60 protein-coding genes and 1 pseudogene (1 of these 61 running past the window's edge) are annotated in these 55,605 nt (G+C 71.0%); 35 read left to right on the top strand and 26 right to left on the bottom strand.

Features of this window, described 5'->3' with window-relative positions; all coding sequences use genetic code 11:
• From ACFVH2_RS01515 to ACFVH2_RS01500, 4 genes are all read right to left on the bottom strand, one after another.
• On the bottom strand, positions 1-490 hold the 5' portion of the coding sequence (locus tag ACFVH2_RS01515) for a TetR/AcrR family transcriptional regulator (RefSeq protein ID WP_378420857.1). 119 nt of this gene lie to the left of the window's left edge; only the first 490 of its 609 coding nucleotides appear in the window; it begins with the start codon at positions 488-490; its stop codon lies beyond the left edge, outside the window.
• A 50-nt stretch (positions 491-540) separates the two neighbouring features.
• Positions 541-1,215 (bottom strand): histidine phosphatase family protein, encoded by a 675-nt coding sequence (locus ACFVH2_RS01510; RefSeq protein ID WP_378420855.1) that lies wholly within the window; start codon positions 1,213-1,215, stop codon positions 541-543.
• A 2-nt stretch (positions 1,216-1,217) separates the two neighbouring features.
• Positions 1,218-2,138, bottom strand: a complete 921-nt coding sequence (pheA, locus tag ACFVH2_RS01505) for a prephenate dehydratase (RefSeq protein ID WP_378420852.1) — start codon at positions 2,136-2,138, stop codon at positions 1,218-1,220.
• A 131-nt stretch (positions 2,139-2,269) separates the two neighbouring features.
• On the bottom strand, positions 2,270-3,016 hold the full coding sequence (locus ACFVH2_RS01500) for a hypothetical protein (RefSeq protein ID WP_378420850.1): 747 nt from the start codon (positions 3,014-3,016) through the stop codon (positions 2,270-2,272).
• A gap of 114 nt (positions 3,017-3,130) precedes the next feature.
• Here ACFVH2_RS01500 and ACFVH2_RS01495 point away from each other — a divergent pair, with 114 nt between their 5' ends.
• From ACFVH2_RS01495 to ACFVH2_RS01475, 5 genes are all read left to right on the top strand, one after another.
• The gene (locus ACFVH2_RS01495; RefSeq protein ID WP_378420848.1) at positions 3,131-3,898 is read left to right on the top strand and encodes a DUF2470 domain-containing protein; all 768 of its coding nucleotides are present in this window, start codon (positions 3,131-3,133) and stop codon (positions 3,896-3,898) included.
• Positions 3,899-3,983: 85 nt separating this feature from the next.
• Positions 3,984-4,796, top strand: coding sequence for a CPBP family intramembrane glutamic endopeptidase (locus ACFVH2_RS01490; protein ID WP_378420846.1), 813 nt, complete (start codon positions 3,984-3,986; stop codon positions 4,794-4,796).
• Between the two features lie 191 nt (positions 4,797-4,987).
• On the top strand, positions 4,988-6,196 hold the full coding sequence (locus tag ACFVH2_RS01485; protein WP_378421377.1) for an LCP family protein: 1,209 nt from the start codon (positions 4,988-4,990) through the stop codon (positions 6,194-6,196).
• A 27-nt stretch (positions 6,197-6,223) separates the two neighbouring features.
• Positions 6,224-6,772 carry a ferritin gene (locus ACFVH2_RS01480; protein WP_378420844.1) on the top strand — a complete coding sequence of 183 codons (549 nt, stop codon included), beginning with the start codon at positions 6,224-6,226 and terminating at the stop codon, positions 6,770-6,772.
• A gap of 186 nt (positions 6,773-6,958) precedes the next feature.
• Positions 6,959-7,507: a ferritin gene (locus ACFVH2_RS01475; RefSeq protein ID WP_378420842.1), complete on the top strand. Its 549-nt coding sequence runs from the start codon at positions 6,959-6,961 to the stop codon at positions 7,505-7,507.
• Positions 7,508-7,570: 63 nt separating this feature from the next.
• On the opposite strand, the gene ACFVH2_RS01470 is transcribed toward ACFVH2_RS01475, so the two are convergent.
• Positions 7,571-8,956 (bottom strand): PLP-dependent aminotransferase family protein, encoded by a 1,386-nt coding sequence (locus ACFVH2_RS01470; protein WP_378420840.1) that lies wholly within the window; start codon positions 8,954-8,956, stop codon positions 7,571-7,573.
• A gap of 49 nt (positions 8,957-9,005) precedes the next feature.
• Here ACFVH2_RS01470 and ACFVH2_RS01465 point away from each other — a divergent pair, with 49 nt between their 5' ends.
• Complete coding sequence (locus tag ACFVH2_RS01465; RefSeq protein ID WP_378420838.1) at positions 9,006-9,464, top strand: carboxymuconolactone decarboxylase family protein; 459 nt, start codon at positions 9,006-9,008, stop codon at positions 9,462-9,464.
• A gap of 12 nt (positions 9,465-9,476) precedes the next feature.
• On the opposite strand, the gene ACFVH2_RS01460 is transcribed toward ACFVH2_RS01465, so the two are convergent.
• A complete protein-coding gene (locus ACFVH2_RS01460) occupies positions 9,477-10,190 on the bottom strand; it encodes a FadR/GntR family transcriptional regulator (protein ID WP_378420836.1) in 714 nt (237 codons plus the stop codon).
• Between the two features lie 123 nt (positions 10,191-10,313).
• Between ACFVH2_RS01460 and ACFVH2_RS01455 the strand changes: the two genes are divergently transcribed.
• The 3 genes from ACFVH2_RS01455 to ACFVH2_RS01445 are packed head-to-tail and all read left to right on the top strand — an operon-like array spanning position 10,314 to position 13,200.
• Entirely contained in the window at positions 10,314-11,069 is a 756-nt protein-coding gene (locus ACFVH2_RS01455; protein WP_378420834.1) for a (Fe-S)-binding protein, read from the top strand.
• On the top strand, positions 11,066-12,580 hold the full coding sequence (locus ACFVH2_RS01450; protein ID WP_378420832.1) for a LutB/LldF family L-lactate oxidation iron-sulfur protein: 1,515 nt from the start codon (positions 11,066-11,068) through the stop codon (positions 12,578-12,580). Before ACFVH2_RS01455 ends, ACFVH2_RS01450 begins: the two co-directional genes overlap by 4 nt.
• The gene (locus ACFVH2_RS01445; RefSeq protein ID WP_378420830.1) at positions 12,577-13,200 is read left to right on the top strand and encodes a lactate utilization protein C; all 624 of its coding nucleotides are present in this window, start codon (positions 12,577-12,579) and stop codon (positions 13,198-13,200) included. The genes ACFVH2_RS01450 and ACFVH2_RS01445 overlap by 4 nt, the downstream gene beginning before the upstream one ends.
• Before the next feature lie 69 nt (positions 13,201-13,269).
• Here ACFVH2_RS01445 and ACFVH2_RS01440 read toward each other — a convergent pair whose 3' ends face one another.
• Genes ACFVH2_RS01440 through ACFVH2_RS01425 form a run of 4 tightly spaced genes read right to left on the bottom strand, consistent with a single transcriptional unit; the run spans position 13,270 to position 16,214 of the window.
• Positions 13,270-14,181 carry a DUF5926 family protein gene (locus ACFVH2_RS01440; protein WP_378420828.1) on the bottom strand — a complete coding sequence of 304 codons (912 nt, stop codon included), beginning with the start codon at positions 14,179-14,181 and terminating at the stop codon, positions 13,270-13,272.
• A gap of 24 nt (positions 14,182-14,205) precedes the next feature.
• Positions 14,206-14,964: a glycerophosphodiester phosphodiesterase gene (locus tag ACFVH2_RS01435; RefSeq protein ID WP_378420826.1), complete on the bottom strand. Its 759-nt coding sequence runs from the start codon at positions 14,962-14,964 to the stop codon at positions 14,206-14,208.
• Positions 14,961-15,869 (bottom strand): DUF4328 domain-containing protein, encoded by a 909-nt coding sequence (locus ACFVH2_RS01430; protein WP_378420824.1) that lies wholly within the window; start codon positions 15,867-15,869, stop codon positions 14,961-14,963. Before ACFVH2_RS01430 ends, ACFVH2_RS01435 begins: the two co-directional genes overlap by 4 nt.
• Positions 15,870-16,214: a rhodanese-like domain-containing protein gene (locus tag ACFVH2_RS01425; RefSeq protein ID WP_378420822.1), complete on the bottom strand. Its 345-nt coding sequence runs from the start codon at positions 16,212-16,214 to the stop codon at positions 15,870-15,872.
• 253 nt (positions 16,215-16,467) lie between these two features.
• On the opposite strand from ACFVH2_RS01425, the gene ACFVH2_RS01420 reads away from it, so the two are divergent.
• The gene (locus ACFVH2_RS01420) at positions 16,468-17,397 is read left to right on the top strand and encodes an LLM class F420-dependent oxidoreductase (RefSeq protein ID WP_378420820.1); all 930 of its coding nucleotides are present in this window, start codon (positions 16,468-16,470) and stop codon (positions 17,395-17,397) included.
• Between the two features lie 30 nt (positions 17,398-17,427).
• Here ACFVH2_RS01420 and ACFVH2_RS01415 read toward each other — a convergent pair whose 3' ends face one another.
• The 3 genes from ACFVH2_RS01415 to ACFVH2_RS01405 form a co-directional block, all read right to left on the bottom strand.
• The gene (locus ACFVH2_RS01415) at positions 17,428-18,045 is read right to left on the bottom strand and encodes a hypothetical protein (RefSeq protein WP_378420818.1); all 618 of its coding nucleotides are present in this window, start codon (positions 18,043-18,045) and stop codon (positions 17,428-17,430) included.
• Between the two features lie 84 nt (positions 18,046-18,129).
• Complete coding sequence (gene msrA / locus ACFVH2_RS01410; RefSeq protein WP_378420816.1) at positions 18,130-18,840, bottom strand: peptide-methionine (S)-S-oxide reductase MsrA; 711 nt, start codon at positions 18,838-18,840, stop codon at positions 18,130-18,132.
• A 9-nt stretch (positions 18,841-18,849) separates the two neighbouring features.
• The gene (locus tag ACFVH2_RS01405; RefSeq protein WP_378421375.1) at positions 18,850-19,950 is read right to left on the bottom strand and encodes an acyltransferase family protein; all 1,101 of its coding nucleotides are present in this window, start codon (positions 19,948-19,950) and stop codon (positions 18,850-18,852) included.
• Between the two features lie 258 nt (positions 19,951-20,208).
• Between ACFVH2_RS01405 and ACFVH2_RS01400 the strand changes: the two genes are divergently transcribed.
• From ACFVH2_RS01400 to ACFVH2_RS01385, 4 genes are all read left to right on the top strand, one after another.
• On the top strand, positions 20,209-20,832 hold the full coding sequence (locus tag ACFVH2_RS01400; RefSeq protein ID WP_142094843.1) for a superoxide dismutase: 624 nt from the start codon (positions 20,209-20,211) through the stop codon (positions 20,830-20,832).
• Between the two features lie 151 nt (positions 20,833-20,983).
• The gene (locus ACFVH2_RS01395; RefSeq protein WP_378421373.1) at positions 20,984-21,832 is read left to right on the top strand and encodes an SMP-30/gluconolactonase/LRE family protein; all 849 of its coding nucleotides are present in this window, start codon (positions 20,984-20,986) and stop codon (positions 21,830-21,832) included.
• Between the two features lie 104 nt (positions 21,833-21,936).
• The gene (locus tag ACFVH2_RS01390) at positions 21,937-22,464 is read left to right on the top strand and encodes a peptidase (RefSeq protein WP_378420813.1); all 528 of its coding nucleotides are present in this window, start codon (positions 21,937-21,939) and stop codon (positions 22,462-22,464) included.
• 286 nt (positions 22,465-22,750) lie between these two features.
• A complete protein-coding gene (locus ACFVH2_RS01385) occupies positions 22,751-23,464 on the top strand; it encodes a TMEM165/GDT1 family protein (RefSeq protein ID WP_378420812.1) in 714 nt (237 codons plus the stop codon).
• 195 nt (positions 23,465-23,659) lie between these two features.
• On the opposite strand, the gene ACFVH2_RS01380 is transcribed toward ACFVH2_RS01385, so the two are convergent.
• Together ACFVH2_RS01380 and ACFVH2_RS01375 are read right to left on the bottom strand one after the other, a co-directional pair.
• Positions 23,660-23,992: a hypothetical protein gene (locus ACFVH2_RS01380; protein WP_378420810.1), complete on the bottom strand. Its 333-nt coding sequence runs from the start codon at positions 23,990-23,992 to the stop codon at positions 23,660-23,662.
• A 196-nt stretch (positions 23,993-24,188) separates the two neighbouring features.
• The gene (locus ACFVH2_RS01375; protein WP_378420808.1) at positions 24,189-24,905 is read right to left on the bottom strand and encodes a hypothetical protein; all 717 of its coding nucleotides are present in this window, start codon (positions 24,903-24,905) and stop codon (positions 24,189-24,191) included.
• Between the two features lie 287 nt (positions 24,906-25,192).
• Between ACFVH2_RS01375 and ACFVH2_RS01370 the strand changes: the two genes are divergently transcribed.
• A complete protein-coding gene (locus ACFVH2_RS01370) occupies positions 25,193-25,585 on the top strand; it encodes a PPOX class F420-dependent oxidoreductase (RefSeq protein WP_378420806.1) in 393 nt (130 codons plus the stop codon).
• Between the two features lie 67 nt (positions 25,586-25,652).
• On the opposite strand, the gene ACFVH2_RS01365 is transcribed toward ACFVH2_RS01370, so the two are convergent.
• A complete protein-coding gene (locus tag ACFVH2_RS01365) occupies positions 25,653-26,480 on the bottom strand; it encodes a hypothetical protein (RefSeq protein ID WP_378420804.1) in 828 nt (275 codons plus the stop codon).
• Between the two features lie 53 nt (positions 26,481-26,533).
• Positions 26,534-27,235, bottom strand: coding sequence for a hypothetical protein (locus ACFVH2_RS01360; RefSeq protein ID WP_378420802.1), 702 nt, complete (start codon positions 27,233-27,235; stop codon positions 26,534-26,536).
• Between the two features lie 200 nt (positions 27,236-27,435).
• Between ACFVH2_RS01360 and ACFVH2_RS01355 the strand changes: the two genes are divergently transcribed.
• Positions 27,436-27,789, top strand: a complete 354-nt coding sequence (locus ACFVH2_RS01355) for a TraR/DksA family transcriptional regulator (RefSeq protein WP_378420800.1) — start codon at positions 27,436-27,438, stop codon at positions 27,787-27,789.
• Between the two features lie 139 nt (positions 27,790-27,928).
• Here the strand turns inward: ACFVH2_RS01355 and ACFVH2_RS01350 are convergent, their stop codons facing one another.
• Positions 27,929-28,468, bottom strand: coding sequence for a hypothetical protein (locus tag ACFVH2_RS01350; protein ID WP_378420798.1), 540 nt, complete (start codon positions 28,466-28,468; stop codon positions 27,929-27,931).
• A gap of 422 nt (positions 28,469-28,890) precedes the next feature.
• Between ACFVH2_RS01350 and ACFVH2_RS01345 the strand changes: the two genes are divergently transcribed.
• Both ACFVH2_RS01345 and ACFVH2_RS01340 read left to right on the top strand, forming a co-directional pair.
• Positions 28,891-29,658, top strand: a complete 768-nt coding sequence (locus ACFVH2_RS01345) for an SDR family NAD(P)-dependent oxidoreductase (RefSeq protein WP_378420796.1) — start codon at positions 28,891-28,893, stop codon at positions 29,656-29,658.
• Between the two features lie 131 nt (positions 29,659-29,789).
• Positions 29,790-30,290: a hypothetical protein gene (locus ACFVH2_RS01340; protein ID WP_378420794.1), complete on the top strand. Its 501-nt coding sequence runs from the start codon at positions 29,790-29,792 to the stop codon at positions 30,288-30,290.
• 13 nt (positions 30,291-30,303) lie between these two features.
• On the opposite strand, the gene ACFVH2_RS01335 is transcribed toward ACFVH2_RS01340, so the two are convergent.
• Both ACFVH2_RS01335 and ACFVH2_RS01330 read right to left on the bottom strand, forming a co-directional pair.
• Positions 30,304-30,960 (bottom strand): YoaK family protein, encoded by a 657-nt coding sequence (locus ACFVH2_RS01335; protein ID WP_378420792.1) that lies wholly within the window; start codon positions 30,958-30,960, stop codon positions 30,304-30,306.
• A 31-nt stretch (positions 30,961-30,991) separates the two neighbouring features.
• Positions 30,992-32,554, bottom strand: a complete 1,563-nt coding sequence (locus tag ACFVH2_RS01330) for a TM0106 family RecB-like putative nuclease (protein ID WP_378421371.1) — start codon at positions 32,552-32,554, stop codon at positions 30,992-30,994.
• Between the two features lie 240 nt (positions 32,555-32,794).
• Between ACFVH2_RS01330 and ACFVH2_RS01325 the strand changes: the two genes are divergently transcribed.
• The 8 genes from ACFVH2_RS01325 (at position 32,795) to ACFVH2_RS01290 (ending at position 40,208) form a co-directional block, all read left to right on the top strand.
• Positions 32,795-33,412, top strand: a complete 618-nt coding sequence (locus ACFVH2_RS01325; RefSeq protein WP_378420790.1) for a DUF6474 family protein — start codon at positions 32,795-32,797, stop codon at positions 33,410-33,412.
• Positions 33,413-33,431: 19 nt separating this feature from the next.
• Positions 33,432-34,013 carry a hypothetical protein gene (locus ACFVH2_RS01320; protein WP_378420788.1) on the top strand — a complete coding sequence of 194 codons (582 nt, stop codon included), beginning with the start codon at positions 33,432-33,434 and terminating at the stop codon, positions 34,011-34,013.
• A 41-nt stretch (positions 34,014-34,054) separates the two neighbouring features.
• Entirely contained in the window at positions 34,055-34,720 is a 666-nt protein-coding gene (locus tag ACFVH2_RS01315; protein ID WP_378420787.1) for a YcnI family protein, read from the top strand.
• Positions 34,717-35,244 (top strand): copper resistance protein CopC, encoded by a 528-nt coding sequence (locus ACFVH2_RS01310; RefSeq protein ID WP_378420785.1) that lies wholly within the window; start codon positions 34,717-34,719, stop codon positions 35,242-35,244. Before ACFVH2_RS01315 ends, ACFVH2_RS01310 begins: the two co-directional genes overlap by 4 nt.
• 5 nt (positions 35,245-35,249) lie before the next feature.
• Positions 35,250-36,200 carry a CopD family protein gene (locus ACFVH2_RS01305; protein WP_378420783.1) on the top strand — a complete coding sequence of 317 codons (951 nt, stop codon included), beginning with the start codon at positions 35,250-35,252 and terminating at the stop codon, positions 36,198-36,200.
• A 26-nt stretch (positions 36,201-36,226) separates the two neighbouring features.
• Positions 36,227-36,586, top strand: a complete 360-nt coding sequence (locus ACFVH2_RS01300) for an MmcQ/YjbR family DNA-binding protein (RefSeq protein ID WP_378420781.1) — start codon at positions 36,227-36,229, stop codon at positions 36,584-36,586.
• A gap of 246 nt (positions 36,587-36,832) precedes the next feature.
• Positions 36,833-37,915 carry an FUSC family protein gene (locus ACFVH2_RS01295; RefSeq protein ID WP_378420779.1) on the top strand — a complete coding sequence of 361 codons (1,083 nt, stop codon included), beginning with the start codon at positions 36,833-36,835 and terminating at the stop codon, positions 37,913-37,915.
• Entirely contained in the window at positions 37,908-40,208 is a 2,301-nt protein-coding gene (locus tag ACFVH2_RS01290; RefSeq protein ID WP_378420777.1) for an FdhF/YdeP family oxidoreductase, read from the top strand. The genes ACFVH2_RS01295 and ACFVH2_RS01290 overlap by 8 nt, the downstream gene beginning before the upstream one ends.
• Here the strand turns inward: ACFVH2_RS01290 and ACFVH2_RS01285 are convergent.
• Together ACFVH2_RS01285 and ACFVH2_RS01280 are read right to left on the bottom strand one after the other, a co-directional pair.
• Positions 40,186-41,844: a DHA2 family efflux MFS transporter permease subunit gene (locus ACFVH2_RS01285; RefSeq protein WP_378420775.1), complete on the bottom strand. Its 1,659-nt coding sequence runs from the start codon at positions 41,842-41,844 to the stop codon at positions 40,186-40,188. The genes ACFVH2_RS01290 and ACFVH2_RS01285 overlap by 23 nt on opposite strands.
• A 190-nt stretch (positions 41,845-42,034) precedes the next feature.
• Positions 42,035-43,588, bottom strand: coding sequence for a succinic semialdehyde dehydrogenase (locus tag ACFVH2_RS01280; RefSeq protein ID WP_378420773.1), 1,554 nt, complete (start codon positions 43,586-43,588; stop codon positions 42,035-42,037).
• A 100-nt stretch (positions 43,589-43,688) separates the two neighbouring features.
• Between ACFVH2_RS01280 and ACFVH2_RS01275 the strand changes: the two genes are divergently transcribed.
• From ACFVH2_RS01275 to rraA, 4 genes are all read left to right on the top strand, one after another.
• Positions 43,689-45,185, top strand: coding sequence for an adenylate/guanylate cyclase domain-containing protein (locus tag ACFVH2_RS01275; RefSeq protein ID WP_378420771.1), 1,497 nt, complete (start codon positions 43,689-43,691; stop codon positions 45,183-45,185).
• Positions 45,186-45,451: 266 nt separating this feature from the next.
• Positions 45,452-46,228: a MerR family transcriptional regulator gene (locus ACFVH2_RS01270; RefSeq protein ID WP_378420769.1), complete on the top strand. Its 777-nt coding sequence runs from the start codon at positions 45,452-45,454 to the stop codon at positions 46,226-46,228.
• A 95-nt stretch (positions 46,229-46,323) separates the two neighbouring features.
• The gene (locus ACFVH2_RS01265; protein ID WP_378420767.1) at positions 46,324-46,707 is read left to right on the top strand and encodes a DUF5313 family protein; all 384 of its coding nucleotides are present in this window, start codon (positions 46,324-46,326) and stop codon (positions 46,705-46,707) included.
• Positions 46,708-46,740: 33 nt separating this feature from the next.
• Positions 46,741-47,220, top strand: coding sequence for a ribonuclease E activity regulator RraA (gene rraA, locus ACFVH2_RS01260; protein ID WP_378420765.1), 480 nt, complete (start codon positions 46,741-46,743; stop codon positions 47,218-47,220).
• A 53-nt stretch (positions 47,221-47,273) separates the two neighbouring features.
• Here rraA and ACFVH2_RS01255 read toward each other — a convergent pair.
• Together ACFVH2_RS01255 and ACFVH2_RS01250 are read right to left on the bottom strand one after the other, a co-directional pair.
• Positions 47,274-47,657 (bottom strand): annotated as a pseudogene (locus ACFVH2_RS01255) (L,D-transpeptidase); the annotation flags it as partial.
• A gap of 238 nt (positions 47,658-47,895) precedes the next feature.
• Complete coding sequence (locus ACFVH2_RS01250; protein ID WP_378420763.1) at positions 47,896-48,117, bottom strand: RNA-binding S4 domain-containing protein; 222 nt, start codon at positions 48,115-48,117, stop codon at positions 47,896-47,898.
• Positions 48,118-48,164: 47 nt separating this feature from the next.
• Here ACFVH2_RS01250 and lysX point away from each other — a divergent pair, with 47 nt between their 5' ends.
• From lysX to ACFVH2_RS01230, 4 genes are read left to right on the top strand one after another with little or no spacing between them, the layout of a single operon-like run.
• On the top strand, positions 48,165-51,494 hold the full coding sequence (lysX, locus tag ACFVH2_RS01245; RefSeq protein WP_378420760.1) for a bifunctional lysylphosphatidylglycerol synthetase/lysine--tRNA ligase LysX: 3,330 nt from the start codon (positions 48,165-48,167) through the stop codon (positions 51,492-51,494).
• A gap of 8 nt (positions 51,495-51,502) precedes the next feature.
• Positions 51,503-52,216, top strand: a complete 714-nt coding sequence (locus tag ACFVH2_RS01240) for a DUF998 domain-containing protein (protein WP_378420758.1) — start codon at positions 51,503-51,505, stop codon at positions 52,214-52,216.
• Positions 52,217-52,233: 17 nt separating this feature from the next.
• Positions 52,234-53,040, top strand: coding sequence for an alpha/beta fold hydrolase (locus ACFVH2_RS01235; RefSeq protein ID WP_378420756.1), 807 nt, complete (start codon positions 52,234-52,236; stop codon positions 53,038-53,040).
• Between the two features lie 4 nt (positions 53,041-53,044).
• Positions 53,045-53,656, top strand: a complete 612-nt coding sequence (locus ACFVH2_RS01230; protein WP_378420754.1) for a histidine phosphatase family protein — start codon at positions 53,045-53,047, stop codon at positions 53,654-53,656.
• A 32-nt stretch (positions 53,657-53,688) separates the two neighbouring features.
• Here ACFVH2_RS01230 and ACFVH2_RS01225 read toward each other — a convergent pair whose 3' ends face one another.
• A complete protein-coding gene (locus ACFVH2_RS01225) occupies positions 53,689-54,606 on the bottom strand; it encodes a cutinase family protein (protein ID WP_378420752.1) in 918 nt (305 codons plus the stop codon).
• Positions 54,607-54,804: 198 nt separating this feature from the next.
• On the opposite strand from ACFVH2_RS01225, the gene ACFVH2_RS01220 reads away from it, so the two are divergent.
• Positions 54,805-54,987 carry a hypothetical protein gene (locus ACFVH2_RS01220; RefSeq protein WP_378420750.1) on the top strand — a complete coding sequence of 61 codons (183 nt, stop codon included), beginning with the start codon at positions 54,805-54,807 and terminating at the stop codon, positions 54,985-54,987.
• A gap of 127 nt (positions 54,988-55,114) precedes the next feature.
• Here the strand turns inward: ACFVH2_RS01220 and ACFVH2_RS01215 are convergent.
• A partial coding sequence (locus tag ACFVH2_RS01215) for an Ig-like domain-containing protein (RefSeq protein WP_378475682.1) occupies positions 55,115-55,605 on the bottom strand: 491 nt, incomplete at its 5' end.

Genomic DNA, 55,605 nt, shown 5'->3' with positions numbered 1-55,605 from the left:
GCACCTGGGCCAGGATCAGCGTCGCCTCGAGTGGCACCTCGTCCTCGGGGCAGCCCGCCGCCCTGAGCCCCAGCTCGAGCGCCGTGAGCCACTGCCCGACGAATCGCGACAGGAACCGCTCGTTCTCCGCGGGACGGAGCACCGCCTGTACGTAGATCTCCAGCATCACCCGGAACCGCGGCAGAACGGCGGGATCCGTTCGCGTGGACCACCATCCGGTCAGCAGCGCGATCGGATCGGCGTCGTCGTCATCGAGCAGCTCGAGCGGAATCGACTCACCGCGCATGTTCTCGACGACCTCGGCGAGCAGATTCTCCTTGCTCCCGAAATGATGGAGCAGCGAGGCGTGCGAGACGCCGACCTCCTTGGCCATCGGTCGCATCGAGAGGCCGAGAACCCCGTGTTCGACGACATAGCCGGTGACGGCGGCGAGCAGCTCCGCGCGTCGGCCCGCGTACCGCTGGCTGCGCTTGTCGACTCGCTCGGTCACATCCACAGCCTACGCAACGCCGAAACTCGTTGAACGGGAAGGATTGCCGCTCACCCCATCGGATCGTCGAGCACGTCCTCCGCCGGCGCGAAGAACGGCGGCAGCAGCGCCCCCCAGCGCACGCACTTCCACCCGCCGCCGGCGGTCGGGGCCAGCTCGATTGTCTGGGTATTGTCCAGGTGGGTGTCCGCGGAGAAGGTGCCGTCGACATCCGCGAGGTAGCGGGCGACGAGGCGGATGGCGGCGCCGTGACTGACCACGAGGACGTCGCCGTCCTCGTCCGCGCGGGCGCCGTCGAGGAACTCCGACCGCAGCGAGCTCACCACCGGGAGGTACCGCTCCAGGATGTCCTCGCCGGACTCCCCGCCGGGGATCCGTGCGCCGAGCTCCCCCGCGTGCCAGGAGTGGAACACCCGCGCGAACAGCTCGTGCGAGGCGCGGTCGGACCGGTCCTCGAGCTCGCCGGCCTGCGCCTCGTGGATGCCCTCGCGCACCTGCACGGTGATACCGGACGCCAGCTCGACGAAGCTCGCGGTCTGCCTGGCACGCAACGCTTCCGACGCGACCACGGCCTTCGGGGGCGGACCGGTCAGTGCGGTCCCGTAGGCCAGGGCCTGCCCCTCCCCGTGCTGGGTCAGCCGGGCGCCCGGCAGTCGGGTGTCCAACCGCCGGGCCACGTTCGCCTCGGTCTGACCGTGCCGGACCAGGATCAGCTTGCCCGCCACCGTCAGTACCCTCCGTCCGGCTCGCCGGCCCGGATGCGGCGAAGCCACTCGGCGGCCTCCTCGTCCGACGGCGGACGTTGCCCGCCGGGGGTCGCGGCCGGCCACGATCCCAGGAACCGCACCGTGTGCTTGCGGTGCAACGCCTTGAGCGCCTCCGCGACCGCGGTGTCCTCGATGTGTCCGATGCAGTCCAGGTAGAACTTGTACGTGCCGAACTCGACCCGCGTCGGACGTGACTCGATACGGGTGAGATCGATTCCACGAGTGGCGAATTCGGACATGGCGCTGACCAGTGAGCCCGGCGAGTTGTCCAGCTGCAGCACCACCGCCGTGCGGTCGGCTCCGGTCGCGGCCGGCGCCGGGCGGGGACGGGTCACCAGCACGAAACGCGTTCGCGCACCGTCGAAATCGGCCACCGAGTCGGCCAGCACGGCCAGCCCCAGCCGCTCACCCGCGAGCGCCGTGGACACCGCCGCGTCCGCCGACCCGGCCGCCACGTCCTCCGCGGCGCCGGCATTGGAGGAAGCGGATTCGACGGCGGCGTCGGGCATGTTCTTCTCGATCCACATCCGCACCTGCGCGCCCGCCACCGGATAGGCGCGGATGGTGCGCACCTGCGCGAGCGTGGTACCGGGGCGCGCCACGATCGTAAAACTCACGTCCAGTTCGGTTTCCGCGACGATCTGCAGCCGGTCCTCGACCGCGAGGGCGTCGAGGGTGGGCGGCACCGGACCCTCCACCGAACTCTCGATCGGGACCACTGCGCCGTCGACGGTTCCCGCGCGCACCAGGGCGAGCGCGGCGGGCGGACTCTGCGCGGCCACCCGCTCGACTGGCCCGTCGAAGGCACCGGACGACTCGAGCTGGGCGAGGGCCATCTCGGTGAAGGTCCCGGACGGTCCGAAGTAGGCGATGCGTGGCACCGGTCCAGATTACGCACCCCCACCGGCACCCCGGCCGGACCCGACCCGACCCGACCGGTCGCGCACCCCGCCGATTCGAGTGAACGGAAGCGTTCACTCGATCAGATCGAACGAACGGTACGTTCACTCGGTCAGGGGCGGGGCGAGGCGGTGCCGAGGGCGGCGGTGATGCCGCGCGCGAGCAGGTGCGCCTCGACCGCGGCGGCGTCCACGACCGCGATCCCCAGCAGCACCTCGCGGACCGCGCCGGCCGCGGCGGCGCTGAGCGCGGCTACGGGAGCCGGGTCGGCTCCGACGTAGGCGGCGCGGATGTCGTCGCCGCGCAGGGCCGCGACCGTCGCCGCCAGGATCGCGACCACCTCGTCCCCGCTCCCGGCGCGGGCGACGAAGCCGGCGTCGGAATGCGCGAGCACGGCGAGGAAGTCGGCCACGTCCGCGTCGGCGAGGCCGGCGTCGAGCCCCGGGTGCGCCCCCGCGGCAGCTATCCGCTCGGCCGATTCGGCCGCCCATCCGCGGCCGGCACCCCCGGGTTGGACGAACACCGCGAGCGGGGCGGGCAGCGGACGCGGATCACCCTGCGCGAGCGCGACGGCGTCGTCGAGGTGCTCGAGCGGGCAGTCCACCTCGACGCGCGTGAGTACCGGCCCGTCCCGCTCGGGCAGTCGGTCGAGGTCGGTGCCCAGTCGCACCCACAGCGGCCCGTCGGACGACTCGGCCCCGTCGAGCGCGGAGACCGGCAGGACCGGCGGCCCGAAGAGCTCGCCGCGGCGCCGCGCGCGTGCGCCCGTGACGTCGGTGCAGATCTCGGACAGCAGGCCGGCGAACGGCGGTCGCGGATCGTTCGGGGTGGGCGGATGCAGGGTGAGCAGGGTGGACACGGCTCCACGGTAGCCGCGCGGGTAGGCCTTGCGCGTCCCGGGACCCTGCACGTAACTTAGGCATGGCTAACCTACTGCGACTCCGAACTCCGGGGACCGAAAGGAGCACCGCCGATGACCGCGTCCACCCCGCTCGCACCGTCCACGGCCGAACGCGTCCGCAGCGCGTGCGCCCGCGCGCGGCCGGCCGTCCTCGCGGTCGACGGCATCGAACCCGTCACCGTCCCCGTCCAACACCTGCGCGCGTGCGGCGACGTGGTGCTCACCGTCCCGACCGACTCCGCCGTCACCGCGCTCAGCTGGCAGGCCTCGCGCGCCGGACTGCCCGCGCTCCTCGAACTCACCGACCAGGCCCCGCTGGACCTGCGCGAACCGGTCCGTTCGCTGGTGTGGCTGCGCGGCGCGCTGCACGCGGTGCCGCCCGAGGCCTCGCGCGCGCTGGCCGCGGCGGTCGCGGCCGAGCATCCCGACCCCGCCCTCCTCGACGTCGGGTACACGACCACCCTGCTTCGGCTCGTGCTCGGATCCGCGGTCGTCGCGGACGGTCACGGCGCCGAACCCGTGCCGCTCGACGACCTGTTCGCCGCCCGCCCAGACCCCTTCCACGCGGTCGAGGACTGCTGGCTCGAGCACCTCGAATCCGACCACGGCGACCTGATCCGTCAGCTCGCGCAGCGCCTGCCGCGGAATCTGCGCACCGGGCAGGTCCGTCCCCTCGGCCTGGACCGGTACGGGGTCCGGCTGCGGATCGAGGGCGCGGACGGGGACAGCGACGTCCGGCTCTCCTTCGACAGTCCCGTCGACGACGCGGCCGCGCTCAACCGGGCGCTGCGCCTGCTCGTCGGGTGCCCGTTCCTCAACGGGCTGCGCGCGCGACCCTGACCGACGGGGCTCCGCGCCCCGTCCGCGCCTTTCACCCCGGTCGGGGTGCCGATCGTGGAGGGGCGGGAGGCGCTACCGTCACGGTGTGACCCGGCTCGACGACTGGCTCCGGCCCGCCCCGCACCCGCAGACCGAGCCGGCGCCCGACCCCGCCGAGCGCCGCGCACTGTGGGTCGAGATCACCATCGTCCTGCTGGTCACCTTCGGACTGAGCGCGCTGTCGAGCGTGCTCTCGCTCGCCGAGAGCGCGCTGGCCCCCGGCGAACTCTCCGACCAGACGATCGCGCTGAACGCGTCCCGCTCCACCGTCGGCTGGATCGACCTCGGCCGCCAACTGCTCGGCATCGTCAGGCTCTGCGCCTGGGCGGCGCTCGGCCTGTACATGCTCTGGCGCAGCGGCCTCGGCCCGGAGAAGGTCGGCCTGAGCCGCAGGCCCGGATGGCGTCGCGACCTGCTGCCGGGGGTGGGCCTGGCCGCGCTGATCGGACTGCCGGGCCTCGGCCTGTACCTGGCGGCGACCGCGATCGGCGCGAACGTCACCGTGCTCCCCAGCACCCTCGGCGAGCACTGGTGGCGACTGCCCGCGCTGCTGCTGTGGGCGTTCGCGAACTCCGCCGCCGAGGAGGTGCTGGTGGTCGCGTACCTGATCTCGCGGCTGCGCCGGCTCGGCTGGGGCGAGAACTCCTCGCTCCTGGCCTCCGCGGTGCTGCGTGGCAGCTACCACCTGTACCAGGGCCTCGGCGGCGGCCTCGGCAACGTGGTGATGGGCCTGGTTTTCGGCCGCTACTGGCAGCGCACCGGCAGGTTGTGGCCGCTGATCGTGGCGCACTGGCTGATCGACGCGGTCGCGTTCGTCGGGTACACCGCGCTTCGCGGCCACGTGTCCTGGCTGCCCTGACCCGTACAGTTTCTGTGGTGAACGGCGACCACTACCAGCCCCGCGACCCCCGGGACCCCCGCGCGGGTCGCGGCGGTGCGCCGCGTCCGCAACCGTGGGGACCGAATCAGCCGCCCGCGTCGAACCAGCCGCCGCGACGACCGGTGCCGCCGCCCCGGCGGCCCGCGGGTCCGCCGCCCGAGGGCACCCAGGTGATCCGCCGCGACGGCAGGCAGGCGCCGCCCGCTCCCGCGCGAGCCTGGTCGCAGCCGCCCGACCAGCGCCCCCTCGCACCGCGACAGGCCCCACCGCCCCGACCCGACCACCGTTCGGGCTCCGCCCACGCCCCGACCCAGACGCCGCAGCCGTACGTCGATCCGTCACGGCGGCGCGGCACGCCGGTACCGCCGCCCCCACCCGGACGACGGCAGGCGCCGGTCCCGCCCGAGCAGCCTCCCCGTCCCGCGCGGACCCGCCGCAGGCCGCACTGGGGTCGCCGGATCGGGCTCGTGCTGCTGATCGTGCTCGTCGTCCTCGGCGGCTCGGTGTTCTATCTGGACCGCTCGCTGACGCGGATCGACGCACTGTCCGGCTACCCGGGCCGGATCGCGGACACCCCCGGGACGAACTGGCTGCTGGTCGGCTCCGACAGCCGCACCGGCCTCACCCCCGAGCAGGAGCAGCAGCTCTCCACCGGCGGCGAGGTCGGGAACGGCCGCACGGACACCATCATCGTGGTGCACATCCCCGAGAGTGGCGCGGCGACGATGGTGTCCATCCCGCGCGACTCCTACGTCCCCATCCCCGGCAACGGGAGAGACAAGATCAACGCCGCCTTCGCGATCGGCGGACCCCAACTGCTGGTGCAGACCGTCGAGGAGGCCACCGGGCTGCGGATGGACCACTACGCCGAGATCGGGTTCGGCGGGTTCGCCGGCATGGTCGACGCGATCGGCGGGGTGAACCTCTGCGTGCCGTACCCCATCGACGACCCGCTCGCCGGGGTCAACCTGCAGGCCGGCTGCCAGGACCTGACCGGCACCGAGGCGCTCGGGTTCGTGCGCAGTCGCGCGACGCCACTGGCGGACCTGGACCGGATGAACAACCAGCGCGCATTCATGGCGGCGCTGTTGAAGAAGGCCACCAGCCTCGGCACGATGCTGAACCCGCTGCGGGTGTGGCCGCTGGTGACCGAGACCGCCGGTTCCCTGCAGGTCGACGAGAACGATCACCTGTGGAACCTGGCCGGGCTCGCCTGGGCGATGCGCGGCGACCTGGTCACCACCACGGTCCCGGTCGGCGGGTTCGAGGACACCGAGTCGGGCAACGTGCTGCTGTGGGACCGCGCCAAGGCCTCGCAGTTCTTCGGCGCGCTGGCCGAGGACAAGCCGATTCCACCGGAGTTGCTGACCACCAGGTGAACCCGCCGCGCCCGGTAGCCTGAGCCCATGAGCAACCCCCGCGAACGCAGCGAGTTCCACGACCTACTCCGCGAACAGATTCGCAACGAGTTCACGGCATCGCAGCAGTACATCGCCGTCGCGGTGTACTTCGACGGGAACGACCTCCCGCAGCTCGCCGGGCGCTTCTACAGCCAGGCGAACGAGGAACGCAGTCACGCGATGATGATGATCCGGTACCTGCTCGACAACGATCTCGCGGTACAGATCCCCGGCGTCGACGAGGTCGTCACCGAGTTCGGGTCGGTCCGCGAGCCGGTGGAGTTGGCACTGAACCAGGAGCGCGCCGTCACCGAGCAGGTCACCAAGCTGGCCCGCACCGCCCGCGACACCGGCGACTACCTCGGTGAGCAGTTCATGCAGTGGTTCCTCAAGGAACAGGTCGAGGAGGTCGCCTCCATGACCACCCTGCTGACGATCGTCGACCGGGCCGGGGACAACCTGTTCAACATCGAGGACTTCGTCGCCCGGGAGATGAACTCCGCGTCGGCGTCGGACTCGACCGCGCCTCGGCCCGCGGGAGGCGGTGCTGCGTAAGCACATTCGCCGCCGCGTGTGAACCGCATCGAAATGTTCATGTCGGGCAACACTTTCCGCTCCCCGATCACGCCGTCCACGCGGTCTTCCTTAGCCGAATTCACGAATTCGAAATTTAGGGAACACTGTCCTCAATAAGGCTTCACTTGGATGACAACGGTTTCTGACCAGCGATATCGTCGCCGAATGAGCAACAGCGACGACAGCAACGAGACGAAGTTTCACGCACTGCTCCACGACCAGATTCGCAATGAATTCAATGCATCTCACCAGTACATCGCGACGGCCGTGTACTTCGACAACGCCGACCTCCCGCAGCTGGCCAAGCACTTCTACACCCAGGCGGTCGAGGAACGTAACCACGCGATGATGATCGTGCAGTACTTCCTCGACCGCGACATGACGGTCGAGCTGACCGGTGTCGACGCGGCGAAGTCCAGCTTCGACGGCCCGCGTGAGCCGATCGCACTCGCGCTCGCGCAGGAGAAGGTCGTGACCGACCAGATCGTCCGGCTCGCGAGCACCGCCCGCGAGGAGGGCGACTACCTCGGCGAGCAGTTCATGCAGTGGTTCCTCAAGGAGCAGGTCGAGGAGGTCGCCTCGATGACCACGCTGCTGGCCATCGCGGACCGCGCCGGCACCAACCTGTTCGACCTCGAGACCTTCGTCGCGCGCGAGATGAGCAGCCCGGAGGACGCCGTGGGCGCACCCCCGGTCGCGGGCGGCTCGATCTAAGGCGGCTCCGCCGCAGTGGTGCGGTTACGGAGTGCTGACACTCCGTAACCGCACCACTGCGCGTCAGCGCGTCAACACCCGGCACAGTGCGTCGAGCGCGCCCGCGAACGCGTGCTCGGGCGGGGTCCCGTAGCCGACCACCACCCCCTCGCGCCAGGTATCTGCGGTGTCGGGGTGCCGGAACGACGACAGCGCACCGAGCGCGAGGCCCTCGGCCGCCGCGGCAGCCAGGACTCGCCGCTCGTCGCCCGCCGGCACCTCGACGACGGCGTGCAGGCCCGCCGCGATGCCTGACACCCGCACGTGCGGTGCCCGCTCGGCGAGAGTCGTCACCAATTGATCTCGGCGCCTGCGGTATCGCGTCCGCATCAGCCGGATCTGGCGGTCGTAGCCGCCGCGCGCCACGAAGTCCGCGAGCGTCAGCTGGTCCGGCACGCTCACCCATCGCTCCCAGACGCCCTTGGCGGCGAGCACCGGGTCGACGAGCCGGTCGGGCAGCACCATCCAGCCCAGACGCAGCGCCGGGGACAGGCTCTTGCTCACCGAACCGAGGTACGCCACCCGGTCGGGGTCGAGGTCCTGCATCGCACCGACGGGCTGGCGGTCGTAGCGGAACTCCCCGTCGTAGTCGTCCTCGAGGATCGTCGCACCGCTGTCGCGCGCCCAATCCACCACCGCGGCACGGCGTTCCGAATGCAGCGGCCCGCCGATGGGGAACTGGTGAGCGGGTGTGAGCAGTGCGCCGGCGACGGCCGCCGACGCGAGCTCGGCGACCCCCGCGCCGTCCTCGTCGACGGGGAGCGGCAGCGTCCGCACGCCCGCCGCGGCGAGCTGGTCTCGGTGCACGTGCAGGCCGTACGACTCGACCGCCATCGGCCCGCCGAGCACCGATCCGAGCAGCGAGATCGCGTGCGCCGTACCGGCGCAGACCACGATACGGTCCGGGTCGGCGCGGACACCGCGAGCTCGGGACAGATAGTCCGCCAACGCTTTTCGTAGCTCCGGACGGCCCCGCGGGTCACCCGGCCCGAACGCGTCGCTCGGGGCCTCGGTCAGCGCGCGGCGGGTGGAGGCGAACCAGGCGGCACGGGGGAAGGACGCGGCGTCGGGCGAGCCGGGCATCAGGTTGTGGACGGGCCGCGGCGGCGGGGTCGGTCGCGTCGACCGTCCGACGGTCGCGGACGCGGCGCGCGCCGCCACCCGGGTTCCCGACCCCTGCCGGGCGGTGAGCCAGCCCTCGGCGACCAGCTCCGCGTAGGCGTCGGCCACCGTGTTGCGGGCGACCCCGAGGTCCGCGGCCAGCGTTCGGGACGGCGGCAGGAGCACCCCGGGGGCGAGCCGGCCAGTGCGCACGTCCTCGCGCAGCGCGGCCGTCAGCGCCGCACGCACGCCGGACCTGCCGCGAAGGTCCAGGTGCAGATCCAGCCCGAGATTGGCCCACGATGTCACTGCTCGATTGAACCATTTACAGGGACCATTTGCGTCCTACGGTTGCACCATGACGACAACCGAGACCGCACGACGCATCAACCTCTTCGAAGCCGCCCCCGAGGTCTACAAGGCGATGGTCGCCCTCGACGCCGCCGCGAGGAAGGGCCTCGACCCCGTCCTCGTCGAACTGGTGCTCACCCGCGCCTCCCAGATCAACCACTGCGCCTTCTGCCTCGACATGCACACCCGCGACGCCCGCGCGGCCGGCATCAGCGAACAGAAGCTCTACCTGCTCAGCGCGTGGGAGGAGGCGACCGGGCTGTACTCGGACCGCGAGCGCGCGGCGCTGGCACTGACCGAGGCCGTCACGGTGCTGACCGACGGCTTCGTCCCCGACGAGGTGTACGACCGCGCGGCCGAGCACTTCGACGACCAGGAGCTGGCGCAGCTGATCAGCGTCATCTTCACCATCAACGCATGGAACCGGATCGCGGTGAGCACCCGCCGCGTCCCGCCCGTCCGCTGAGGGTCCGGCGCGTCAGCGCCCGAGGCCCTCGTAGTAGCCCCGGATGTGGTCGAGGATCCGTCGTTCGGCCAGGGCCGGATCGCCCGCGGCGACGGCCTCGACCAGCCCGCGGTGCTCGTGCCGCAGCCGGGTGCACGTGCTCGGCCAGCTCGCGACGTCCACCCCGCCGATCACGTACGACTCGATGGACTCGCGCAGTCCCGCCATCATCGCCGCCACCACCTGATTGCCCGCCGCGTCGGCCATCGCGACGTGGAACTGCGCGTCGAGGACCAGGAACTCGTCGGCGGACAGGGTGCTCTCGTCCATCGAGTCCAACAGCTCGAGCGCGAGATGCAGGTCGGGCGCCGGCCTGCGGACGGCGAGGGTGCGCATCACCTCCGACTCGAGCACCATGCGGGTCTGCACCACGTCGGACACCGGAAACCCTTGCGCGGCAACCTGCATCCGCATCAGCATCGCCATGCCGCCCGTCGGCCGGGAGACGATCATCGCGCCCGCGTTCGGGCCGGACCCCGTCTGCGCCTTCAACAGTCCCAGCGCCTCCATGACCCGCAGCGCCTCGCGCACCGAGGACCGTCCGACCCCCAGATCGCCGGCGAGCACCCGCTCGCCGGGCAGTCGCTGGCCGGGCCGGACCTCGCCCGAGACCAGCATCTGCTCGAGCCGGCTCAGCACCTGCTCCCACGCGCGGGGGCCGGACTGCGACGACGACTCACCAGGCATGGCACGAGAGCCTATCGTCGCCCGCTCACGGCTTGCGCAACAGCGGGGTGCGGCCGGATCTTGCGAAATCGCGCTGACCGTGGGTTACTGTGGTCAGACCACAACGACGATTGCGGAGACACCATGCGAATCGCGCTGTTCGCCACCTGCCTCGGGGACACGATGTTCCCGGCGGCCGCCAAGGCCACCGCCCTGCTCCTGACCCGGCTCGGGCACGAGGTCGTGTTCCCGCCGGGACAGACCTGCTGCGGCCAGATGCACGTCAACACGGGCTATCAGCCGGACGCGCTGCCGCTGGTGGCGAATTACGCGGAGGAGTTCGGCGACTCCGCCCTCGACGCGATCGTCGCGCCGTCCGGCTCCTGCGTCGGCTCGGTGCGGCACCAGCACGAGATCGTCGCCTCCCGATACGGCACCCCCGCGCTGCGCGAACGGGTCGAGACGGTCAAGGCCAAGACCTACGAACTCTCCGAACTGCTCGTCGACGTCCTCGGCGTCACCGACGTCGGCGCCTGGTACCCGCATCGCGTCACCTACCACCCCACCTGCCACTCGCTGCGGATGCTGCGGGTGGGAGACAAGCCGCTGCGGCTGCTGCGGGCTGTCCGCGACATCGACCTCGTCGAACTGCCGGAGGCCGACTCCTGCTGCGGGTTCGGCGGCACCTTCGCGATCAAGAACGCCGAGACCTCGACCGCGATGCTCGCCGACAAGATCCGCAACGTCGTCGACACCGGAGCCGAATCCCTGTGCGCCAGTGACTCGTCCTGCCTGATGCACATCGGCGGCGGCATGTCCCGGCTGCAGACGGGCACCCGCACCGTCCACCTCGCCGAGATCCTGGCGACCACCGAGTCGACGGTCGGAGCCCGCTCGTGAGCCGCGTCGCCCTGGGCCTGCCCGCCGTCCCGCCGCGCGCGCCTCGGGGGGTCGGATTCCTGCGCGGCACCGAGACGTTCCCGCGGGCCGCGCACCGCGAACTCGCCAACGCCCAGCTGCGCCGCAACATCGGCAAGGCCACGCACACCATCCGCGCCAAGCGGCTGCACGTGACCGGCGAGCTGCCGGATTGGGAACAGTTGCGCGACAGCGGGTCCGCGATCAAGTCCGACGCGATGAACCGGCTGCCCGACCTGCTCGAACAGCTCGAGGCGGCCGTCACCGCGCGCGGCGGGGTCGTGCACTGGGCCGCGGACGCGACCGAGGCCAACGCGATCGTCACCGACCTGATCCGCGCCACCGGGTCCACCGAGGTCATCAAGGTCAAGTCGATGGCCACCCAGGAGATCGAACTCAACGAACACCTCGAGACCCAGGGCATCACCGCCTACGAGACCGACCTCGCCGAGCTGATCGTCCAGCTCGGCCACGACAAGCCCTCGCACATCCTGGTGCCCGCGATCCACCGCAACCGGTCCGAGATCCGCGAGATCTTCCTCCGCGAGATGTCCGGCGTCGACCCGCAGCTCGACGACAACCCCGCCCACCTCGCGGCCGCGGCCCGAAAGTTCCTGCGGCACAAATTCATGACTGTTCCGGTCGCGGTGTCGGGCGCGAACTTCGGGATCGCCGAGACCGGCACCCTCGGTGTCGTCGAGTCCGAGGGCAACGGCCGCATGTGCCTGACGCTGCCGCAGACGCTGATCACGGTGATGGGCATCGAGAAGGTGCTCCCCCGGTTCGCCGACCTCGAGGTGTTCCTCCAGCTGCTGCCGCGCTCGTCGACCGGCGAGCGGATGAACCCGTACACCTCGATGTGGACCGGCGTCACCCCCGGCGACGGACCGCAGACCTTCCACCTGGTGCTGCTCGACAACGGCCGCACCGCCGCCCTCGCCGACAGCATCGGACGCCAGGCGCTGCACTGCATCCGCTGCTCGGCCTGCCTGAACGTGTGCCCGGTGTACGAGCGCACCGGCGGGCACGCCTACGGCTCCACCTATCCCGGACCGATCGGCGCGGTGCTCACCCCGCAGCTGGCGGGCATGGACGCCCCGGACGACCCCAACGCCAGCCTGCCGTTCGCGTCCAGCCTGTGCGGGGCCTGCTTCGACGCCTGCCCGGTCAAGATCGACATCCCGTCCCTGCTGGTCGAACTGCGGCACCAGAAGGTGGAGCAGGCCGGGCTCGGCGCCGAGAAGGTCGCCATGAAGGCTGCGTCCCTCGCGATGAGCTCCGCGCGGCGATTCACGTTGGCGCAGAAGGCGGCCGGGCTCGGGCGGCTCGTCGCCGGCCGCAAGGGCAAGATCTCGACTCTTCCGCCCCCACTGAACGGGTGGACCGCCACCCGCGACATTCCTGCCCCGCCGAAGCAGACGTTCCGGCAGTGGTGGGACTCGCCCGAGGGTCGGGCGGAACTGGGTCAGGCACGGGAAGAGGGACGCAGATGAGCTCGCGGGAGACGGTCCTGTCCCGGATCCGGGACGCACAGACCCTGGCACCGCCGGTGCCGCAACAGATTCCGCGCGACTACCGCACCGGTCGTACGATGCCCGACACCGAACGGGTGGAGCTGCTCGTCGACCGGCTCGTCGACTACAAGGCGCACGTCCATCGCTGCGACCCCGCGACCCTCGCCGAGGCGATCGCCCGGGTGCTCGGTGAGATCGGTGCACGGCGGATCGGTGTGCCTGCGGGACTGGACGATTCGTGGCTCAGCGGTTTCGGCGGCGACGTCGTCGTCGACTCGGCCGACGTCCCGGCACCGCGGCTGTCGGACCTGGACGCGGTGGTGACGGCGTCCACGGTCACGTGCGCGGAGACCGGCACCATCTTCCTCGACGGCAGCGCCGACCAGGGCCGCCGCGCGCTGACCCTCGTCCCGGACACCCACGTGTGCGTGGTACCGATGGACACGATCGAGGTGGGGGTACCCGAGGCGCTGGCCCGCCTGGTCCCACAGCGGCCGACCACCATGATCAGCGGGCCGTCCGCCACCTCCGACATCGAACTCGAGCGGGTCGAGGGCGTGCACGGCCCCCGCAACCTGCACGTCCTCATCGTCGCGTAGGCGCTGCGCGCCCGTGCGTGGTTTGCGGGTCCAGACACTCGCTAACCACGCACGGGCGGCGGAGCCGCACTAGCGCAGGGTGACCTGGCGGCCGCGCAGTCCGTCCCGGCTGCGACGCTCGTCGGAGGTGAGCGGCGCGTCGACCGCGAGGGCCTGGGCCAGCCGCTGACCGAGCTCGGCGGTCGCGGGCGCCCACTCCTGGGCGTGCTTCTCGGGATCGAGGTCGAACACCGGCACCAGCAGGCCGTGGGTGCGGAACGAGCCCGCATAGCGCGACCCCTCCCCCAGGTGCAGACCGCCCGACGCGTGCACGCGGGCCAGCGCGAGCATCAGCTCGTCCTCGTCCTCGGGGCGCACCCAGCGCAGGTGCGCCTTCTCGCCTGCGTCCACCCACCAGGCCGCGACGACGCCCTCGGCGTCGAGTCGAGCGGACGGCATGATCACCGAGTTGGCCTGCTCGACCGTCGCGGCGACCTCCGGCGCGGGCGTGACGCCCTCCGGGATCCACCAGTTGAAGTCCTGGTGGACGGTGATCTCGAGCTGCGCGGACGCGTCGATCACGTCGGCGAGCCGGGCACCGTCGGCCGCCTCGGCGGCCGTCAGGGACTGCCCGGGCTCGGCGGAGACGGCCCAGTTCACCGCGGCGGCGAGGTCGGCGGACAGGTCCGTCGACGGTGCCTGCACCTGCAGTCCGACGAAGCCGGTGGCCGCGTCGGTCTCGTCGCGGACCAGCGCAGCGACCGCGCCGGGCAGCACGGTGGCTGCGACGACGGGACGCTCGCCGGCGGTCAGCGGCAGCGGCGCCGTCGCGGACGGGACGAACTCGCGCAGCGCGACGATGTCGCACTCGGCCGCGAGGCCCTCGAACGGCCGGGGCAGTACGGTCGCCGCCGCGCTGTCCTGGGCGGCACGGCGCTCGGCGAGCTTGGCCGCGCGGTTGCTGCCGGGCTTGGGACCACTGTTTCTTTTGCTCTTACCCACGACCGGAAAACCTACACGCACCGACTAGCCGGCGAGCCATTCCTTGGTCCGGCCCGGGTGATTGGTGGCGATCCAGCCCACCCCGAGGTCGCGGCAGAGCTCCACGTCCGCGCGCTCGTCGACGGTCCAGCAGTAGGTGGCCCGACCGGACGCCGCCGCCCGGTCCACCACCTCGGGGTGCTCGCGCAGCGTCTTGATCGACGGCCCGACCGCCGTGGCACCGACCGTCGTCGCCGCGCCGCCGCCGAGGTACCGCGACGACTCGCCCAGCAGCACCGTCGGCAGCAGCGGCGCCGACCGCCGGATCCGCCACACCGCCGTAGCCGAGAACGACATGACGACCGCCCGCGAATGGTCGGCCGACGCGGGCGCGGACAGCCCGAAACGCGCCAGCTCGGCGAGCACCTTGCTCTCCACCAGCCCGCCGTAGCGCACCGGGTGCTTGGTCTCGATGAACAGCTTCGTCGGACGGCCGGTGAAGCCGAGCACCAGGGTGATCAGCTCGGCGAGGGTGAGCACCGGTTCGCCGTTGCCGCCGAAGTCGAGCTCGCTCAGATGCCGCAGGGTCATCTCGCTGACCACCCCGGACCCCGAGGAGGTGCGGTCGACCGTGCGGTCGTGCACGCACACCAGGTGCCCGTCCCGGGTGAGCCGGACGTCGCACTCGAGCCCGTCGGCGCCCTGCTCGAGCGCCAGTTCGTAGGCCGCGAGGGTGTGCTCGGGCAGCGCGGCGGAGGCGCCGCGGTGCGCGACGACCAGCGGTCCGCGACGGTCGGGGCTCACGGGGCGACCACCCACCTGGTCAGCTCCCGCGGGCGGCCGGCGAGCCCGAGACCGTCGACGCGGCGCATCAGCGCCAGGGTCAGTCCGGCGACGGCCGCCGCGACCAGGTCGGTCAGCGCAGCGATGAGCACCGCGTTGGCGCGCGCCTGCAGGGAGTCGTGCGAGCGCATCGCCAGGCTCAGCACCAGCAGCGCGCCGCCGACCGCCCACGTCCCCCACCACAGCCGAATCAGGTTGCGTGTCTTGGCATCCGACTCACCCAGCTCGGTGAGGTACAGCCCCGGCAGCACCAGGTTCGCCACCGGGACGAGGCAGCCGAGGATCACCTCGGCGGGCCGGCGGGGGTCGATCCGGCCGGTGCGCCCGAACGCGGCCGCACGCGCCCCGACCAGCCAGGACGCGGACGCCGCGGCGGCACAGACGGCGACCACCGGGGCCATCACCCCGGCCGCGGAGACCAGCGCGTCCGAGACGGCGAGCACGGTCGGGGAGATGAGGCTGGTGCGGTTGCGCACCAGCAGCGCGTACCGGAACAGTTCGGCCAGCGCACCGACCGCGAACAGCACCGCCGTCGCCACGAGCAGGGTGGGCGCGAGTTCGGCGAGCCGTTCGGTTCTGCTGCTCGCCGGTTCACGGTCCTCCTCCCGCGGTGGGTCGAGCAGCCCCCAGCGCGGCATCTCCCGGTAGGACGGCGTGGGCGAGGGGCCGGGGCCGCCCTCCGCCGGCTGGATCCGTCCCCCCGGACGGCGGGCCACCCAGCGAAAGTTCCGGCGCGACCGCGGTTCGGGCCGGGACGGGTCGACCGGGGACAGCAGCACGCCGTGGCAGCCGGGGCACCACTGGCCCGGCGCGGTGAGCATCGGCCAACTCGCGCCGCACCGGGCACACATCTGCACGGCCGTCATCTAGTAGATCTTCGCCGTCACGCCGGGGGCGGCGGTCAGCGGCCGGCCCGACTGCTGCCAGGAAACCATGCCTCCGCTGACCATCACCGCCTCGTAGCCGATCTGGTTCAGGTACTCCACGACGGTGACCGCCCGGCCGCCGGACCGGCAGATCACGTACACCTGGGCGTCGATGTCGATTTCGTCGAGTCGGGCCGGCACGTCGACCATGGGAACGTGCCGGGCTCCGGGCGCATGCCCGAGGTCCCATTCGTCGTCCTCGCGAATGTCCAGCAGAATCACCGACTCGTCCAGGTCGGCGGGTACGTCCCCGACCGGTACCGACGGCACGTCACCGAAGCTCACGCCTCGATACTGTCACGTTCGCCGCCGACCCGTCACCGGGTCGCCGCTCGACGATCCCCAACCCGGATTCCACAGGCTGGGGAGAATCGTTCGGGGGTTATCCACAGGCCAGGGTGGGACGAATCCCATGCTTTGTGACCTGGACCACAAGCTGTCCACCGAGTTATCCACAGTATCCACAGCGTTGTCCACAGATGGTGCACAACGCTACGTCCGCGGCTGTGCATGCGCCGATAGGGCACCATTGGCGGTCATGGAGCTGAGAATCTTCACCGAACCACAGCAGGGCGCGACCTACGACCAGCTGCTGCGCGTCGCACGGTCCGCCGAGCAGCTCGGGTACGGGGCGTTCTTCCGCTCCGACCACTACCTCGCGATGAACACCGACGGCCTGCCCGGGCCGACCGACGCCTGGATCACCCTGGCCGGCATCGCCCGCGAGACGTCGACGATCCGGCTCGGCACCCTGGTCACCTCCGCGACGTTCCGGTATCCCGGCCCGCTGGCGATCGCCGTCGCACAGGTCGATGCGATGAGCGGCGGCCGCGTCGAGTTCGGCCTCGGCGCCGGCTGGTACGAGGCGGAGCACCTCGCCTACGGCATCCCCTTCCCCTCCCTCAAGGAACGATTCGACCGGCTCGAGGAGTCCCTCGCGGTGATCACCGGGATGTGGCGGACGCCCCTCGGCGAGAGCTTCTCCTACGACGGCGCCCATCACCGGGTGGTGGACTCGCCTGCCCTGCCGAAGCCGCACCAGCACGCGGGCCCGCCGATCGTGATGGGCGGCATGGGCAAGAGGCGAACCCCGGAACTGGCGGCCCGCTACGCCGACGAGTTCAACCTGCCGTTCGTCTCGCCCGAGGACACCGCGGTGCAGTTCGACCGGGTGCGCGCCGCCTGCCGGGCGATCGATCGTGACCCCGCCGAGCTGACCTACTCGAGTGCACTGGTGCTGTGCTGCGGCCGCACCGAGGCCGAGATCGCCTCCCGCGCGGGACGGATCGGTCGCGAGGTGGACGAGCTGCGTGCCAACGGCGCGGCCGGCTCCCCCGCCGAACTGGTCGACAAGATCGGCCGCTACGGCGAGCTCGGGGCGACCCGGATCTACCTTCAGACCCTCGACCTCGACGACCTCGACCAGCTGGAACTGGTGGCCTCGCAGGTCGCGCCGCAGCTGAGCTGACCACGGGGGTGGTCGCGCGAGGACCTCGACCTACCGCGCGGGCGCGGTGCCCAGGAACTCGGCCAGCTCCCGCGACCACTGCCCGTCGCGCCTACGGTTCAACAGTGCCCGTGCCGACGCGGCCAGGGCGCCGGCCGCCATCATCGCCGACGTCCAGGTGAACACGCCGACGACCACCGCGGACGTCGCGGCGGCGGAGGCGGTGATCGGCGCCACGGCCTTGTCGCCATGTCCGTCCACCCAGATCTGCACCCGCGTGCCGACCGGCGCGTCCGGGTCCACCCGGACGTCGCCGCGACGGATCTCGCGGCCCCACGACCAGGTTGCGGGCGCGCTCTCGACGGGCACCGCCACGTAGTCGGTGGGCGCCGACACGCTCTCCACCGCGCCGACGGTGGTGGCGGTGACCATGCTGTACTCGCGTGCCTGCACCTGCGCCAGCGCTCGTTGGCTCTCGCCGGACCGGCCGCCGAGCCACACGGCGACCGGGATGAGCGCAATGGCGAGCACCAGCACGCCCACGACCAGCAGGGCCTCGACCCGGTCGGACCGCCGGAGCAGCGGATCGGCACGCGGTCGCAGCGACCGCCGCAGCAGTGCCGTGTGCCCGTGCATCTTTCGCCACATCCGCATTCGCCCCTCACCCACGCAGGTCCTCCACCCCAGATTGGTCCGCGCCGGGGTCCAGATCAAGTCCCTGCGGCCACCGTCACAACCCGGACGGCGGCGCGGTCACTGCGGCGGCAGCACGTCCGTCTGCGCGGGCACCTCGTCCTGCGGGAGGAGACCGACCGGGCAGCTGACCCCGGTCGCGTGCACCGGGCAGTACCCGCCGGGGTTCTTGGCCAGGTACTGCTGGTGGTACTGCTCGGCGTAGTAGTAGGTACCGAGCGGGGCGATCTCAGTGGTGATCGCGCCGTACCCGGCCTCGGTCAGTCGCGCGCCGAAGGCCTCGGCGGTGGACCGGGCGGTGGCGACCTGCGCGTCGTCGGTGGTGTAGATCGCCGAACGGTACTGCGTGCCCTGGTCGTTGCCCTGCCGCATGCCCTGCGTCGGGTCGTGGTTCTCCCAGAACTGTTGCAGCACACCGGCGTAGGAGATCACCTTCGGATCGAACACGACCAGCACGACCTCGGTGTGCCCGGTGCGGCCCGAGCACACCTCCTCGTAGGTGGGGTTCGGCGTGTAGCCACCCGCGTAGCCCACCGCGGTGCTGTACACGCCCGGGATCTGCCAGTACTCCTTCTCCGCGCCCCAGAAGCAGCCCATCCCGACCACGGCGGACTGCATGCCGTCCGGGAAGGGCGGGGTCAGCGGGTGTCCGTTGACGTAGTGGGCCGCGGGTACCTGCAGGGGCTGGGCGCGCCCCGGCAGGGCCTGATCGGCGCCGATCAGGGTGGACCTCGCAGAGGATTTACCGAGGATCTCGTCGTACCAGGACATGCCCTGATGTTACGCGCGGGTGGTGGCCTCGACCGTTGCGTCGCGGCCGACCCGCGACCTGCCCATTCGCGCGGACCTCGCCGAGATCCACCGTCCGGCCGGGACCTCCACCCCGCGGTAGAGCAGTTCCGCGGCCACCGCGGTGACCGCGAGGAACACCCCGATCGCGGCGGTCTTGCCGACGTAGCCGACGGTCAACTCGTACGTCCGGTACAGGATCAGCGTGTGCAGCAGGTAGATGGCGTAACTGCGGGTCGCCAGCCAGCGGACGACCGGCCACCCGGACCCCGGACCGTCGTAGCGGGCCAGCAGCAGCACCGCCCCGGCGACCACCACCATCGTCCACATGTAGCGGTCCCCCGCCCAGTAGGCGCGGATGTCGGTCGCCAGGCGCACCACCTCCGCCTGCGCGATGGCGGCGACCACCACCCAGCGCCAATCGGCGAGGCGAGCCCACCCGAGGTAGATGATCTGTCCGAGGAACACCGCAGGCAGCGTCGCGGCGACCTTGCTGAGCATCGGAACCGAGAACGGCATCGGGACGAAGCGGTTGTAGAGCAGGATCGCCGCGCACAGCGCCGCGCCCGCGATCGGCACCGCGATCGGCGAGGTCCGCAGCAACGGGCGGGCCGAGACGCAGTACAGGTAGAACACCACCTGCACCACCAGGGTCCAGGTCACCCCCAGGACCGCGACCTCGGGGGTGAGGAAGAAGCCGCCGAGCACGAAACTCAGTGCCGACTGGGCGTTGGTGATGCCCTGCTGCGGGCCGAACATGCCGTTGATCCCGAGCTTGACCAGCACGATCGCCAACGCGATGGCCACCCACAGCGCGGGCAGCAGCCGGCCGATCCGGTTGAACAGGAAGCGGCCGGGCGTGTGCCGCATGGCCGAGGCGGTGAGCATCAACCCGGTCAGCATCATGAAGACCGCCACACCGAGGAACGACAGGTGTTGGTTGAGCCCGGCACCGACGACGAATACCTGGTAGACACCGTCGATCAGCCACCACCCGGTGTGCAGGTCGTCGATGAAGTACAGCGAGATGTGCGAGTACAGGACGGCGAGGACGGCGAGCGCCCGCAGCAGATTGGCCCCGCCGAACTCCATCCGCGACGCCGGTGCGGCCGTCTTCGCGGAGTCGTGTCGGAGGTCGGGCACGCCGCAATATTAAGGTTTCGTTCACCGGCCGGACGAATTCCCCTCATCAGCGCGCAGCCCACGAAACGAACCGGCGGTGCTGTTGCGCACGCGCCCGCCTGTCTACATCGCTTGCGGACGGTGTACCAATGAGATTGGGTTATAGCCCGAGAAGGATCAATCAAGGTACACGCCGGGCGCACTCCCGCCCGTAAAGAAGGGACCCTCGTGTCTGTCTACTCGCTGCCTGAACTGCCCTACGACTACGCAGCCCTCGAGCCGCACATCTCCGGCAAGATCATGGAGCTGCACCACGACAAGCACCACGCCGCCTACGTGGCCGGCGCCAACGCCGCGCTCGACAAGCTGGCCGAGCTGCGCGCGTCCGATGCCCTGGCCCCCGTGGTCAACCTGCACGAGAAGAACCTGGCCTTCCACCTCGGTGGCCACACCAACCACAGCGTGTTCTGGAACAACCTGAGCCCGAACGGTGGTGGCAACCCCGAGGGTGAGCTGGCCGCCGCGATCGACGACCAGTTCGGCAGCTTCGACGCCTTCCGCAGCCACTTCTCGGCGAACGCCAACGCCATCCAGGGCTCCGGCTGGTCCATCCTGGCCTGGGACTCCATCGGCCAGCGGCTGATCATCGTCCAGCTCTACGACCAGCAGGGCAACATCTCCATCGGCCTGACCCCGCTGCTCATGCTCGACATGTGGGAGCACGCCTTCTACCTCGACTACCAGAACGTCAAGGGCGACTACGTCAACGCCTTCTGGAACATCGTGAACTGGCCGGACGTCGCGGCGCGCTTCGAGAAGGCCCGCACCCAGACCGCCGGTCTGATCGTCTAGCGCGGCCCCGCCGCCCGTGCGCGATTCACCCCGACCGGGGTGCCGATCGCGCACAGTCCCACCGACTTCGCCGCGTCCGTCATCGGGCGCGGCGTCGTCGTTTCCGGTGGCGTCATCGGACCGGATCGGACGTATCGTTGGAGACGTGACCATGACCGTGGACACGCTCGTCGACGGACTCGCCTTCCCGGAGGGCGCACGCTGGCACGCCGACCACCTGTGGTTCTCCGATGTGTACGCGGGGGCGGTGCTCGCCCTCGAACCGGTGGGCGGGGCGGTGAACACCGTCGTCGAGGTGCCGGGCATGCCGTGCGGGCTCGGCTTCCTGCCCGACGGCCGACTGCTGATCGCCTCCGTCCAGGACCGCCTGGTGCTGCGCCGCGACCTCGACGGCTCGCTGGCCGTGCACGCCGACCTGTCCGGGATCGCGACCTCCCTGCTCAACGACATGTGCGTGGACCGGCGCGGGCGGGCGTACGTCGGCAACTACGGCGACGACAGCACGCCCCCGGCACCCCCGCGGCCCGCCGACCTGGCCATGGTCGAGCCGGACGGGACGGTGCACGCCGTGGCGACGGACATGTTGTTCGCGAACGGGATGGTGGTGACCGCGGACGGGTCCACCCTGCTGGTGGCCGAGACCCGCGCCACCCCCGGCCGGCTGACCGCCTTCAGCATCGAACCGGACGGCAGCCTCGAGCAGCGCCGCGTGTTCGCCGAGTTCGAGGACGGCGTGGCACCCGACGGCCTCACGATCGACGCCGAGGACGGCATCTGGGTCGCCTCCCCGCTCGGCGACGAGCTGATCCGGCTGGACGCGGACGGGTCGATCACCGACCGGTTGCCCGTCGCGCGCCCGTACGCCGTCGCGCTCGGCGGGGCGGACGGGCGCGACCTGTTCGTGTGCACCTCGGGTTCGTGGATCCTCGAGGACGCGCTGGACGAGCAGTCCGGCGCGATCGTGCGCCTGCGGGTGGACGTCCCGGCGCCCGGACACTGACCGGCGTCGGCACTCGACCCGGGTTGTCTGCCAGCGCTGTTCGGCGCATCCTGGAGGTATCCGGGGCGGAACGCACCGGACGCGCACCACGGGCGGTGGCGGACATGGACAGGAACGGATACATCGGGGTCTCGCCCTTCCACGCCTCGGGCGCGCTGCGGGGGTTCGTCATCTCCGGCCGGTGGCCGGACACCACCAGGGAGTGGACCCAACTGCTCGTGCTCGCGGTACGCGTGGCCTCTCTCCCCGGATTGCTCTCCACCTCAACGGTTTTCGGTGCACACGAGGAACTACCCGACGATCCGCCACCCGACACGGTGGGTTTGGTGCTCGCGGAGGGTCCGATCATCGGCGAATCTGCCGTCACCCCAGGGTGTTTCGCCGACCATCAGCCGCCCGCCCTGCTGGTGCTCCATCCGCCGTCCGAGACGGTGCCCTCGCTGCCGGAGTGCACCGGGGCCGCGTCCGGCTGCGTCCTGCTGCCCGGACTCCCCTACCTCGGACTCGACCACCGGGCCGCCTGGGTCGAGGCGGAGGCGGACGGGACGGTGACCTCGATGGTCAGCCGGGTGCGCCTCGACCCCTCCTGCGACCCCGACACCGCGATTTTGGCGATGCTGCTCACCGCCTGAGCGGTCCCGGAAGAACAAAGTTCGGCCTCCCAAACTTGTTGTGCGCTTTGCCATCTCGCAGATTCGGGGGTAACCTTTCGCACAGCGAAGGGGAGTAGCCCCCAATCGCGCAGTCGACATACTGGCCCGAACCGCTCAGCGCGGTCGGGCCCGGCTGCGCGAACCGGCGCCGTCGATCGAGACGATCGACCCCGGTGGGCGAGACCTTCGGCCGTCGACGCACCCGCGTCGGGGGCCGGAGGAAGGTTCCCCGACATCCTCCGAATCGACGAAACGGAGGATCCACGTGCTTGCCGCCCTGCTGCTGAGCTTCGGCGTCATCTTCGTCGCCGAACTCGGCGACAAGTCCCAGCTGATGGCCATGACGTTCGCGCTGCGCTACCGGTGGTGGGTCGTGATCGGCGGCATCACCATGGCCACCACCGTCGTGCACCTCGTGTCGGTCGGCGTCGGCCACTACCTGGGCGTCGCGATCCCCACGAACGTCATCAGCATCGTCGGCGGGCTGGCCTTCCTGGTCTTCGCGCTGTGGACCCTGCGCGGCGACAGCCTGAGCGAGGACGAGGAGAACAAGGCCGCCCGCGTCGGCACCTCCGCGTTCCTGGCGGTGGCCTCCGCCTTCTTCCTCGCCGAGCTCGGCGACAAGACGATGCTCGCGACCATCACCCTCGCCGCGGACAACGACTGGGTCGGGGTGTGGATCGGGTCGACGGTCGGCATGGTCGCGGCCGACGCCCTCGCGATCGTGGTCGGCGCGGTGCTCGGCAAGCACCTGCCCGAGCGGTTCATCCAGCTCGCCGCCGCGACCCTGTTCCTGGTGTTCGGCGTGATGCTGCTGCTCGAGGGCCTGTTCCCCGGGAACGCCGCGGCACCGATCGCGGGCGGGACGATCCTCGCGGTCGCGACCGTGGCGGGGGGCGTCCGGTTCGCGCGGTCCCGGCGGGCAGCCACCGCGCCCGCCGAGGCGGACTCGGCATCCCTCGGCAATCAGGCGCCGTAGGCAGCGGCCGAACGGAACGAGATCTGGAGCGATGGCGGCGGTCCTGGTAGGCACCGGAACACGCCGCCAAACACTCGGCCGGCCGTGGATCGGACCGGTCGTGGTGGTCGTACACCGGCGGTGGATGGACGAACCACGTCCTCCGCGCCGGCGCCGACCCTCCGGAGTCCACGACCCCATCCGACCTACGCCCCACTAGCTGGACCCGGCGCCACTCCGCAACCAGTCCAGGAATACCTCCTTGTAAGTGGGTATGTGGGACGGGCAGCCTGGCGGCATACAGCCGACGAAGGAGAGGTCCTCGGCGTCGATCGACCCGCTCTGAAATCCCCCGACGAGTAGGGCGCCGAAGACGACCTGCTCGACGGTGCCAACGGGGTCCTTGGCGGAATCCTGGACGGAGCCCGCGAAGTCGCCCCGAACTTCTTGATCGGCCGATGCCGTACCCCCACCGAGGACCAGACCGCCACCGAGCAGAGCCGTCGCGACAAGGACGGACGCGCCCCGGCGCGCCAGATTTCGAGACATGCAACTTCCTTCGTTCGACATGCGATGACCGGGGCGCCCACACCCGACCGAACGCCCCCTGACCGAGCCAGAATAGGGCGAATCGGCCAGGGCGGCAGCCGAATCGGACTCAACTTTCCGCAGGTCAAAGCGTTAAACACGCACTCGGCGGTGGTGGTCCTGCCGCCGTGGGCCCCTGGGGACTGGGGGATATGCCCTAGCTCCCGAACGGACCGAGATCCGGTACGACCCGGGTGGTCCCGGTCTGCAGCCACCCCTCCGACGCCGGGACGTCGGTGCCGGTGAAGGTGACTCCGTTGGTACCGTCATCGACGGTCTGAGTCGCCTTGAAGCCCACGTCGACCGAGAGCTGACCGGAGTAGACGAACCCCTCACTGCTTACCCTCTTCGTGATGGCCCAGCCGCCCGTGGGAGCCGTGACAGTGACGTCCCCGGTGACGGGATCCACCACCGCGGTCGAGTCGGGGTTCGTCGAGATCGGGTCCTCCGGATAGAAGTTGGGCGTGTAGGACCGAACCTTGACGCTCTGGAATTCAAAACCCTTCGGCGGATGAAACGTGACGCTCTCAACCGCACCGTCGGGCAGGGATACCTGGCCTCCTCTGCTGTCCCCGAGGAAGAAGTTGGCCGTCAGGACGGTGTTGTGCCCGATCGCCACCTCATCGGAACCAGAGAAACTCATCCTGAAATTGCCGACCCGCTTGTCGAATGTGTGGAACTTGCCGTCGTCGCAACCGAGCATGGAGTCATCGACACTGCAGGGGGGCGCGGAGCTTCCCAGCGCCGCGCTTCCCCCTTCCAGGCTTCCCGAGCCCGCCGCTCCCGCGGTCCCCACACCCGTCACCGCACCACCCGCGGCAATGGTCAGCGCCGCGAGCACCATCCCGCCCGCGCGCACCAGACGTCCAGCCATTCTCGAGTTCCCTTCCGTGCCGGAGCGCCGACGAGCCCACTGCTAGCCCACCCTCGACAACCCGCCAACCGTAGAGGACGAATCGGGCACACCAATGCGGAATTGAACAGCTACTTTTCGCAGGTCACAGCGTTAAACGGTTCGTTCGAACGGTCCTCCCACGCGGATTCGCGCCACAGTACGAGTGACCCGCTCGCCGACCCGCTGTCGGCGGGCCTACGCCGCGCGTGGTCCGGCCGGTTCGGGGACACTGATGAGGTCTCGTCGGCACCCGGAGGAGGGTGGACATGACCGAATCCATGGTCCCGGACCCGCTCGCGGGCGCGAAGGTGGTGTTGCTGCGGACCCGCAAACGCGACGGCAGCTGGGTCGACACCCCGGTGAACATCGCGGCGGCCGGGTCCCGCGCCTACTTCCGCACCCCGGGCCGCGCGTCGAAGAACAAGCGGCTACGCAACTTCCCCGACGTCCGACTCCGGCCGTGCACGTGGTCCGGCAAACCCACCGGACCGGAGTCGGCGGCGACCGCGCGGCTGCTCGCCGGCGCCGAGGCCGACACCGCCGCCCGGGCGATCGACAGGCGCTTCCCGATCCTGCAGCGCGTCCTGGTGCGCGCGACCCACAAGGTCCTACGCACCCCCACCCTGCACTACGAGCTGACCGACTTCCGCGCACCCTGACGTCCGACCCGGGCCCCACCGGTCGAGGGGACTCAGGAACCCTCGACCGGTATGCGCCGAACAGCGGTCAGGACCCCGTGCTCCCGATACCACCGCTCACCGGGACGACGCGAGTGTTCCCCTTCGCCACCCAGCCATTCGACGCCGGGACCCCGGTGCCGGTGAAGGTGAATCCGTTGTCGCCGTCGACATTCTTGTCGGGCGCTTTGTAGGTGAACACGAGACTGACGGCGCCCCCTGCGAACCTATCGCCGTTCCTGCCCGGCTGGAGCGCCCAGCCCCCGGCCGGTGCCGAGACGGTGACGTCCCCCGTGGCGGGATCGACCGCCACGGTCGAGTCCAGTTGCACAATGGGTCCCGGAGGCAGGGGTACCGGTGTGGACCCGGTCACCTTCACCCCGACGAACTCGAAGCCTTTCGGAGGATGGTGGGTGACGCTCGTGACGTCCACATTCACCTCCGGTGCCGGAACGTCGAATGCGGCTTCCTGGGCTACGACGACCGCATCGAAGGTCACGTCGGCACCGGGCTCCACCGTCTTCACACCGAAGTACACGCCGTTGTAGTTGCCGAGCATCCCCGAATCCGAGAAGGTGTTGCGGTAGCAAGGTCCCTGATCGGGAAAGAACGGGTCGTCGGTTTGGTGGCAGGGGCGCACGAGGTTCCGCCATATCTCGTCCGCCGACCCCGTCTGCCCGGCCGCGGTCCCCATACCCGCCATCGCGCCACCCGCGACAACGGACAGTGCCGCGAGCACCGCCGCGCCCCTACGCACCAGATGTCCCACCATTGAACAGCTACCTTTCAGATTGCATCGACCGACGGGCTTCATGACGTCCACCGCTGCCGCGCAACATCTATGCGGAATGCGAAGACTGAGCGCCGGATTCTTCACAGCGACCCTGTGGGGCCACCGGTTGAGCGATTGTGAAAGAAGATCGCGCGCAGTCAGCTTTCCGAGCTGCCAAACCCACCGAGACCCTTCGGGGCCTCGGCGACCTGGGTACTTCCCTTCGCCACCCAGCCCTCCGACGCCGGGGCGCCGGTGCCGGTGAATGTGAGGCCACTGACGCCGTCGCGAACCGCCTGGGTCGCGGTGTACCGCAGCGTGACCGTCACAATGCCCGATGCGTAATACGTCTTGTCGGGACTGCGATGGTCCTCGACCACCGGGATGGCCCAACCCCCGGCGGGCGCCGCGACCGCGACATCCCCCGTGGCTGGATCGACGACAGCGGCCGAGTCCAGAACCGTGACCGGGTACCGGCCCGGAGTCCAGTCGTAGGAGGTGACCTGCGCCCCCGTGAACGTGAAGCCTTCCGGCGCGTGGTGCGTGACGGTCGCGACGTCCACGTCGGGGAGTCCCGTCCAAGGATCACCACCGTAGGCCGAGAACTCTGCCTTGTAGGTGACCTCCCGCCCCACGACGGCCTCGACGGGACCCTCGTAGTACACCGCGATGTCACCGCGCAATCCGTAGCCGTGGAAGGCATCGTCGCACTGGCGCCCGCAGGTAGGGTCGGGACCTCCTGGACCCGCACTACCCGTTGACGCGGCCCCGGCACCTGCCGCACCCATCACCGCACCACCCGAGAAGATGGCGAGCGCGGCGAGTACCGCGCCACCCTTGCGCACATGTTGTCCGACCACTCGCAACGCCCCCTTCGATGGAGCCGACCCAATGCCCGCCCCAAACGCTTGCCAAGAATAGGGCCGCAGGCGGCGGGCCGTCGCAGAATCGAGTACAGCGTTTGCGCAGCTCAAAGCGTTAAACGCCCGCGGGTGCGGTCCGCCGCCATCACAGCCCCGATTCGGGTATCGGAACCGCGCGGTTTCACGTTGAACCGTGCATGACGCTTCCCGAATCGGGCACCGCCACGCCACGTCAGCGCATCGCCGCCGAGCGTGCCGAGGCCACGCACCGCATCGACTTCCTCACCACCCGGCTCGACGAGATCATCGAGGGATCACACCTGACCACCGACGACGACGAGCACGACCCCGAAGGCGCGACCGTCGCCTTCGAACGCGCCCAGACCGCGTCCCTGCTCGCCGAGGCGCGGCGCGAGCTCGACGAACTGACCGCGGCGGACCTGCGCCTCGACGCAGGGACCTACGGGGCGTGCGAGAAGTGCGGTCGCCCGATCTCCGCGGAACGTCTGGAGGTCCTGCCCGCCGCGCGGCGGTGCATCGACTGCGCGTGATGCGGCGACGGCGACTCGAGCTGATCCGGTCCGGCCGACCGTCAGAACACGGGCGGCGGGCCGGACACGTACGAGAGCGGGTCGACGACCCTCGTTCCGGTGCCCGTCACGGCATCCGCAAATTCGGGTGCCCGCAGCCTCACATATTGCCGGTCGGGCCGCGGCAGATGACGGGCCCGTCGACGATCTCGAGGCCGTTCCCTTCCATCGCCGGCCAGTCCTGCGGTGCGAGACCGGTCGCGGTGAACCCAACGCCGCTCTCCTGGACCGAGCCGACCTGGACCGTCCACGGAACGTCGTACTCGAAGAGGAAATCCGTGCTGGCGCCACCTCGGACAGCCCAGTTCCCTGTAACCGTCACCGCTCCGGTCTGCCGATCGATGGACGTCGGGGGCTGGGTCTCCGTCCTGAGTTCACCCGTACCCGATTCCCGCCACTGGATCCGGACAGACCTGAGTTTGTAAGCCGCCGAGGGCGGGTAGTCGGTGTAGCGCTGGACATACTTGGTCTCACCACCTGCGCCCTCGAACCAGGTGTTACTGCGGAACCACGATCCGGGATATGCAGGGGAGTCGACGGTCCTCCGCACCGTGACATCCCCCACCTGCTTCGGCGCGGAGTACTTGTAGAACGCGCCCGGGCAGTATGGCAAGTCAACCGAGCCGGGCACGAGCGGCATGAAGTAACTGACGTCGGAGGACCCGGCCGCCGAGGCCGCCCCGACGCCTGCGGTCAGCCCGCCCGCAACGACCGCGATGGCCGCGAGCGCTGACGCCCCCCGCCGGATCGGACTTTTCGACCGCATCAAGCTTGCTCGCACTGAAGGACCCCGTTCGATGAGTGATGGGTGCGCTCACGTGCTGAGCGCCCCGACCGCGTCAGAATAGGGCAGATTGTCCCGCGCGGCGGTCCGAACTGGGCGCGCACTTTCCGCAGGTCAAAGCGTTAAACGCGAACCGAAGTGGACGCGAACCGTGAGGCGTGCGAAACGGCGACCGACCCCACTCGGTGAACCGTCGTTAACCAGACTTACGGTCGGGCGCTATGGTTCAGGTCACTACCGGTCGGCCAACGGTGGCCGCCAGAAAAGAGGATCGAACAGTGGAACTCCAGGGAACCGCGGCACTGGTCACCGGTGCGGCCTCCGGTCTCGGCGCCGCCACCGCCAAGCGCTTCGCCGACGCCGGCGCCACCGTCTTCGGGCTCGACCTCGCCCAGTCCATCGAGCGCGCGGGCGACAGCGTCCCGGCCGGCGTCACCCTCATCCCGACCGACGTGACCAGCGGCGACGAGGTCCAGGCCGCCGTCGACCAGATCGTGGGCTCCGGCGTGCCGCTGCGCACCGTCGTCAACTGCGCGGGCGTCGGCTGGGCCGGCCGCATCCTGTCCAAGAACGGCCCGCACGACCTCGAGCTGTTCCGCACGGTCATCACCGTCAACCTGCTCGGCACGTTCAACGTGATGCGCCTGGCCGCCGACGCGATCGCCAAGACCGACGCCGTCGACGAGACCGGCCAGCGCGGCGTCGTCATCAACACCGCGTCCGTCGCCGCCTTCGAGGGCCAGATCGGCCAGATCGCGTACTCCGCCTCCAAGGGCGGCGTGCACGGCATGACCGTCCCGGCCGCCCGCGACCTCGCGCAGTACGGCATCCGCGTCAACACCATCGCCCCCGGCATCATCGACACCCCGATGCTCGCCGGCGTCACCGACGAGTACCGCAAGGGCCTCGAGGCGGGCGTCCCCTTCCCGTCCCGCCTGGGCAAGCCCGCCGAGTACGCGCAGCTCGCGCAGATGATCGTCGAGCACGACTACCTCAACGGCGAGACCATCCGGATGGACGGCGCGCTGCGCATGGCGCCGCGGTAGCGATGCATTTCGCGCAGTGGTGCGCTCGGGGCCGCCCAGCCCTCCTCGAGCGCGCCATTGCGACGCCGCCCCAGGGCTAGGATCTCGAAGGACAGAGCGCATCGTCCGGTACCCCAGGGGAGGCGCAGCGCATGTCCAACTCTCGAATCGCCCGGGCCGCCGCAACCGCCGCGGCCGGGATCGCCCTCACGGCCGCCGCGGGACCGTCGGCGGTCGCGGCGCCGGCGGCAACACCACCGGCCACCACCACGTTCCAGGTTCCGTTGGTCTACCTGTCCGACTGCTTCTTTCTGTTCATGTGCGGCGTTCCTCTGACGGTGACCGTGACACCGACGGCGACCGCGGCCGGGGCGTCGGGCACCGTCACCTTCGACGTGCGGCAAGAGTCCCTGCTGAACGACTGCGCCGACACCTGGATCCACTGGCGCAACCTCGCCACCGGCGCGACCGGGACGACGCGGGTGCCCGCCGCGTCGCATTATCTCGGTGCCGGTCGGTCATCGTGCGTGAGCGCGGCCACCGAGGTGACCACCGGCAGCGGCCCGGTGGTTGCCACCGTCACCGCCCCGCCCGGGGGCGACCCGCCGCTCGTCACCGTCAACCCGGGGTCCGGGGCCTTCCTGGTGCGATAGCGCCCGCGGTCCCTCACCGCTCGTCGACGAAGAAGAGCACCAGCGCCGCCCCGAGCAGAGCCGCCGGAATCCAGGCCGCGGGGCCGCCGACCGCTCTGGTGCACACCGCGCCAAGCACCGCTCCGGCCGCGAAGCTCGCGATGATCGCGGCGTAGACCGCGACCGATCGGCGCGCGTCGCGGTCCCGGTCGACCAGACCCGCGTACGCCGCCTCCGTCAACCGCATCAGGTTGCCGGTCGTCGCGATCGCGATATAGGACAGCGTGCCCACGGTGCGGAAGAGCCCGATCTGCATCGCGGCGACGAAGGCGATCGGGACCGTGACGACGGCGTCCGGCACGCTCGCCGGCACGAAGCCGACCGCGACCAGCACGACGATCTGCGCGGCGACGGCGAACCGAATCGGGTACCGCACAACACGTTCCGCACGCGAACTCTTGAGCAGGTTCGCGAACGCGACACCCACCACGAACGCGAGGATCGGCCACACGTGCGCCAGCGCCGCGTGCCAGTGCCCTTCCGACAGGTCGATACCCATCAGGATCACGTTGCCGGTCTGCGCGTTCGCGAACACGCCCCCGCGACTGACGTAGGTGTAGGCGTCGAGGAACCCGCTCGCGACCGTCAGGAGCAGGGCGAACCGCAGTGACGTCGACGTCTCGGTGGTCATCCCCCGCTCCCCTCGGCCGAGCGGACCGTGCCTACAAATCCGACGCGAGCGGGACCTCGACCTCGGCTCGGTCGGTCATCCACTCCCGCAACACCTTCGTCGCGCGCACGTCGTCCTCGTTGTAGACGTACAACCGCTCGCGCTGGTCGAGGTTCGGCTCCCCGTCGTAGCCGACCGCTTCCCGGTACCAGCTCATCGACGCCTCGCCACTCGCCTCCGCGTCCCTCCAGCTGAACCCCGCCACCGGCGCGATCTTCTTGAGCCCCTTGCCGTTCGGGCAGATGAACTGCTCGCTGACGGCCTGGTAGATGTCCACCCAGTGCGGTCCGTTGATGAAGGTCTTGACCTCCGCGACGGTCGGGATGCCGGGCATCCCCGCGAACCGGGTCGCGGAGTCCAGCAGCCACTTGTCCTCGGCCGACCGCGAATAGCAGTAGGCGGCAAAGGTTTTCCCCGCAGCCAGGGCGGCCTCGAGGGTGTCGGTGAGCCAGGTCCAGAACTCGCCGAACGACCGGGCCTCGTCGAGCGTGGGTACCGGGTCCCAGGTCACGAACGGGCGGTACGGCTGAGTCACACCCGCCTCGGTGAGCAGCGTGCCCCACAGGTACGCCCCATGCTCCTGGTAGCTCTCCATGTCCACGTCGACCTCGACGTCCGCACGCACCACCGTCACCTCCGGCTGGCGTCGCACCAGCGGGACCCCGGCCAGCCAGGCCTTCGCCAACACCACGGTGTCGTCGAACCCGTTGCCCTGCCACTCCTCCGGCGCCGGGCCATCCCAGGCCGCCAGCTCGTCGATGGTCCGCACGCCGACCCCGCGCAGCACCTCCGCCCGCGACCCCGTCGCCACCAGGCTCACATCCCGCGCCTCGGTGAGGACCGCGCTGCACTCCGGCCACCACGGGCAGGATCGGCACTCGCCGACCTGCGACGGCGCGGTGGACCGCTCCCCCCGGGCCACCGCGAGGCGGTCCTCGAACCGCTCGTCGTACTGGTCCATGATCGCGGCGAGGTCGTGCACCAGGATGCACTCGCCGCCGTAGCCGATCGCGCCGCCGAGCGCGGCCGGGCTGGCGTGCCCGTGTGTCTGCAGCATCCGGTAGATCTGGGCAAGCCGGAACTGGTCGCGCAGCTGGGCGCGGACCTTCCGGCCCGGGTCGGTGGCGGGGGCCCACTCGTCGAGCCCCGACGTCACCGCGCCGGCGCCCGGATCGGTGACCTTGTGGTTGACCACGATCACCGGGATGTACCCGCCGCGGTCGGCGTCCCGGACCAGCAGTTCCGCGCGCGCACGGCGGCCGGTGTCGAACTCCAGCGGCAGCACCGCACCCCAGATCCGGTCGATGCCGTCCTCGCAGGCCCGCATCGTCGCGGCGGCCCGCTCACGCGCCGGTGCGTCGGGGTCGACGCTCACCCACGTGTGCGCGCCGCCCGACATCAGCCGCTCGTGGGTCGCCTCGCGGTATGCCCGCGCCGCCTCGCGGCGCTGCTGAACCCCGACGTCCTCGGGGGCGTTCGCCACCGCGGTCGGGTAGGCGGTGTCCAGGTGAACCCGGTGCCGGCAGCCGGTCAGCGCGCGTGGGTCGATGAGCACCGGCCGCCGCTTGTCCTCGGTGGCGGGCAGTGCGCCGCCCGCGACGCCGGTCCGATCCCGCGACGCCTCGTCACTCGCGCCTTGCCATGTGTTCACGATGTCGAGATTATGGTCCGCCGGACCGACATCCCGCATCGGCAACGGTGGTCGCGACTCCCCCGCCGGCCCCGGCACCGGCGCAGATAGGCTGTCCGCGGCAGTGTGCCGGCGCTCAAGCACCAGACTTAAGGGGCCTATCGCATGGGTTTGTTCAGGAAACGCAAGACACGCGCGACCCGCCGTGCCGAGGCGAAGGCGCTCAAGCACAAGGCCAAGGTGGAGGCGAAGCTCGGCGCCCGCAACGACCGCAAGCGGATGCGGAGCGAGGCGAAGTCCGCCAAGAAGATCGAGAAGGCCCAGCTCGCGACCCTGAAAGCGCAGGAGAAGGCCGCCGAACGGTCCGGCTTCAGCGTCGGTCAGCTCCGCCGCTACCTCGGCATCGCCCGGCTGCTGACCCCCGTGCTGGCCCCGCTGGCGTACCGCGGCGCGGTGCTCGTGCGCGGCCAGCTCGACCAGCAGCGCGCCGCCAGGATGGGCATCGCGCCCGAGGAGCTCGGCAACTACACCGGTCACGGTGCACAGCTCAGCGCCCGGATCGCCGGGGCGGAGCGCTCCACCAACGACATCTCCGCCCAGTTCGACGACGCCGAGACCGCCCGCTTCACCGCCGCGATCCGAGGCAGGCTCACCGAACTGACCACCGCGGTTCGCGCGGCCGAGCAGATGCCCGCGCAGCGCCGCAAGTCCGCCCACCACGCCATCGCCGCCGAGCTCGACGGCATCGAGGCGGACGTCCTCGCCCGTCTCGGCGTGCGCTGACCCCGGCACCACTCCCCCGATGCCGACGCACCGCACCGCACCGACCGCCGCCCCGGCGCGTCGGCCCGCGCGGCTGCGCGGCGCCGCGGTCGGTGCCCTGACCGCGGCCCTGGCCGTGGCCGGGCACGGGGTCGGCGGCGGGGGGTACCCGAGCACCGCCGCGTTGACCCTGCTGGTGCTGTGCTGCGCGGGGGTCGGTGCGCTGACCGCCAGCCTCGGCTCCGGTCGCGGTGGCGGCCGCGCCGGACTACTCGGGGCGCTGGCCGCCGGGCAGCTGGTCGGTCACCTCGCCCTGTCCACCGCGCTCAGCCAGGCCACCGCGAGCGGCCACCAGCACGCCGGCGCCGACCTGTCCTCGCGCGGACTGTCCATGCTCGCCGGTCACGCGGCGGCGACCGTCGTCTGCGCAGCGGCGATCCTCGCGGCCGAGCGGCTGTACGGCCCGATCACCCGCGTCCTGCGGACGGTCCTGCGCGGACCGTCCGCGGCGGTGCGTGCGACCACCGCCCATCCGGCCGTCGGGTCGGGCACCGCGGCGCGCCGCGACCCGCTCGCGTTCGCCATCTCGAGACGGGGACCGCCCGCGGCCGCGCCCGCGTGACCGCAGTCCCCACCCCTTCTCGAGAGAAACGACAACCACAGATGAAGACCTCCCTTTCGCGTGCCCTGCTCACGGTCGGCGCGACCGGCGGCGTCCTGCTGCTCGGCACCGGCGTCGCCTCCGCACACGTGACCGTCGGCGCGCCCGGCGCCGCGCAGGGCGGCTACACCGTCCTGACGTTCAAGGTGCCCACCGAGTCCGAGACCGCGGGCACCACCAAGCTGACGGTGGCGCTGCCCAACCTGAAGTCGGCTCGCACCGAACCGATCCCGGGCTGGACCTCGCAGGTGACCAAGGACCCCGCCTCCGGCGAGGCCACCGCGGTGACCTGGACCGCCGACCCCGGGGTCGCCGTCGGTCCCGGTCAATTCCAGCAGTTCGCGTTGTCCGCCGGACCGCTCCCCAAGCAGGAGACGGTTTCGTTCCCCGCGGTCCAGACCTACAGCGACGGCCAGGTCGTCGACTGGAACCAGCAGCCGGCCGCCGACGGCAGCGAGCCGGACAAGCCGGCGCCGAGCCTGACCCTGACCGCCGCCGGCGAGACCGGCGACGCACACGGGTCCGCGCACGATGCCGAGGCGGCGGACAGCGACTCGGGCGACGCCACGGACACCACCGCCCGCTGGCTCGGCGGCATCGGCCTGGTGCTCGGCGCCCTCGGCGCGGCCCTGGGCATCGGCGCGACCGTCCGAAGCCGGCGCTCGTGAGCGCGCGGTTGCGGCTGCTGGCCGTCGCGGTGGTCGCGTTGCTGGCCACCCTGGTCGGTGGCGGCGTCGCCGGTGCGCACTCGGTGGTGACCGGGTCGGTTCCCGACAACGGCGCCTCCGTGGCGACCGGCCCGGCGCAGGCGTCGGTGACGTTCAACGAGCCGCTGCAGTCCAGCTTCGCCACCATGACGGTGGTCGGACCGGACGGGAACCTGTGGTCGAAGGGCGACCCGACGGTGCAGGGCCAGACGATCAGCGTCCCGGTCGGCGACCTCGGCCCCACCGGCGAGTACACGATCGCCTTCCGGGTCACCTCCGCGGACGGGCACCCGGTGAGCGGTACCCGGACCTTCACCCTGACCGCCGAGGGCACCGGCACGCCCGGCGCCAAGGCGGGCGGTTCGAGCACCTCCGGCGACGAGGGGTCCGGCGGCGTGCCGCTGTGGCCGTTCATCGCGGGCGCGGTCGTGGTGTTCGGCGGCGGGCTGGCGTTCGCGCTGCGCCGGCCGCGCGACAAGGGCTGACGGCGTTGGGCGGTCCGGCTCGACGGACCTCGCCGGGCCTGCTGCTGCTCGCCGCGCCGGCCGGGCTCGCCGGCGTCGGGCTCGCGTGGCTGCTGGCCGCCCCGGACGGCCCGGAGGCGTCGAGCCTGATCCGGGTGCTCGCGGACTGCCTCGGTGCGACGGTGCTCGGGGTGACCGTGCTCGCATGGCTGCAGCGCTCGCAGCGCCGGCCGGTGCTCGACCGGTCGGCGCTGTGGCGCCCGCTGGCGGCGCTGGCCGGCGCCTGGACGGTCGCCGAGGCGGCGCTGCTGGTCGCGGCGGCGGCCGAGACCAGCGAGGTCGGCGCGTCCGCGTTGTCGTCGACGGCGTTCGGCCGGTTCGTCGGGCAGATCAGCGCCGGCCAGATCGGTGCCGCGGTGGTCGCCTGCACTGCAGCGGTCGCGGTGCTCGCGGCGGCGGCGTTCCGGCGCGGGGCGGCGTGGCCGCTGACCCCGGTCGCGGTGCTCGCGACGGTCGCGCTGCTCGCCCGACCCGTCACCGGCCACATGTCCGCGCAGGCGCTCGGGTCGGTGTTCGTCGCCGCGCACGTGCTGGCCGCGGCGCTGTGGCTGGGCCCGCTGGCCGCGATGGCACTGCTGCTGCGGGCTCGGGGCGCGTGGGCGGTGCTGCTGCCGCGCTATTCGGACCTGGCGTGGCGCTGCGTGGCGGCGCTCGCCGTGACCGGGGTGGTCGACGCGGCCGTCAAACTCGGCGACGTCGAGGCCCTGGTCCTCACCGGGTACGGCCGGATCCTGCTGGCCAAGGTCGCCGCACTGATCGGGCTGGGTGCGCTCGGCTGGTGGTGGCGGCGCAACTGGGTGCCCGCCGCGGGCGCGCACCGGGTGACGGCGGACGACTCGCTGCGCCGCGCGGTGGTCGAGGTGGTCGCGATGGCGGTCGCGTTCGGCCTCGCCGCCGCGCTCGCGACCACCGCGTAGCGCCCCACGCCGCGCTATAAAGGACCATGGCCACTGAGAAGTTCGCGCGCGAGCTGATGCTGGCCCTCCCCGAGGTCGCGGAGGTGGTGGTCGCGAACTGGGGCGACCAGCCGACGTTCCGGGTGCGCAACAAGATGTTCGGGCTGCTCGGGTACGGCGCACCGACGGTCTGTCTCAAGGCCACCCGCGACGACCAGGCCGCGCTGATCGACGAGAACCCCGACGTGTTCCAGGTGGCGCCGTTCTTCGGTCGGTGGGGCTGGATCGACGTGGTGCTGGACCTCGTGGACCCGGACGTGCTGGCCGAACTCGTCGAGGAGGCGTGGCGGCTCACCGCGCCGAAGCGGGTGGTCGCGGCGTTCGACCGGGACCGCGACGAGGCCTGACTCCACCCCGCCGACAGGCGCGGCCTATCAGCTCGTCGGAAATTCCGATTGGACCGGCGGGCACTCCGTCGGGCAGCCTTGTCTCAGGGCCGACCGGAGCCGTCGACGACCAACCCCGCACCCTCGGGGATCTCCATCACTGACGTCAATGTTGTTGCCGCGCAGACAGTGTGACCGATTCACGCATTCGCGCCCCTCCGGAGCCGTGGTCACCCACTGCCCGCGACCGACGATCGGAGAGCCGCCATGCACGGTGTCCTGGCGCACGCGCGTGGCCTGGTCGCCGTCGGACCCGCCGCGAACGACCACCTGCACGCCCTCCGGGTCGCCGTCGGACTCGCCCTGCCCGGACTCGCCCTGCTGGCCGGAGGCCGGCCCGACCTGATGATCTACGCCGTCTTCGGCGCCGTCACCGGCATGTACGGGCGCACCGATCCGCACCGGCAGCGCGTCGCGCACCAGGCGCAGGCGGCCGCGATCCTGGTCGCCGGTGTGGGCACGGGTGTCCTGCTGTCGAGTGTGCACGCCCGCCCGTGGGTCCTGGTGGTCGCGATGGTCGTGTTCGCCTCGGTCGGATCCCTGGTGACCGATCGTCTCGGGCTCGCACCCGAGGGACCGTTCTTCGGCATCTTCGCCCTCGGCGCCGTGGCCGCAGTCCCGGCCGACCAGGTCGCACCGTGGGCGGCGCTGTCGATCTGCGCCGCGACCGCGCTGCTGTGCCTGCTGATCAGCTTCGCCAGTTCGTTCCGCGCACGGGTGCGCGACCGCGAGGCCGTCCCGGCGAGGTCGCGGCCGTCGGGCACGCTGGTCCACGCCGCCCGCTACGCGTCGGCCATCTCGATCGCCGGCGTCGGCGGCCTGCTCCTGGGGATCGACCACGCCAACTGGGCGATGGCCGCGGCCGCGGTGCCCCTGGCCGCGGCCGACCCGTTCAGCCGCGTCCACCGGGGCCTGCACCGCATCGTGGGCACGTTCGCCGGCCTCGCCGTCGCGGCCGTGCTGCTGCTCCCCCATCCCTCCGAGACACTGCTCGGCGTCTGCGTGATGGCCCTGCTGTTTCCGACCGAACTGTTCATGGCGCGCCACTACGCGCTCGCACTGGGGTTCTTCACCCCGCTGATCATGGTGATGACCGACCTGGCCGCACCCGCCGAACCGTTGGCGCTGCTCGCCTACCGCGGCATCGACACGGTGATCGGCGTCGGCGCCGGTATCGCGGTGGCGCTGATCATCCGCGGACCGGGGCGCGCGACCACCGCCGCACTAGACTCTCCGGGAGACGACGCTCGTCAGGCCCACCCACGGCAGGAGCGAATCGATCATGAGTGACGAACCGGCGAACAGGGACACCGACCCGGCCGACGAGAAGCAGCGGTTCCGGTTCCGGCCGTACCACCACCCGGCCGCCGGCTGGGGTGCGGCCAAGAGCGTGACGCGGTTCCTCGCCCGCGAGGGCGCCGTGCTCGACGGGCCGCAGGCGATCATGCGAATGAATCACGAGGGCAAGGGATTCGACTGCCCGGGCTGTGCCTGGCCGGATGACCTCAAGGGCCTGCACCTGGACATCTGCGAGAACGGGATCAAGCACGTCACCTGGGAGATGACCCACAAGCGGGTCGGCCGCGACTTCTTCGCCGCGCACACCGTGACAGAGCTGTCGGGATGGAGCGACGCCGCGCTCGAGGCCCAGGGCCGACTGACCGAACCCATGCGGTACGACGCCACGTCCGACCGCTACGTCCCGATCGCCTGGCCGGACGCCTTCGAGCTGGTCGGCGCGGCGCTGCGCGGACTCGACGACCCCAACCGGGCCGCCTTCTACACCTCCGGGCGCCTCGGCAACGAGGCGACGTTCCTGTACCAGCTGCTGGCCCGCGAGCTGGGCACGAACAACCTCCCCGACTGCTCCAACATGTGTCACGAGGCCAGCGGCCGTGCCCTGCAGGCGTCCCTCGGCACGGGCAAGGGCACGGTCGACCTGAAGGACTGGGAGGTCACCGACGCGTTGTTCATCATGGGGGTGAACGCGGCCTCCAATGCGCCGAGGATGCTGACCGCGCTCGTCGAGGCCTACAAGCGCGGCGCGCAGATCGTGCACGTCAACCCCCTCGTCGAGGCCGCGGCACGGAAGGCGATCATCCCGCACGAGTTCACGGCGATGGCCACCTTCCGGGCCACCCCGACCGGGACGCTGAACCTGCAGCCGCGGATCGGTGGCGACATGGCGCTGCTGCGCGGGATGGCCAAGGCGGTGTTCGACGCGGCCCGCACCGACCCGAAGGCCCTCGACCTCGAATTCGTCGAACGCCACACCAGCGGCTTCGACGAGTACCGCGCCCTGTGCGAGGCGACCTCCTGGGACGAGATCGAGCACCAGTCCGGGATCGGGCGGGCGGACATCCGTGCGGCCGCCCGGGTCTACTGCGAGGCCGACCGCAGCATCGTCAGCTGGTGCCTCGGTGTCACCCAGCACGACCACGGCGTCGACACCGTCCGCGAGATCGTCAACCTGTTGCTGCTGCGCGGAAACCTGGGCCGCGAGGGCGCCGGGCCCTCACCGGTGCGGGGGCACAGCAACGTGCAGGGCAACCGGACCTGCGGCATCGACCACCGCCCGAGCGAGAAGTTCCTCGACCGGCTCGCCGAGGTCTGCGAGATCGACCCGCCCCGCGCCCACGGCCTCGACACCGTCCGCACCATCGAGGCCATGCACCGCGGCGACGTCACGGTCTTCGTGGGGATGGGCGGCAACTTCGCGCTCGCCGCGCCCGACACCCCGTACACCGCTGCCGCCCTGCGGAAGTGCCTGCTGACGGTCCAGGTCAGCACGAAACTCAACCGCAGCCACCTCGTGCACGGCCGGGACGCACTGATCCTGCCGTGTCTCGGCCGCACGGAGAAGGACGAGCAGCGTGCCGGCCTGCAGTCGACCTCGGTGGAGGATTCGATGAGCATGGTGCACCTGTCCGTCGGCATGAAGAAGCCCGCCTCGCCGCACCTGCGGTCCGAACCTGCCATCGTCGCCGGCATGGCCCGGGCTGCCCTGCCCGACAGCGCGACGCCGTGGGAGGAGTACGTCGGGGACTACGACCGCATCCGCGACACCATGTCCCGGGTGCTCGACGGCTTCGAGGACTTCAACCGACGGGTCCGCCTGCCGCTCGGGTTCCGCATCCGGCAGCCCGCCCGCGAACTGATCTTCGACACGCCCTCGGGCCGGGCCGAGTTCTCCACTGCGGCCCTGCCCGACGTCGTGCCCGCCGAGGGTCGGCTGACGCTGGGCACGATGCGCTCGCACGACCAGTGGAACACCACGATCTACTCCGACAACGACCGCTACCGCGGCGTCGAGGGCCTGCGCACCCTGATCTTCATGAACGCCGACGACATGCGGGAGCGGGGCATCGGCGAGTTCGACCGGGTCGACATCACCAGCTTCGCCCGCGACGGCAGCACCCGCTCCCTGCGGGGCTACACCGCCATCCCGTACGACATCCCCCGCGGCAGCGCGGCCGGATACATGCCCGAGATGAACGTCCTGTGCGCCATCGGCGACTACAGCACGCAGAGCGATCAGCCCCTGATGAAGAACGTTCCGGTCACGGTCCAGCCGGCGACGTGACCCGGCGGCTGCGCGCGCTCAACGCCACCGAGCTGGCGAGGCCCAGCGCCAGGAACCCGGCCGCCACGAACAGCGAGGTGCTGGTGGCGTCGCCGAAGCCCTCGGACAGCGCGGTGGTCACCTCGGGCCCGGCGGGCCCGAGTTTGCCCTCGTCGCCCTGCTCGCGCAGGCCGGATATGGTGCCGCCGGCCGAGTCGCGGGTGGCGGTGACCAGCTGCTCCTGCACCGGCGGCGGGACCGCGGCGACCGGCTCGAGTCGGTCGGTGAGGTTGTGCGCCAACGAGACCGAGAGCACCGCGCCCAGGATTGCCGAGCCGAGCGCCGCGCCGAGCTGACGCACCGTGGACTGGGTGGCCGAGCCCTGACCGGACTTCTCCGCCGGGATGTCCGCGAGCACCGTCCCGGTCAGCTGCGCCGACGCCAGGCCCAGGCCCGCGCCGTACACCGCGAGCAGCACGGCCAGCAGCCACGGGGACACCGTGGACGAGATGAACAGCGCCACGACGACCACACCCACCGCCTCGAGCGCGAGGCCGAGGATCACCGTTCGCGGCGCGCCGATGGCCCCGGCGACGTGCCGTGCGGCGGCGCCGGACCCGAAGGCGCCCAACGCCATCGCCGCCAGCACCAGGCCCGCGCCCATGGTGGACAGGCCGAGCGCGTTGACCAGGAACAGCGGCAGCACCAGCAGCAGGCCGAACTCGCCGATCGCCACCGTCAGGGCGGTCAGGTTGCCCCAGGTGAAGGTCGGGACCGAGAACAGGGTCAGGTCCAGGATCGCCGAGCGGTGGCTGCCGCGGGCCCGGTGCCGCTCCCACACCACGAACAGCACCAGGGACGCGACCCCGATGGCGCCGACGACCGGGACCACCGAGACCGGAGCGTCGGCCGGCCAGTCGAGGCCGAACACGCTGAACTCGGCGATCGGCTTCCACCAGCCCAGGCTCTGCCCCTCGATGAGCGCGAAGATGACGCCGCCGAAGCCGATCGCGCTGAGCAGCAGACCGTCGACGTCGAGGCCGGGCTCGGTGATGGTGGCCTTGGTCTCGCGGACCGCGTACAGCGCGCCCACGATGACGGCGAGCCCGATCGGGATGTTCACCAGGAAGATCCACGGCCAGGTGAAGTAGGTGGTCAGCCAGCCGCCGAGCAGCGGGCCGACGGCCGCCATGCCGGAGATGACCGCGCCCCACACCGCGAACGCGACGATCCGGTCCTTCCCGCGGAAGGTGGCGTTGACGCTGGAGAGGGTGGTCGGCAGCACGAACGCGCCGCCGATGCCCTGCACCACCCGGGCCATGATCAGCGAGGTCGCACTGGTCGCGAGCGCGGCGAGCAGGCTGCCGGCCAGGAACACCAGCACGCCGAGGATGAACATCCGGCGCCGGCCGAGGCGGTCACCGAGCCGGCCCGCGGTGAGCAGCAGCGCGGCGAACACCACCGAGTAGACGCTGTTGACCCACTGCGCGTCGGTCAGATCGAGGTTCAGGTCGGTGATGATGACGGGCAGCGCGACACCGACGATGGTGCCGTCGACGACGATCATCGACAGGCCCGCTGCGAGTACCCCGAGGCCGATCCAGGCGCGACGGTCCGCCCTCGGCTCGACGTCGATCTCGCTCGACTCGGTCGACATGGGTCCTCCCTGCGGGAATCGCGGCGCCGAACGCATTTTCGGCGCGCCCCGTCAGTCCACCAGGAATCCGCCGCCGCGGCAGCGCGACCCACCGACGGCGGGCGGAGTTCAATCCTTCGATTGATCCCGCCCGCCGGCTCCTACACCCGCGACGGCGGCGCCTCGCCGTGGACGCTCACGGTGTCCACGGTCAGCGACCCGGGAGGTACTGCATCGTCTTGATGAACGGAGCCAACAGCTTCGCCCACACCTTCGGCGGCATGCCCTTCGGCCCGCCGAGGTTGAGCAGGCGGGTGGTCGCGATCGTCTGCGACTCGGTGTACTTGAGCAGACCGTCGACGCCGTGCCGGCGACCCACACCCGAGACGCCCATGCCGCCCATCGGCGCGGCGGTGCTGCCCCAGGCGGGACCGTAGCCCTCGTCCACGTTGACCGTGCCCGCCTGCACCCGGGCGGCGATGGCCTCGCCCTCGGCCTTGCTGCCGGCCCAGACGCTGGCGTTGAGGCCGTACTCGGTGTCGTTGGCCTTGGCGACGGCCTCGTCGACGTCGGCGACCGGGTAGATCGACACCAGGGGGCCGAACGTCTCGTTGCGAGCGCACTCCATCTCGTCGGTGACGCCGGTGAGCACGGTCGGCTCGTAGAACAGCGGGCCGAGGTCGGGGCGGGCCTTGCCGCCGGCGACGACGGTCGCGCCCTTGACGACCGCGTCGTCGACGTGCCCGGAGACGGTCTTGACCTGCGCCTCGGAGACGAGCGACCCCATCTCGACGCCGAACTCGTAGCCGGGCGCGAGGGTGATCTTCTTGACGCGCTCCCCGAAGATCCGGGTGAACTCCGCGGCCACCGGCTGCTCGACGTAGATCCGCTCGATGGAGATGCACAGCTGGCCCGAGTTGGAGAAGCAGGCCCGCACCGCGGCGTCGGCGACCTCGCGCAGGTTCGCGCCCTTCGTCACGATCATCGGGTTCTTGCCGCCGAGTTCGGCGGAGAAGCCGATCAGGCGACGGCCGGCCTGCTCGGCGAGCAGCTGCCCGGTCGCGGTCGAGCCGGTGAACATCAGGTACTCGGTGTTCTCGACGATCGCGGTGCCGACGACCGAACCCTGACCGGGGACCACCGCGAACAGGTCGCGCGGCAACCCGGCCCGGTACAGCAGCTCGACGCAGGCCAGCGCGCAGTAGGGGGTCTGGCTGTCCGGCTTGATCACCACGGCGTTGCCGGCGAGCAGCGCGGCGATGGCGTCGGAGACGGCGAGCGTCATCGGGTAGTTCCACGGCGAGATGACGCCGACGACGCCCTTCGGGTGGTGCCGGACCACGGTCTTGGTGAGGCCGGGGAGCATGCCCTGCACCCGCTTGGGCTTGAGCGCCTTGGGGGCCAGCTTCGCGTAGAACCGCGAGGTCATCGAGATGTCGAGAACCTCCTCGAGCGCGGAGGCGCGGGACTTGCCGGTCTCGGCCTGCGCCATGTCCATCAGCGCGTCGCGGTTCTCGAGCACCAGGTCGCGGTAGCGGTGGAAGATCGCGGCGCGGTCGGCGGGCGAACGCCGGGCCCACTCGCGCTGGGCGACGCGGGCGCGCTCGATGGCGGCCTTCGCGTCGTCGGCCGTACCGACGGGGACGGTGGCCAACTCCCGGCCGGTGAAGGCCTCGACGACCGGGCGCGTCGGCCGGTTCGCCGCGTCGGGAATGGCGATCAGTTCGGCGAGCCGTGCGAAGGTCGCGGCGGACGGAGCAGGCATTTCTTACCCCTACTGGTTAGTAGTTTTCGTGGTTACAGACAACCTACCGGTTCCGTGGCCGCCGTCACAGGAGGATGGGCACCGCGACTAGCCTGGAGCCATGGACCCGCCGGGGACCAGGTACCTCCAGCGTGACGGGCACGCGCTGGCGTACCAGGTGGTGGGCGAGGGCAGCGTCGACGTGGTCCTGTTCCTCGAGATCGGCCTGCACCCCGACCTGATGTGGACCGATCCGCACATCCATTACCTCTTCGAGCGGATGGCGACGTTCGCTCGAACCGTGTACTTCCAGCGGCGCGGACTCGGCCTCTCCGACCCGGTCGACCACATTCCCACGCTGGAGCAGCAGGCCGACGACGTGCTCGCCGTGATGGACGAGGTCGGGATGAGCGCGGCCACGATGGTCGGCATCGGCAGTACGTGCGGTCCGCTCGCGTTGATCGCGGCCCGCGCACCGGACCGGGTCACCGGCCTGCTGCTGCAGCAGCCGTTCGTCGAGGGCGTGCTCCGCGAGGGCACGGGCGAGCCGCACGGCTGGGACCCGGCGACCCGGCGGCGATTCGTCGACGGATGGCGTGCCGTCTACGAGAACTGGGGGTCGGGCCAGCTGATGTCCATGTGGGATCCCACCGAGGACTCCCCGTTCAACCGGCGACTGATGGCGATGCTCGAGCGCTGCTCCGCCACCCCCGCGACCGCACGCGCCCACCTCGAGTGGCTGTTCCGGATCGACTGGTCCGACGCGCTCCCCTCGATCCAGTGCACGACGCGGGTCCTGCACTTCCCGGCGAGCCCGGTGCCGGAGGCGGTCTCCCGGTACGTCGCGGACACGATTCCGCACGCGACGCTGCACGTGCTGCCCACCGCCCAGCCCGGTGCGTCGCTCGGGGAGGCGTGGGTGCCGATCGTCGACCACGTCGAGGTGCTCGCCACCGGCGTCAGCCGGCCCGTCGACGCCGACCGGTTCCTCGCGTCGGTGCTGTTCACCGACGTCGTCGGCTCCACCGAGCGGCTCGCCCGGATCGGCGACGTCGCCTATCGCGACCTGCGCGCCGCGCACGAGCGTCAGGTTCGCGACGAGGTCGAGCGCGCCGGGGGCCGCCTGGTGAACGTCACCGGCGACGGCACCTTCAGCGTCTTCGACGGCCCGGCGGCGGCGGTGCGCTGCGCGGCGCGGATATGCCACGACGCAGCCACCCTCGGGCTCGACGTGCGGGCAGGCGTGCACGCGGGCGAGGTGGAACGTGCCGGGTCGGAACTGACCGGAATGACGGTGCACATCGGCGCCCGCATCGGCGCCGCCGCCGGCCCCGGCGAGGTGTTGGTCTCGCGGACCGTGCGCGACCTGGTCGTCGGGTCCGGGCTCGCATTCGTCGGCCGCGGTGAGCGCCCCCTCAAGGGCGTCCCGGGCCGCTGGCCGCTGTTCGCCCTGGCCGACACCCAGCCGGGGCAGTCCCCCCTCCCCCGAAAGGCACCGAGCCTCAACATGATCGACCGCACCGTGCTCCGCACCGCCCGCCGGGCTCCGCAAATCCTGCGGGCCGTGGTGAGTATGGCGAACGCCAATCAACGCCGACAGTCCCGAAACGCGAACTAGCCTGGGAAGACGGACCCGCCGGGGACCAGGTACGTCCAGCGCGACGGGCAGGCGCCGGACTGTCGGCCGTCGTACCGCGAAAACCGTTGCGCCTCAGGTTGATCGACCGGCTCGCCCTCAGTGCCGCGCGCCGCTCGCCGCAGGTGATGCGCGCGGCCGGCCCCATCCAGCACCACCGGGCCCGACAGCGGGCAGCGGACCGTCGCGAGCGGCACGATGGGTGCGGACTTGACCCTCACGCGGCGGGAGGCTGCACGGTGGTTGGTGTGAGCGAGAACAGGGAGCCCCGGCTGACCGTCGGCGAGGTGGCCCGGCTCGTCGGGGTGAGCGTGCGGACGCTGCACCACTACGACGAGATCGGGTTGGTCACGCCGTCGGGTCGCACGCCGTCCGGATACCGGAGCTACTCGGGCCCGGACGTCGAGCGCCTGCACCGGGTGCTGACCTACCGGGAACTCGGCTTCCCCCTCGAGGAGATCGCGACCCTCCTCGACGATCCGTCCGTGGACGCGCTGGCCCACCTGCGGCGGCAGCGCGAGTTGTTGGCGCAGCGGATCGATCGCTTGCATCGGATGGCCGCGGCCGTGGAGAAGATGATGGAGGCGAAACAGATGGGTATTCAGCTGACCCCCGAGGAGCAGCGCGAGATCTTCGGCGACGACTGGCTCGGCGAGGAGTACGCGGCCGAGGCCGAGCAGCGCTGGGGCGACACCGACGCCTGGAAGCAGTCGCAGGTCCGGGCGGCCACGTGGACCAAGGACGACTGGAAGGCCGTCAAGGCCGAGGTCGACGCCCTCGAGGCGGACTTCGCGGCGGCCCTCGCCGACGGCGTCGCGGCGGACTCGGACCGGGCGGCCGCGCTGGCCGACCGGCACCTCGAGAGCATCCGCAGGCACTACGACTGCGGCTACGACATGCAGGTGTGCCTCGCGCAGATGTACCTCGCCGACGAGCGCTTCCGGCGGCACTACGACGACGTCGCGGCCGGGCTCGCCCAGTACCTGCACGACGCGATCGTCGCGAACGCCGCCCGGCACGCGTAGCGCCGGATCTCGCTCACGGTCTGTGGCCCGCACGCGCGGAAACCGCCGTTCGGGCCACATTCTGTGCGCCGACTCCGGCGACCTACCCTGTACCCATGCCCGACCAGCGCAAACCCACCTTCGGCCAGTACCTCGGCTACCTGTTCGGCCGGACCCTGCCCGACTCCCTGCAGGACTGGGTCAAGGGTGACCTGGTGGGCCGGGGCGCCTCGGTGCGCTACGTGGTCCGGTTCACTGTGCCCCTGATCCCGCTGTTCCTGGCGTTCTACCTGTTGATCCCGGGCGAGCGCTGGATCCCGCTGGCGATGATGGCGCTGCTGCTGTTCCCGGTGCTGTACTTCGCGATCGCGCTGATGAACATCTATCGCAGGCATCGCCTGCTCGCACACGGTCTCGATCCCGAACTGCTCAACGAGAAGGCGCAGCGCCGGGTCCAGCGCACCCGCGAGGACTACGAGCACCGGCACGGTCGTGGCTAGGCTGTTGCCCGTCCGTAGACGAAGGGAACACACATGAGCGAGCAGGTAGCCACCGCCGATCTGGCCGACGAGATCGGCCCCGACATCCGCAGCTGTGACACTCAGTTCGTCCAGTTCGGCGGCAGCGCAGTGTTTTCCGGCCGGATCACCACGATCAAGTGCTTCCAGGACAACCTGCTCGTCAAGCAGACCCTCGGCGAGCCCGGCAACGGCGGTGTCCTGGTGGTCGACGGGGACGCGAGCGTCCACACCGCACTGGTCGGCGACATCATAGGCGGCAAGGGCGTGTCCAACGGCTGGGCGGGCGTGATCGTCAACGGCGCCGTCCGCGACTCCGCGATCCTGCGGACCCTCGACATCGGCATCAAGGCGCTGGGCACCAACCCGCGCAAGAGCACGCAGACCGGCTCCGGCGAGAAGAACGTGCCGGTCTCCTTCGGCGGCGTCACCTTCAACCCCGGCGAGATGGTCTACAGCGACCACGACGGCGTCGTCGTCCGCGCGGAGGACTGATCCGCCGAGAGTGCAGCGGGGACGCCGCTGCACTCTCGCCCGCGGCGGACCGTTCAGTCCACGACGGTGACGAGGTCACCGACGCTGACGTGGTCGAAGAACCACTCGGCATTCGCGGGGCTCAGATTGATGCACCCGTGGCTGACGTTCTGGTAGCCCTGCTGGTCGACCGACCACGGCGCGGAATGGACGAAGATGCCGCTCCACGTGATGCGCACCGCGTACTCGACGTCGAGGCGATAGCCGTCGGGAGAGTCCACCGGGACGCCGTAGGTCGACGAGTCCATCACCATGCTGCGGAACTTCTCGAGCACCTGGAAGGTCCCGAGCGGCGTCTCGTGTCCGGGCTTGCCCATCGACGCCGGCATCGTCCGGACCTCGCCGCCGAGGTCGACGGTGAACTGGTGCGTCGAGACGTTCGCGACCGCCACCGGAGCGCCGGCGGCGGGCGTTCCGAGTCCGTCGGCGGGGGCCGCTCGGGCCGCGTTGCCGACGCCGGACAGCACCACCGCGGCGACCGCGACGAGCACCCGCACACTCTGCTTCTTCGACATGGCTTACCCGCCCTTCGGAAAGACGCGGCTAGCCCTACCAGTCAAGCACTCCCGTCTCCCCGGCAACAGAGCCGAGGACACCTCGCCGAGCGACCGGCCGCCCGACACGACATCGGAGCGGCTACTCCCGCGCTACCCGGGCGCTCATGCCGCCGATCTCCACGACGTCGCCCTCCCGCAGCTGCCGGCCGCGGCGCACCTCCGGCTCACCGTTGACGCTGACCAGACCGTCCGCGATGACACCCTTGGCCTCCGCGCCGGAATCGATCAGGTTGGCCAGCTTGAGGAACTGGCCGAGCCGGATGGACTCGTCGCGGATCGGGACGTCTTCGGGCGCAGGCATACCCCCATCCTCCCCCACCCCCACACGGAACCCTTCACACTGGGTACATGACGCCGACCACGACCAGCAAACTTCCCGGGGGTCCGGCCCGGCCACCGGCCCGCGCCCTCGGCAAGCCGCCGAACGGTCGGCTCAACCAGGTGCCGCACATCGCGGGGCTCGTCGTCGGGATCGTCTCGATCCTGGTCTTCCTGTGGAGCCTGTCGCCGGTGCTTCGCTACCTGACCCGGGTGCCACGCGAGTACCTCGACGCGTACTACCTCGACGCGCCCGACACCAGCTTGGCCTGGGCCCTGGTTCTCGCACTGCTCGCCGCCGCTCTCGCCAGCCGCAAACGGATCGCCTGGTGGTTGCTGACGCTCTACCTTTCGCTCTTCTCCATCGTGAACGTCGCGCAGGTCGCGATCGACCGCGACCTCAATGCGGTCGGCGCCCTCGTCGTACACGTGGCCATGGTCGCCGTGCTCGTCGCCGCGCGCCCGCAGTTCTACACGCGGGTGCGTCGCGGTGCCGGCTGGAAGGCACTCGGCGTTCTCGTCGCCGGGCTCGCCATCGGAACCCTGCTCGGCTGGGCGCTGGTCGAGCTGTTCCCCGGCACCCTGCCGCAGAACCAGCGACTGCTCTGGGCGATCAACCGGGTGGCCGGTGTCGTGGTGGTCGGGAACGAGCAGTTCGACGGTCGCACGCACGGCTTCGTCAACACCGCGCTCGGCCTGTTCGGAGCCCTCGCGCTGCTCGCCGCGGTCATCACGCTGTTCCGGTCGCAGCGCTCGACGAACGCACTCACCGGTCACGACGAGTCGGCCCTGCGCGGCCTGCTGGCCCGCTACGGCGCCGACGACTCGCTCGGTTACTTCGCCACCCGCCGAGACAAGGCGGTCGTGTTCGCGCCGAGCGGCAAGGCCGCCGTCACCTACCGCGTGGAGCTCGGGGTGTGCCTGGCCAGCGGTGACCCGATCGGCGACGAGGAGGCCTGGCCGCACGCCGTCGACGCGTGGATGGACCTCGCCTCCACCTACGGCTGGACGCCCGCCGTGATGGGGGCCAGCGAGCTCGGCGCCACCGCCTACAACCGGGCCGGGCTCAACGTGCTGGGGCTGGGCGACGAGGCCATCCTGCACACCCGCGACTTCAACCTGAACGGTCGTGAGATGCGCCAGGTCCGGCAGGCCGTGAATCGTGTTCGCAAACACGGCATCTCGGTCCGGCTCCGACGGCACCGCGACGTCCCACCGGAGGAGATGGCGCAGGCGATCAGGCGGGCGGACGCGTGGCGCGACACCGAGACCGAGCGGGGCTTCTCGATGGCACTGGGCCGGCTCGGCGACCCCGCGGACGGTGACTGCCTGCTGGTCGAGGCGGTCGACGAGGACGGCGGCGTGCAGGGCATGCTGTCCCTGGTGCCGTGGGGAACGACCGGCGTCTCCCTCGACCTGATGCGACGAAACCCGTTGGCACCCAACGGCGTGGTGGAACTGATGGTGACCGACCTCGCGACCGGGGCGGACAAGTTCGGTGTCACCAAGATCTCCCTGAACTTCGCGGTCTTCCGCGCCGTGTTCGAGGAGGGTGCCCGCATCGGCGCGGGACCGGTACTGCGCGTGTGGCGTTCGGTGCTGGTGTTCTTCTCGAAGTGGTGGCAGCTCGAGGCGTTGTACCGCTCCAACGTGAAGTACCAGCCCGAGTGGGCGCCGCGATACCTGTGCTTCTCGGACAGTCGCGTGCTGCCCAAGGTGGGTGTGGCGTCCGCGGTGGCCGAAGGCTTCGTCACCCTGCCGAGGCTGCGCAGGCGCGACGTCAGCAAACACACCGGCGTGCACGAGGCGGTGCCGGCCGCGGTGGCCGCGGCGGTGCTCCTGCACGAGGACGGCAGCGCGCCCGACGTCCCGATCACCGAGTCCGCCGAGGCGGCCGGACCCCGGCGGCCCGAGCAGGTGCGGGTGCGGATGGACAAGCTCGCCCGGCTCACCGAATCGGGGATCGACGGCTACCCGGTCGCCTGTCCGCCGACCCACACCGTCGCCGCGGCCACCGGCTCACCCGAGGGCACGCAGGTTCGAATCGCGGGCCGGCTCGTGCGGATCCGCGCGTACGGCGGCGTCGCGTTCGCGGTGGTGCGGGACTGGTCGGGCGATCTGCAGGTGCTGTTCGACCGCACCACGGTCGGGGACCGCCTCGACGAGTTCACCGCCGACTTCGACCTCGGCGACCTGATCGAGGTGAGCGGCACCATCGGCCGCAGCCGCAAGGGTGAGCTGTCCCTGCTCGCCGCCGAGTGGCGGATGAACGGCAAGTGCCTGCACCCGCTGCCGGACAAGTGGAAGGGCCTGTCCGACCCGGAGACCCGGGTGCGCCAGCGGTACGTCGACCTCGCGATCAACGCCGATGCCCGTGACCTGCTCGTCGCCCGCAGCGCCGTGGTCAAGTCCCTGCGCGACAGCCTGACCGCGCGCCAGTACCTCGAGGTGGAGACGCCGATCCTGCAGCGGGTGCACGGCGGAGCCAACGCGGCACCGTTCCTCACCCACATCAACGCCTACCACCTCGACCTGTACCTGCGGATCGCGCCGGAGCTCTACCTCAAGCGGCTCTGCGTGGCGGGCATGGAGAGGGTGTTCGAGATCGGCCGGGTGTTCCGCAACGAGGGCGTGGACTTCAAGCACAACCCCGAGTTCACGATCCTCGAGGCCTACGAGGCGCACAGCGACTACGAACGGATGATGGTGCTCTGCCGCGAGCTCATCCAGGCGGCGGCGGTCGCGGCGCACGGCCGCGAGATCATCCTGCGGCCGGGTCCCGACGGCGGGCTCGTCGAGGTCGACATCTCCGGGCAGTGGCCGGTCAAGACCATGCACGGGGCCGTGTCGGAGAAGCTGGGCGTCGAGGTCACCCCGCAGACCCCGCTCGAGGAGCTGCGGCGGCTCTGCGACGAGCACCAGATCCCGCACCAGCCGGGCTGGGACGCCGGCGCGGTGGCGCAGGAGATGTACGAGCACCTGGTCGAGGGTCAGACCGAGTTCCCGACCTTCTACACCAACTTCCCGACCTCGATGTCGCCCCTGACCAGGCCACATCCGACCATCCCCGGAGTTGCGGCAAAGTGGGACCTGGTGGCGTGGGGAATCGAGCTGGGCACCGCGTACAGCGAGCTGACCGACCCGATCGACCAGCGCGCCCGACTGACCGAACAATCGCTGCTGGCCGCGGGCGGTGACGAGGAGGCAATGGAATTGGACGAGGACTTCCTGCAGGCGCTCGAGCACGCGATGCCCCCGACCGGCGGCCTCGGGATGGGCGTCGACCGCGTGGTCATGCTGATCACCGGCGGCAGCATCCGCGAGACCCTCGCCTTCCCGCTCGCGAAGCCGCGCCAGTGATCGGCGCGATGACGCCCGCGTCCACGGTCGCCACCACGAATCCGCAGCGACGCGGACGGGCGGCGCTGGTCGCCCTGCTCGTCCTCGGCCCGATCCTCTACTCGACGTGGCTGTTCGGATGGTTCCTGAGCTCGCACCTCGACCAGTCCCGGGCCTACGCCAGCGAACTCGCCGCGCTGGACCAGCCGTGGGGCCTCTTCTACCGCACCGGCGACCTGCTCACCGGCATCGTGCTCACCGTCGCCGCGGTGCTGGCGGTGTGGCTACGCCCGCGGCGACTGCTGACCACGATCGGCTGGATCGGCCTGGGAGTCTTCGCCGTCTCGACGATCCTGGACTCGCGTATGCCGCTGGACTGCGCGGCGCACGCCAGCGCGGCCTGCGCCGCCCGGGAGCAGGCCGGCCTGCTCGACGAGTCCCGCTTCCTGCACGCCTCGACCAGCACCATCGCCGCGACCGCCGCCGCGGTGTCGGTCTTCGCCTTCATCATCGCCGCCTTCCGCTACGGCTGGCCGCGCTGGACGCGGTGGTCCGGGCTGGCGGTGGTCGTGGTCTACATGATCGGCAACGCGTGGACCCTCTTCGCCATCGACATGGACGGCCGGGGCGACGAGGTGTGGCTGCTCGGCTACGCGCAACGACTGCAACTGGTCGCCGTCACCGGATGGATCGTGTACCTGGCCGCGATCGCCGCGAGGGAGTGGCGTCGAGGTTCCACGTGAAACCGTCCGGAAGATCAGTGCAGGTCAACGAGTCCGAACTGCACGTCGTGGTGGACGGGGACGGGCCGCCCGTGCTGCTGTGCGGCGGCCTCGCCGGCAACTGGTTCGACTGGGACGCGGTCACCCGCGCACTCGAGCCGGACCACACGGTGATCCGGTTCGACCGGCCCGGGTTCGGGCTCAGCGCCCCCACCGGCAGGCCGCCGACGGCGCGCGGCGAGGCGGCCCGGATCTCGGCGGTGCTCGACGCGGTCGGGGTCGTCGACCCGGTTCTGGTCGTCGGGCACTCGATGGGCGGCTGGTACGCGGAGGCGTTCGCCCGGCTGTACCGCGACCGGGCCGCGGGTCTGGTGCTGCTCGACGCGAGCGTCGAGCCACCGCGGCAGCCCGCGCTGCCGTCGCCCTGGCGATACGGCCTGGCCTCCGCGACCGCCGCTGTGGTCTCCGGGATCGGGTTGCAACGGCTGTGCGGGCCGACGGTGCACCGGCTCGCGCACCAGGCCGAGCCGGACGCCGCGATCGCCCCGCTGATGGAGCGGATCGTCACCCGCCCGAGTTACCTGCGCGCGGTGCTGATCGAGAACGCCGCCTACGCGGATCTGCCCGCCGAGATGGTGCCCATCCGCGGCGAGGGTCCCCTGCCCGACACCCTGGTCGTCGCCGCCGACCCGGGTCTGCCGTGGTCGGGCGCGTGGCTCCGCACGCAGCGGGGGCTCGCGGCGGACCTGGGCGCGCGGTTCGAGGTGCTGCGTCCCGCCCGGCACACCGCGATGATCGATCGACCCGCCGCCGTCGCCGCCCTGATCGCGGGCATGACAGGGTGAGCCGGTGCAACTGCTGCTGATCCGCCACGCCCTGCCCGAGCGCATACTCACCGCCGACTCGCCCGCGGGTGCGGACCCCGCCCTCACCACAGAGGGTCGCGCCCAGGCCGCGAGATTGCCCGGGGCGCTTGCCCCGTATCCGATCTCGGCGATCGTCAGCAGCCCGCAACTCCGGGCCAGGGAGACCGCGGCCCCGCTCGCGACCGCGTTGGACCTGACGGTCACCGCCGACCCCGACCTGGCCGAGTACGACTACGGCCGCGCACACTACGTGCCGATCCACGAGGCGAAGCAGATCGCACCGGACACCTACGCCCGAATCCTCGCCGGGCACCTGCCCGATTTCGTGGACGCTGACGCCTTCCGATCCCGGGTGCTCGACGGGATCGACCGGGTGGTCGCGAACGCCGACCACGAGGACACCGTCGCGGTGATCGCGCACGGCGGTGTCGTCAACGTGTACCTACAGCACCTGCTCGGTCTCGACCGGCCGCTGACCTTCCCGATCGACTACGCATCGGTGACCCGGATCCTGGTGTCCCGCAACGGCAACGCGCGCCCCGCCTCGATCAACGAGACGGGGCACGTGCGGGACCTGCTGATCCGGCACCGGTAGCGCTCCGACCGACCGCTACGAGGAGACCGGCGTCAGGCCTTGCCCCGAAGCCAGCCCGCCAGCCAGGTGCCGGGGGTGTTCCCCGCGGCGTCGACCGTGTAGTGCCAGTAGCTCTGGTGCACTCCGGAGCCGTAGAACTGCTCGAGCTGGCCGACCCGCTCACCGTTCGACTTCTCGCTCAGCTGGTCCTGCAGGGCCGGGATTCCGCCCGCACCGACCAGGTCCTGCCAGATGGCGCCCGCCTCGGGCACGTAGTTCGGCGAGTCCGAGGAACCGGGATCCGAGTTCACGGCCGCGGCGCCCGCGAGCCGGGTGACGAAGTCGGTGCGCTCGGTGGAGCAGTAGAGATCGCCGGGGGCACAGAACGTCACGGTCCGGTCGCTTACCCACCCGAAGCCGCCGATGCGCGGGCCGCCGGCACCGTTGCCGGGCACCCTCGGACCGATCAGCGCGTCCGTCTCCGAACGCTGCGGATCGGACAGCAGTCCGACAGCGGCGATCTTCTCGGGACGGATCGTGCTGGTCCCGCGGCCGATCTCGGCGGCGAGGTCGCCGGCGGCGTCCGCACCCTGGCTGTAGCCGATGATCGCGAACCGGGTGGCCCCGCACCGCTGCTGCATGGCCTCGAGCATGCCGCGGGCGTTGTCGGTGGCCTGCTTCTTCGAGGCCCCGTACACGTCCCCCTCCCACGGAAAGGCGGTGGCCGCGTACGTCACGTAGTCGGAGCGGATGTTCGCCCCGCCGAGGCGATCCGTCACCTGGGCCAGCATGCCCGGCGTCGGCTCCTTGTCTGCCTTGGTGGACGTCTCCCAGGTGCCGGGCACCGCGACCACGTAGAGGCTCGGGCAATCCTCGGCCGGAGCGGCCTGCGCCGCGGCACCGGAAACGAACATTCCGGCGGCGGCCGCCGCACACGCTGCGACGATGGCCGAGAACTTCTTCACACGCATGACTGGCCCCCAAAGTTCTTACGAATTCGTCCGATCTACCAGGTGTTGATGGTTGCATCGGAATGTGTCGAAATGGTGCACGAACGGTGAAGAAACGTTACCGCAGGAGCCCGCCGATTCGCACCGAACGTCCGCCGAACAATGGACAAATACGGCGCCCGAATCCGGCCGCTCGACCGTCACGGGCAGAATCGAGGCATGGTCGACACTCCCGTGCTCCTCACGATCGGCTCGGTCTGCGTGGGATTCGTCCTGTTCGTGACCGCAGCCAGCGGCGCTCGCGGCCGCTGGCACCGCGGGTTGGTCATCGCGCTGTTCGTCGCGGCGGTCTGCTTCCTCACCGCGGTCCCGCTCACGGTCGCGCTCACCGCGGGCGTGTAGCGCCCGCTCGCATCACCGCAACTCGCACCGCAAGCGTCCCCAGCACCGCAGGAACGCGGAGTGCGCCGATTGGTGGCGAACTCCGCGTTCGACCCGGGACTACCTGTCGGTCCCGGCAATACCGGGATCAGGACCCGAAGATGTTCTCCAGGCTGCCCGCGCTGCCGGTTCCCTCGCCGCCGGGATTCGTGCCCGGCACGGTCACCGACTGCGCCACCGCTGCCGAGTCGGAGAACCCTGCGGCACCGGCGAACTCGGCCGTGACGGCGAACGTCCCCGCGGTGTCGAAGGTGTGCGACAGCGTCGCGACACCGTTGACCACGGCCACCGGGGAACCGACCGCGACACCGTTGATCTTGAATTGCACGGCGCCGTTGGCGGTGGCCGGGTCGACCTTCGCCTTCAGCTCGACCGTGTCACCCTTCGCGACGCTGCCGATCGAGTCGAGCGTGGTGGTGGTCGCCACGTCGGTCGGGTCCGGAGCGGTCACATTGACGCTCGACGCCGTCGAGACCGAGTCCTTGAAGCCCGCGCCGGCCGTGAACGCCGCCGTGATGCTGTGCGACGCCACCGTGTCGAACGTGTGCGGCAACGTCGCCACACCACCGGAAACCGCAA

The sequence above is a fragment of the Rhodococcus sp. NPDC127527 genome, from assembly GCF_042672245.1.
Taxonomy (GTDB): domain Bacteria; phylum Actinomycetota; class Actinomycetes; order Mycobacteriales; family Mycobacteriaceae; genus Rhodococcus_G.
This window is presented reverse-complemented; position numbering and strand designations above follow the sequence as displayed.

Coding starts and splice junctions, on each gene's coding strand:
- ACFVH2_RS01295 (WP_378420779.1), top strand. CDS start 36,833: ATGCACGGTGTCCTGGCGCACGCGCGTGGCCTGGTCGCCGTCGGACCC.
- msrA (WP_378420816.1), bottom strand. CDS start 18,840: ATGTCCTGGTACGACGAGATCCTCGGTAAATCCTCTGCGAGGTCCACC.
- ACFVH2_RS01395 (WP_378421373.1), top strand. CDS start 20,984: ATGACCGTGGACACGCTCGTCGACGGACTCGCCTTCCCGGAGGGCGCA.
- ACFVH2_RS01240 (WP_378420758.1), top strand. CDS start 51,503: ATGACGCCCGCGTCCACGGTCGCCACCACGAATCCGCAGCGACGCGGA.
- lysX (WP_378420760.1), top strand. CDS start 48,165: ATGACGCCGACCACGACCAGCAAACTTCCCGGGGGTCCGGCCCGGCCA.
- ACFVH2_RS01380 (WP_378420810.1), bottom strand. CDS start 23,992: ATGTCTCGAAATCTGGCGCGCCGGGGCGCGTCCGTCCTTGTCGCGACG.
- ACFVH2_RS01375 (WP_378420808.1), bottom strand. CDS start 24,905: ATGGCTGGACGTCTGGTGCGCGCGGGCGGGATGGTGCTCGCGGCGCTG.
- ACFVH2_RS01480 (WP_378420844.1), top strand. CDS start 6,224: ATGAGCAACCCCCGCGAACGCAGCGAGTTCCACGACCTACTCCGCGAA.
- ACFVH2_RS01315 (WP_378420787.1), top strand. CDS start 34,055: ATGAAGACCTCCCTTTCGCGTGCCCTGCTCACGGTCGGCGCGACCGGC.
- ACFVH2_RS01265 (WP_378420767.1), top strand. CDS start 46,324: ATGCCCGACCAGCGCAAACCCACCTTCGGCCAGTACCTCGGCTACCTG.
- ACFVH2_RS01370 (WP_378420806.1), top strand. CDS start 25,193: ATGACCGAATCCATGGTCCCGGACCCGCTCGCGGGCGCGAAGGTGGTG.
- ACFVH2_RS01340 (WP_378420794.1), top strand. CDS start 29,790: ATGTCCAACTCTCGAATCGCCCGGGCCGCCGCAACCGCCGCGGCCGGG.
- ACFVH2_RS01220 (WP_378420750.1), top strand. CDS start 54,805: ATGGTCGACACTCCCGTGCTCCTCACGATCGGCTCGGTCTGCGTGGGA.
- ACFVH2_RS01475 (WP_378420842.1), top strand. CDS start 6,959: ATGAGCAACAGCGACGACAGCAACGAGACGAAGTTTCACGCACTGCTC.
- ACFVH2_RS01465 (WP_378420838.1), top strand. CDS start 9,006: ATGACGACAACCGAGACCGCACGACGCATCAACCTCTTCGAAGCCGCC.
- ACFVH2_RS01320 (WP_378420788.1), top strand. CDS start 33,432: ATGCCGACGCACCGCACCGCACCGACCGCCGCCCCGGCGCGTCGGCCC.
- ACFVH2_RS01405 (WP_378421375.1), bottom strand. CDS start 19,950: ATGGAGTTCGGCGGGGCCAATCTGCTGCGGGCGCTCGCCGTCCTCGCC.
- ACFVH2_RS01460 (WP_378420836.1), bottom strand. CDS start 10,190: ATGCCTGGTGAGTCGTCGTCGCAGTCCGGCCCCCGCGCGTGGGAGCAG.
- ACFVH2_RS01390 (WP_378420813.1), top strand. CDS start 21,937: ATGGACAGGAACGGATACATCGGGGTCTCGCCCTTCCACGCCTCGGGC.
- ACFVH2_RS01250 (WP_378420763.1), bottom strand. CDS start 48,117: ATGCCTGCGCCCGAAGACGTCCCGATCCGCGACGAGTCCATCCGGCTC.
- ACFVH2_RS01445 (WP_378420830.1), top strand. CDS start 12,577: ATGAGCTCGCGGGAGACGGTCCTGTCCCGGATCCGGGACGCACAGACC.
- ACFVH2_RS01285 (WP_378420775.1), bottom strand. CDS start 41,844: ATGTCGACCGAGTCGAGCGAGATCGACGTCGAGCCGAGGGCGGACCGT.
- ACFVH2_RS01350 (WP_378420798.1), bottom strand. CDS start 28,468: ATGCCGCTCGTGCCCGGCTCGGTTGACTTGCCATACTGCCCGGGCGCG.
- rraA (WP_378420765.1), top strand. CDS start 46,741: ATGAGCGAGCAGGTAGCCACCGCCGATCTGGCCGACGAGATCGGCCCC.
- ACFVH2_RS01225 (WP_378420752.1), bottom strand. CDS start 54,606: ATGCGTGTGAAGAAGTTCTCGGCCATCGTCGCAGCGTGTGCGGCGGCC.
- ACFVH2_RS01430 (WP_378420824.1), bottom strand. CDS start 15,869: ATGACGGCCGTGCAGATGTGTGCCCGGTGCGGCGCGAGTTGGCCGATG.
- ACFVH2_RS01290 (WP_378420777.1), top strand. CDS start 37,908: ATGAGTGACGAACCGGCGAACAGGGACACCGACCCGGCCGACGAGAAG.
- ACFVH2_RS01300 (WP_378420781.1), top strand. CDS start 36,227: ATGGCCACTGAGAAGTTCGCGCGCGAGCTGATGCTGGCCCTCCCCGAG.
- ACFVH2_RS01455 (WP_378420834.1), top strand. CDS start 10,314: ATGCGAATCGCGCTGTTCGCCACCTGCCTCGGGGACACGATGTTCCCG.
- ACFVH2_RS01275 (WP_378420771.1), top strand. CDS start 43,689: ATGGACCCGCCGGGGACCAGGTACCTCCAGCGTGACGGGCACGCGCTG.
- ACFVH2_RS01495 (WP_378420848.1), top strand. CDS start 3,131: ATGACCGCGTCCACCCCGCTCGCACCGTCCACGGCCGAACGCGTCCGC.
- ACFVH2_RS01280 (WP_378420773.1), bottom strand. CDS start 43,588: ATGCCTGCTCCGTCCGCCGCGACCTTCGCACGGCTCGCCGAACTGATC.
- ACFVH2_RS01335 (WP_378420792.1), bottom strand. CDS start 30,960: ATGACCACCGAGACGTCGACGTCACTGCGGTTCGCCCTGCTCCTGACG.
- ACFVH2_RS01420 (WP_378420820.1), top strand. CDS start 16,468: ATGGAGCTGAGAATCTTCACCGAACCACAGCAGGGCGCGACCTACGAC.
- ACFVH2_RS01355 (WP_378420800.1), top strand. CDS start 27,436: ATGACGCTTCCCGAATCGGGCACCGCCACGCCACGTCAGCGCATCGCC.
- ACFVH2_RS01325 (WP_378420790.1), top strand. CDS start 32,795: ATGGGTTTGTTCAGGAAACGCAAGACACGCGCGACCCGCCGTGCCGAG.